Origin of the sequence: Halomarina halobia, from assembly GCF_029338575.1 — an archaeon.
In the GTDB taxonomy this organism is placed as follows: Archaea; Halobacteriota; Halobacteria; order Halobacteriales; family Haloarculaceae; genus Halomarina; species Halomarina halobia.
This window is the reverse complement of the sequence record NZ_CP119992.1, coordinates 2,085,527-2,139,822: the sequence shown is the minus strand read 5'-3', so window position 1 is coordinate 2,139,822 and position 54,296 is coordinate 2,085,527. Positions and strand designations below refer to the sequence as shown.

General features: G+C 70.9%; 59 protein-coding genes and 1 other RNA gene (1 of these 60 cut by a window edge). 35 read left to right on the top strand and 25 right to left on the bottom strand.

Translation table 11 applies throughout. The features are described 5' to 3' along the window. The first annotated feature begins 14 nt into the window (after positions 1-14). Genes P1K31_RS11345 through P1K31_RS11330 form a run of 4 tightly spaced genes read left to right on the top strand, consistent with a single transcriptional unit; the run spans position 15 to position 1,600 of the window. A complete protein-coding gene (locus P1K31_RS11345) occupies positions 15-212 on the top strand; it encodes a hypothetical protein (RefSeq protein WP_276303444.1) in 198 nt (65 codons plus the stop codon). 56 nt (positions 213-268) lie between these two features. Continuing rightward, complete coding sequence (locus tag P1K31_RS11340) at positions 269-667, top strand: 30S ribosomal protein S6e (protein ID WP_276303443.1); 399 nt, start codon at positions 269-271, stop codon at positions 665-667. Between the two features lie 4 nt (positions 668-671). Continuing rightward, the gene (locus P1K31_RS11335) at positions 672-1,103 is read left to right on the top strand and encodes a DUF7112 family protein (protein WP_276303442.1); all 432 of its coding nucleotides are present in this window, start codon (positions 672-674) and stop codon (positions 1,101-1,103) included. Between the two features lie 35 nt (positions 1,104-1,138). Next, positions 1,139-1,600, top strand: coding sequence for a DUF5807 family protein (locus P1K31_RS11330; RefSeq protein WP_276303441.1), 462 nt, complete (start codon positions 1,139-1,141; stop codon positions 1,598-1,600). 121 nt (positions 1,601-1,721) lie between these two features. On the opposite strand, the gene P1K31_RS11325 is transcribed toward P1K31_RS11330, so the two are convergent. From P1K31_RS11325 to P1K31_RS11310, 4 genes are all read right to left on the bottom strand, one after another. After that, a complete protein-coding gene (locus tag P1K31_RS11325) occupies positions 1,722-2,045 on the bottom strand; it encodes a DUF5615 family PIN-like protein (RefSeq protein WP_276303440.1) in 324 nt (107 codons plus the stop codon). A 5-nt stretch (positions 2,046-2,050) separates the two neighbouring features. Then, a complete protein-coding gene (locus tag P1K31_RS11320; RefSeq protein ID WP_276303439.1) occupies positions 2,051-2,359 on the bottom strand; it encodes a DUF433 domain-containing protein in 309 nt (102 codons plus the stop codon). Positions 2,360-2,485: 126 nt separating this feature from the next. Continuing rightward, a complete protein-coding gene (locus P1K31_RS11315; protein ID WP_276303438.1) occupies positions 2,486-3,628 on the bottom strand; it encodes a DHH family phosphoesterase in 1,143 nt (380 codons plus the stop codon). A gap of 55 nt (positions 3,629-3,683) precedes the next feature. Then, positions 3,684-4,085, bottom strand: coding sequence for a universal stress protein (locus P1K31_RS11310; RefSeq protein ID WP_276303437.1), 402 nt, complete (start codon positions 4,083-4,085; stop codon positions 3,684-3,686). Between the two features lie 69 nt (positions 4,086-4,154). Here P1K31_RS11310 and P1K31_RS11305 point away from each other — a divergent pair, with 69 nt between their 5' ends. Continuing rightward, on the top strand, positions 4,155-4,535 hold the full coding sequence (locus P1K31_RS11305; RefSeq protein WP_276303436.1) for a universal stress protein: 381 nt from the start codon (positions 4,155-4,157) through the stop codon (positions 4,533-4,535). Here P1K31_RS11305 and P1K31_RS11300 read toward each other — a convergent pair. Both P1K31_RS11300 and P1K31_RS11295 read right to left on the bottom strand, forming a co-directional pair. Then, positions 4,532-5,068 (bottom strand): GNAT family N-acetyltransferase, encoded by a 537-nt coding sequence (locus tag P1K31_RS11300; RefSeq protein ID WP_276303435.1) that lies wholly within the window; start codon positions 5,066-5,068, stop codon positions 4,532-4,534. The genes P1K31_RS11305 and P1K31_RS11300 overlap by 4 nt on opposite strands. Further along, positions 5,065-5,433: a universal stress protein gene (locus tag P1K31_RS11295; protein ID WP_276303434.1), complete on the bottom strand. Its 369-nt coding sequence runs from the start codon at positions 5,431-5,433 to the stop codon at positions 5,065-5,067. Before P1K31_RS11295 ends, P1K31_RS11300 begins: the two co-directional genes overlap by 4 nt. A 97-nt stretch (positions 5,434-5,530) precedes the next feature. Here P1K31_RS11295 and P1K31_RS11290 point away from each other — a divergent pair, with 97 nt between their 5' ends. After that, a complete protein-coding gene (locus tag P1K31_RS11290; protein WP_276303433.1) occupies positions 5,531-6,283 on the top strand; it encodes a DUF5806 family protein in 753 nt (250 codons plus the stop codon). Positions 6,284-6,387: 104 nt separating this feature from the next. Here P1K31_RS11290 and P1K31_RS11285 read toward each other — a convergent pair whose 3' ends face one another. Then, the gene (locus tag P1K31_RS11285) at positions 6,388-6,840 is read right to left on the bottom strand and encodes a DUF7529 family protein (protein ID WP_276303432.1); all 453 of its coding nucleotides are present in this window, start codon (positions 6,838-6,840) and stop codon (positions 6,388-6,390) included. A gap of 135 nt (positions 6,841-6,975) precedes the next feature. On the opposite strand from P1K31_RS11285, the gene P1K31_RS11280 reads away from it, so the two are divergent. The 5 genes from P1K31_RS11280 (at position 6,976) to P1K31_RS11260 (ending at position 13,840) form a co-directional block, all read left to right on the top strand. After that, positions 6,976-9,594, top strand: coding sequence for a dipeptide ABC transporter ATP-binding protein (locus P1K31_RS11280; protein WP_276303431.1), 2,619 nt, complete (start codon positions 6,976-6,978; stop codon positions 9,592-9,594). Positions 9,595-9,668: 74 nt separating this feature from the next. Beyond that, a complete protein-coding gene (locus P1K31_RS11275; protein WP_276303430.1) occupies positions 9,669-11,381 on the top strand; it encodes an ABC transporter substrate-binding protein in 1,713 nt (570 codons plus the stop codon). A gap of 36 nt (positions 11,382-11,417) precedes the next feature. Beyond that, positions 11,418-12,431 (top strand): ABC transporter permease, encoded by a 1,014-nt coding sequence (locus P1K31_RS11270; RefSeq protein WP_276303429.1) that lies wholly within the window; start codon positions 11,418-11,420, stop codon positions 12,429-12,431. Continuing rightward, entirely contained in the window at positions 12,428-13,408 is a 981-nt protein-coding gene (locus tag P1K31_RS11265) for an ABC transporter permease (protein WP_276303428.1), read from the top strand. Before P1K31_RS11270 ends, P1K31_RS11265 begins: the two co-directional genes overlap by 4 nt. Positions 13,409-13,411: 3 nt before the next feature. Continuing rightward, on the top strand, positions 13,412-13,840 hold the full coding sequence (locus tag P1K31_RS11260; protein ID WP_276303427.1) for a DUF7268 family protein: 429 nt from the start codon (positions 13,412-13,414) through the stop codon (positions 13,838-13,840). Between the two features lie 5 nt (positions 13,841-13,845). Here the strand turns inward: P1K31_RS11260 and P1K31_RS11255 are convergent, their stop codons facing one another. Both P1K31_RS11255 and P1K31_RS11250 read right to left on the bottom strand, forming a co-directional pair. Further along, positions 13,846-15,114, bottom strand: coding sequence for a dihydroorotase (locus P1K31_RS11255; RefSeq protein ID WP_276303426.1), 1,269 nt, complete (start codon positions 15,112-15,114; stop codon positions 13,846-13,848). A gap of 81 nt (positions 15,115-15,195) precedes the next feature. Then, positions 15,196-15,876: a lipoyl protein ligase domain-containing protein gene (locus P1K31_RS11250; protein WP_276305739.1), complete on the bottom strand. Its 681-nt coding sequence runs from the start codon at positions 15,874-15,876 to the stop codon at positions 15,196-15,198. A 56-nt stretch (positions 15,877-15,932) separates the two neighbouring features. Here P1K31_RS11250 and P1K31_RS11245 point away from each other — a divergent pair, with 56 nt between their 5' ends. Then, positions 15,933-16,805 (top strand): DUF8155 domain-containing protein, encoded by an 873-nt coding sequence (locus P1K31_RS11245; protein ID WP_276303425.1) that lies wholly within the window; start codon positions 15,933-15,935, stop codon positions 16,803-16,805. Between the two features lie 67 nt (positions 16,806-16,872). Then, a complete protein-coding gene (locus P1K31_RS11240; protein WP_276303424.1) occupies positions 16,873-17,322 on the top strand; it encodes a PaaI family thioesterase in 450 nt (149 codons plus the stop codon). Between the two features lie 5 nt (positions 17,323-17,327). Here P1K31_RS11240 and P1K31_RS11235 read toward each other — a convergent pair whose 3' ends face one another. Beyond that, positions 17,328-17,906, bottom strand: coding sequence for a cysteine hydrolase family protein (locus P1K31_RS11235; RefSeq protein WP_276303423.1), 579 nt, complete (start codon positions 17,904-17,906; stop codon positions 17,328-17,330). Between the two features lie 84 nt (positions 17,907-17,990). Between P1K31_RS11235 and P1K31_RS11230 the strand changes: the two genes are divergently transcribed. From P1K31_RS11230 to P1K31_RS11210, 5 genes are all read left to right on the top strand, one after another. Continuing rightward, entirely contained in the window at positions 17,991-19,634 is a 1,644-nt protein-coding gene (locus P1K31_RS11230) for an Hvo_1808 family surface protein (RefSeq protein WP_276303422.1), read from the top strand. Beyond that, complete coding sequence (locus P1K31_RS11225) at positions 19,631-20,923, top strand: Hvo_1808 family surface protein (RefSeq protein ID WP_276303421.1); 1,293 nt, start codon at positions 19,631-19,633, stop codon at positions 20,921-20,923. Before P1K31_RS11230 ends, P1K31_RS11225 begins: the two co-directional genes overlap by 4 nt. A 91-nt stretch (positions 20,924-21,014) precedes the next feature. Beyond that, a complete protein-coding gene (locus tag P1K31_RS11220) occupies positions 21,015-22,157 on the top strand; it encodes a nicotinate phosphoribosyltransferase (RefSeq protein WP_276303420.1) in 1,143 nt (380 codons plus the stop codon). A gap of 40 nt (positions 22,158-22,197) precedes the next feature. Continuing rightward, positions 22,198-22,568: RNase P RNA component (gene rnpB / locus P1K31_RS11215), an RNA gene on the top strand. 57 nt (positions 22,569-22,625) lie between these two features. After that, the gene (locus P1K31_RS11210) at positions 22,626-23,627 is read left to right on the top strand and encodes a matrixin family metalloprotease (RefSeq protein ID WP_276303419.1); all 1,002 of its coding nucleotides are present in this window, start codon (positions 22,626-22,628) and stop codon (positions 23,625-23,627) included. A 186-nt stretch (positions 23,628-23,813) separates the two neighbouring features. Here the strand turns inward: P1K31_RS11210 and P1K31_RS11205 are convergent, their stop codons facing one another. After that, positions 23,814-24,683, bottom strand: coding sequence for an ATP-grasp domain-containing protein (locus P1K31_RS11205; protein ID WP_276303418.1), 870 nt, complete (start codon positions 24,681-24,683; stop codon positions 23,814-23,816). 82 nt (positions 24,684-24,765) lie between these two features. Further along, positions 24,766-25,296 (bottom strand): 50S ribosomal protein L16, encoded by a 531-nt coding sequence (locus P1K31_RS11200; RefSeq protein ID WP_276303417.1) that lies wholly within the window; start codon positions 25,294-25,296, stop codon positions 24,766-24,768. A gap of 669 nt (positions 25,297-25,965) precedes the next feature. Here P1K31_RS11200 and P1K31_RS11195 point away from each other — a divergent pair. The 7 genes from P1K31_RS11195 to P1K31_RS11165 all read left to right on the top strand — a co-directional run bounded on the left by P1K31_RS11195 (position 25,966) and on the right by P1K31_RS11165 (position 33,224). Next, a complete protein-coding gene (locus tag P1K31_RS11195; RefSeq protein ID WP_276303416.1) occupies positions 25,966-26,976 on the top strand; it encodes a glutathione S-transferase family protein in 1,011 nt (336 codons plus the stop codon). A 66-nt stretch (positions 26,977-27,042) separates the two neighbouring features. Then, a complete protein-coding gene (locus P1K31_RS11190) occupies positions 27,043-28,098 on the top strand; it encodes a DUF7350 domain-containing protein (RefSeq protein WP_276303415.1) in 1,056 nt (351 codons plus the stop codon). 9 nt (positions 28,099-28,107) lie between these two features. After that, the gene (locus P1K31_RS11185; RefSeq protein WP_276303414.1) at positions 28,108-29,130 is read left to right on the top strand and encodes a DUF7282 domain-containing protein; all 1,023 of its coding nucleotides are present in this window, start codon (positions 28,108-28,110) and stop codon (positions 29,128-29,130) included. 61 nt (positions 29,131-29,191) lie between these two features. Next, positions 29,192-30,256, top strand: a complete 1,065-nt coding sequence (locus P1K31_RS11180) for an iron transporter (protein ID WP_276303413.1) — start codon at positions 29,192-29,194, stop codon at positions 30,254-30,256. Next, a complete protein-coding gene (locus P1K31_RS11175) occupies positions 30,253-31,560 on the top strand; it encodes a DUF7405 family protein (protein ID WP_276303412.1) in 1,308 nt (435 codons plus the stop codon). Before P1K31_RS11180 ends, P1K31_RS11175 begins: the two co-directional genes overlap by 4 nt. 122 nt (positions 31,561-31,682) lie before the next feature. Further along, positions 31,683-31,922 (top strand): hypothetical protein, encoded by a 240-nt coding sequence (locus P1K31_RS11170; protein ID WP_276303411.1) that lies wholly within the window; start codon positions 31,683-31,685, stop codon positions 31,920-31,922. Between the two features lie 84 nt (positions 31,923-32,006). Beyond that, positions 32,007-33,224, top strand: coding sequence for an MFS transporter (locus tag P1K31_RS11165; RefSeq protein ID WP_276303410.1), 1,218 nt, complete (start codon positions 32,007-32,009; stop codon positions 33,222-33,224). A 30-nt stretch (positions 33,225-33,254) separates the two neighbouring features. On the opposite strand, the gene P1K31_RS11160 is transcribed toward P1K31_RS11165, so the two are convergent. Continuing rightward, complete coding sequence (locus tag P1K31_RS11160; RefSeq protein WP_276303409.1) at positions 33,255-33,440, bottom strand: hypothetical protein; 186 nt, start codon at positions 33,438-33,440, stop codon at positions 33,255-33,257. 183 nt (positions 33,441-33,623) lie between these two features. On the opposite strand from P1K31_RS11160, the gene P1K31_RS11155 reads away from it, so the two are divergent. Then, complete coding sequence (locus P1K31_RS11155) at positions 33,624-34,469, top strand: aldo/keto reductase (protein ID WP_276303408.1); 846 nt, start codon at positions 33,624-33,626, stop codon at positions 34,467-34,469. 30 nt (positions 34,470-34,499) lie between these two features. Here the strand turns inward: P1K31_RS11155 and P1K31_RS11150 are convergent, their stop codons facing one another. The 4 genes from P1K31_RS11150 to P1K31_RS11135 form a co-directional block, all read right to left on the bottom strand. Further along, positions 34,500-34,952 (bottom strand): hypothetical protein, encoded by a 453-nt coding sequence (locus P1K31_RS11150; RefSeq protein WP_276303407.1) that lies wholly within the window; start codon positions 34,950-34,952, stop codon positions 34,500-34,502. 227 nt (positions 34,953-35,179) lie between these two features. Further along, on the bottom strand, positions 35,180-35,902 hold the full coding sequence (locus P1K31_RS11145) for a carbonic anhydrase (RefSeq protein WP_379794235.1): 723 nt from the start codon (positions 35,900-35,902) through the stop codon (positions 35,180-35,182). Positions 35,903-36,193: 291 nt separating this feature from the next. Continuing rightward, complete coding sequence (gene gvpH, locus P1K31_RS11140; protein WP_276303404.1) at positions 36,194-36,718, bottom strand: gas vesicle protein GvpH; 525 nt, start codon at positions 36,716-36,718, stop codon at positions 36,194-36,196. A gap of 121 nt (positions 36,719-36,839) precedes the next feature. Continuing rightward, on the bottom strand, positions 36,840-37,916 hold the full coding sequence (locus P1K31_RS11135) for a glutamate-cysteine ligase family protein (protein ID WP_368410858.1): 1,077 nt from the start codon (positions 37,914-37,916) through the stop codon (positions 36,840-36,842). A gap of 258 nt (positions 37,917-38,174) precedes the next feature. Here P1K31_RS11135 and P1K31_RS11130 point away from each other — a divergent pair, with 258 nt between their 5' ends. Further along, positions 38,175-38,555 carry a hypothetical protein gene (locus P1K31_RS11130; RefSeq protein ID WP_276303402.1) on the top strand — a complete coding sequence of 127 codons (381 nt, stop codon included), beginning with the start codon at positions 38,175-38,177 and terminating at the stop codon, positions 38,553-38,555. Here P1K31_RS11130 and P1K31_RS11125 read toward each other — a convergent pair. Further along, the gene (locus P1K31_RS11125; RefSeq protein ID WP_276303401.1) at positions 38,542-38,736 is read right to left on the bottom strand and encodes a cold-shock protein; all 195 of its coding nucleotides are present in this window, start codon (positions 38,734-38,736) and stop codon (positions 38,542-38,544) included. The two genes, P1K31_RS11130 and P1K31_RS11125, sit on opposite strands and share 14 nt — an antisense overlap. 340 nt (positions 38,737-39,076) lie before the next feature. On the opposite strand from P1K31_RS11125, the gene P1K31_RS11120 reads away from it, so the two are divergent. Next, complete coding sequence (locus P1K31_RS11120) at positions 39,077-39,448, top strand: hypothetical protein (RefSeq protein ID WP_276303400.1); 372 nt, start codon at positions 39,077-39,079, stop codon at positions 39,446-39,448. 73 nt (positions 39,449-39,521) lie between these two features. On the opposite strand, the gene P1K31_RS11115 is transcribed toward P1K31_RS11120, so the two are convergent. Genes P1K31_RS11115 through pdhA form a run of 3 tightly spaced genes read right to left on the bottom strand, consistent with a single transcriptional unit; the run spans position 39,522 to position 43,203 of the window. Further along, a complete protein-coding gene (locus P1K31_RS11115; RefSeq protein WP_276303399.1) occupies positions 39,522-41,096 on the bottom strand; it encodes a dihydrolipoamide acetyltransferase family protein in 1,575 nt (524 codons plus the stop codon). A gap of 2 nt (positions 41,097-41,098) precedes the next feature. Next, the gene (locus P1K31_RS11110; protein WP_276303398.1) at positions 41,099-42,103 is read right to left on the bottom strand and encodes an alpha-ketoacid dehydrogenase subunit beta; all 1,005 of its coding nucleotides are present in this window, start codon (positions 42,101-42,103) and stop codon (positions 41,099-41,101) included. After that, on the bottom strand, positions 42,100-43,203 hold the full coding sequence (pdhA, locus tag P1K31_RS11105) for a pyruvate dehydrogenase (acetyl-transferring) E1 component subunit alpha (RefSeq protein ID WP_276303397.1): 1,104 nt from the start codon (positions 43,201-43,203) through the stop codon (positions 42,100-42,102). Before pdhA ends, P1K31_RS11110 begins: the two co-directional genes overlap by 4 nt. Before the next feature lie 322 nt (positions 43,204-43,525). Between pdhA and P1K31_RS11100 the strand changes: the two genes are divergently transcribed. Next, positions 43,526-43,765: a hypothetical protein gene (locus P1K31_RS11100; protein ID WP_276303396.1), complete on the top strand. Its 240-nt coding sequence runs from the start codon at positions 43,526-43,528 to the stop codon at positions 43,763-43,765. 15 nt (positions 43,766-43,780) lie between these two features. On the opposite strand, the gene lipA is transcribed toward P1K31_RS11100, so the two are convergent. Continuing rightward, complete coding sequence (gene lipA, locus P1K31_RS11095; protein WP_276303395.1) at positions 43,781-44,716, bottom strand: lipoyl synthase; 936 nt, start codon at positions 44,714-44,716, stop codon at positions 43,781-43,783. Positions 44,717-44,872: 156 nt separating this feature from the next. On the opposite strand from lipA, the gene P1K31_RS11090 reads away from it, so the two are divergent. The 3 genes from P1K31_RS11090 to P1K31_RS11080 all read left to right on the top strand — a co-directional run bounded on the left by P1K31_RS11090 (position 44,873) and on the right by P1K31_RS11080 (position 49,566). Then, positions 44,873-46,354 carry an MATE family efflux transporter gene (locus tag P1K31_RS11090; protein WP_276303394.1) on the top strand — a complete coding sequence of 494 codons (1,482 nt, stop codon included), beginning with the start codon at positions 44,873-44,875 and terminating at the stop codon, positions 46,352-46,354. Positions 46,355-46,422: 68 nt separating this feature from the next. Then, the gene (locus tag P1K31_RS11085; RefSeq protein ID WP_276303393.1) at positions 46,423-48,765 is read left to right on the top strand and encodes a DEAD/DEAH box helicase; all 2,343 of its coding nucleotides are present in this window, start codon (positions 46,423-46,425) and stop codon (positions 48,763-48,765) included. 33 nt (positions 48,766-48,798) lie between these two features. Further along, positions 48,799-49,566, top strand: a complete 768-nt coding sequence (locus P1K31_RS11080) for a PDDEXK family nuclease (RefSeq protein WP_276303392.1) — start codon at positions 48,799-48,801, stop codon at positions 49,564-49,566. Between the two features lie 20 nt (positions 49,567-49,586). On the opposite strand, the gene P1K31_RS11075 is transcribed toward P1K31_RS11080, so the two are convergent. After that, positions 49,587-50,015: a DUF2391 domain-containing protein gene (locus P1K31_RS11075; RefSeq protein ID WP_276303391.1), complete on the bottom strand. Its 429-nt coding sequence runs from the start codon at positions 50,013-50,015 to the stop codon at positions 49,587-49,589. 158 nt (positions 50,016-50,173) lie between these two features. On the opposite strand from P1K31_RS11075, the gene P1K31_RS11070 reads away from it, so the two are divergent. Further along, positions 50,174-50,854 (top strand): class I SAM-dependent methyltransferase, encoded by a 681-nt coding sequence (locus P1K31_RS11070; protein WP_276303390.1) that lies wholly within the window; start codon positions 50,174-50,176, stop codon positions 50,852-50,854. A 78-nt stretch (positions 50,855-50,932) separates the two neighbouring features. On the opposite strand, the gene P1K31_RS11065 is transcribed toward P1K31_RS11070, so the two are convergent. Then, positions 50,933-51,475: a DUF1684 domain-containing protein gene (locus tag P1K31_RS11065; protein WP_276303389.1), complete on the bottom strand. Its 543-nt coding sequence runs from the start codon at positions 51,473-51,475 to the stop codon at positions 50,933-50,935. A gap of 162 nt (positions 51,476-51,637) precedes the next feature. On the opposite strand from P1K31_RS11065, the gene P1K31_RS11060 reads away from it, so the two are divergent. Further along, on the top strand, positions 51,638-52,657 hold the full coding sequence (locus tag P1K31_RS11060; RefSeq protein WP_276303388.1) for an AI-2E family transporter: 1,020 nt from the start codon (positions 51,638-51,640) through the stop codon (positions 52,655-52,657). Positions 52,658-52,663: 6 nt separating this feature from the next. Here the strand turns inward: P1K31_RS11060 and P1K31_RS11055 are convergent, their stop codons facing one another. Beyond that, positions 52,664-53,500 (bottom strand): sulfurtransferase, encoded by an 837-nt coding sequence (locus P1K31_RS11055; protein ID WP_276303387.1) that lies wholly within the window; start codon positions 53,498-53,500, stop codon positions 52,664-52,666. Between the two features lie 252 nt (positions 53,501-53,752). Here P1K31_RS11055 and P1K31_RS11050 point away from each other — a divergent pair, with 252 nt between their 5' ends. Continuing rightward, positions 53,753-54,296 carry the 5' portion of a sulfurtransferase gene (locus P1K31_RS11050; protein WP_276303386.1) on the top strand. It continues 317 nt past the right edge of the window, so the window shows 544 of its 861 coding nt (coding positions 1-544); its start codon is at positions 53,753-53,755; its stop codon lies off the right edge, out of view.

The following is a 54,296-nucleotide window of genomic DNA, read 5'->3' as shown; positions in this document are numbered from 1 at the left end:
AGCGACCATCGGTCATGCTCGGCCGCGACCGCGTCCCCCGCGCCCCCTCGATTCCTCGCGTCGTCCGGGTTCCGGCGTCGTCAGACCTCCGCGTCGGCCGCCCCACGACGTTCGACGCGCGCGGCGACGGGCGCATCGCCCTGCCGACCGCGCGGTCCCCGCTCGGCGGCGCGCCGGTCGACCGTCCGGGATTCGGGGCGTTCGGGGCGTGAGAGGGGTTTGCGTTCGTTTCAGTATGCTTTTCACCGCCCGTCGTTTCACACCCGATATGGCTGAGTTTCAGGTCGTCGTCGCCGACCCCGAGGACGGCGCGACCTACCAGTTCGACATCGAGGGACAGGACGCGAACCGCTTCATCGGCCGCGACCTCGGCGACGAGGTCGACGGCACCGCCGTCGGCCTCGACGGCTACACCATCGAACTCACCGGCGGATCCGACAACGCCGGTCGTCCGATGCGCGCCGACGTGGCGGGGCAGAACCTGAAGGCGCTGCTGCTCACCGGCGGCGTCGGGTACAAGCCGACCGTGGAGGGCGAGCGCAAGCGCGTGACCGTCCGCGGTCGCGAGATCGGCGAGGAGACCCGCCAGATCAACGCGAAGATCGTCGAGCGCGGCAGCCAGTCTATCGAGGAGCTGCTCGGTCTCGGCGGGGACGACGACGAATAGGGCCGTGGCCGACCGTATCCCGCACGACCACTCCTCGGTGACGACCGTTCGCGCCCACGTCGAGCGCGCGGGCCGGACCGACCGCCCGAAACTGGTCCTCCCCGAGGAGGTGTCGATTCCCGACGGCCCCGTCCGCCTCGTCCTCGGCGGTCGCACGTATCACGCGCGGATCGAGCCCGACTTCGACGACGTCCCCGAGATCCGCGGCGCGTACGACAACGCCCGGATGGCCCGCGAGCGCGAGGGCGAGAACCGCCTCGTCGAGTGGTACGAGGGCGGCAACCTCTCGTTCGGTCGCTCGGTCCACTTCGACGTCGTCGATCCCGGCGACCTCTACGGCGTCCGCGCGCCCGGCGAACGCGCCACCTACGATTCGCGCGATACGCCCTCGGACTCGCTCGCGGACATCGCCCGCGACCTCGACGAGAGAGAGTAGCAGGCTTTTCCCCGCCGCGGCGAGTAGCCACGCCCATGGACACCGCACGACGCGAGTTCCTCGCGGGCGAGCGCCCCGACGACGTGCTCATGTTCCTCGCGGACGAGGCCGTCGCGAACCCCGACGGCCTCCTCTCGATCGGCGAGGCGACCGACCGCGGGGTCGTCCTCGTGGTCCCCGGCGACCGGGGGCGGAGCGCCTTCGAGTCGGCCGTCGGCGTCGATCCGATGAACTTCGCCGGCGCGGCGATGGGGACGGAGGGCGAGATCGCCCCCGACCTCACCGCCGGCGACTGCCCGAGCGCTCACCCCGACGAACCCGCCGGGGACCACCGCGTGCGCTTCGTCTTCGCGTTCGCGGAGGCGGCGAACCCGGAGGTCGGCGGCCTCTACGCCGAGGGCGACGTGATCCACGCCTACGCGGCCTGCGCCTGCGGGACGACCTACTCCGACCGGTGGGTCGCGGGCGATCGGCCGGTGCCGGAAGACGGGGAGTGACGCCGTCGGCCCGTCTCCGCTGAGCGACTGTGGGATCCGTGGAATGGTAACTCCCTCCGTAGGGAGTTGGCATCGGATGATTCTCGCCGGCTGCTGTCCGCGGCGAAGTCTCCCGGACGGTTCACAGACCCGAGAGCCAGAGCGGATCGGCCTGAGCCGGGTCGAAGGGCATAGTGTCGATCCGTGCGACCGCTGCCCGAACGTCGCCCCCTCTCATGTCCTGTGTGGCAACGAGTACTGGAACCTCGGCTTCACGACTGCCGAAATCCTTCACGTCGGTCGAGAGGATCGCGAACCCTTCGGATTCGGCGTACTCGGTGATCGCCTCGTCCGAGGCTTCGGGGCCGAGGTGATCGACGTCACGGCTGTAGGTGACCGCGTGTCCGTCACCGCGAAGTGCGGAGACGTACTCCTCGGGGACGTTCGTGTCGGCGAGGATCCGCACGGGGGTCAGTCGGCCCGTTCGCCGGTCGCGTCACCGCGCTCGGCCCGTCGTACGAGTTCACGCGTTCGGCGTTCGCCCTCGCGCCGAGTCGCGTCGCCCTCGCGTTCCCGCTCGACGAGTTCGTCCCGGTGATCGTAGTAATACGCGAGCGCGCGGAAGAGATCCGCCATCGATAGCTCGTACTCACCGGCCACGACGTGGGGGTCCTCGCCGTTGTCGATCACGCGCCGCTTGACGTCGAGGACGGTGATCCGGGTCCCCTCGACGCGGGGGTCACCGGATCGAATGCCGTCGTCGCGGACGATGGCGGTCATGTGTGACCGTAGCGCGTATTCACGTTTAACCCTTGGGAGGCGATTTACCTGAATCGAGGCGCTAAGGCCCCTCCCTCAAGGAGCGACCGACGGGAGCGAGTAGGGAGGGACTCGATGCCAGACCCGCTAGTCGTAGACGTCGAACTCTGACTCCTCCTCCTCCTCCGGCGGCAGGTTGCGGAACGCGTCGAGGATGACCTGCTTGGTCGTCGCCCCGCGGGTCGTCCAGTGGTGGGCGTAGTCGAGCATGTCGTGGTAGATGTCGGGCTTGCACCCGGCGGCGCGGGGGTGGCCGCCGCCGCCGACCTGTGCGGCGACCTCGTGACAGCGCTCGAAGCCCGCGGAGCCGCGGATGGAGGCGCTCCCGGCGGGTTTGACGATCACTGCGGCGTCCGCGCCGCGCTCGCGCAGCGCCTCCGCGACCTCGTTCTGCGAGCAGCGCCCGTAGGTGACGCCGACGGTGACGCCGTCCACCTCCCGCACGTCGGCGCGCTCGACCGCGAGGTCGATCAGCGCCCGCTTCTCGATGCGCCGCTTCTCGATGTACCGCTCCGCGACCGGCGGGAGGTCCGCGCCGTGGGTGCGGACGGTGGCGATGTAGACCTCCGGGGAGACCCAGTAGGCGTAGTCGGCGAGGTCGTCGCTGCGCGCGTCGTCGCGGATCCAGAGGTCGTGGTCGCGCGTCACCGCGGCGAGGTCCTCGAAGCGCGCGTCGAAGTCGTGATCGAGGCTGCGCAGGACGACGTCGGTCGTGCACTCCTCGTCCGACTCGCCGACGCCGAGTTCGACGCCGAGTTCGCGCACCCGCGCGGCGAGGTCGGGGTCCCACTGGTGGTGGTCGAACCAGGAGACGGACTCCGCGCCCGCGACGAGATCCGCGAGGGCGTCGATGTCGGACTCCTCGTCGGGACAGAGGTCGCAGACGAACACCTCGACGCCCTCCGGGAGGTACTCGGCGGCCTCGGCGAAGGAGTCGGCGAGGTCGTGCGGCGAGGTCGGCAGGAGCGCGACGCGTCCCTCGGGGACGTCGAACTCCTCGTCGGGATCGACCGTCCCCGCCTCGACGTCGCCGCGTGCCTCGCGGATCAGCGCGACGCAGCCGAGGCCGTCGGCGTCCGGGTCGGCGACGACCACCGTCTCCGCGCGTTCGAGCGCGGCGATGCGCTCCTCGCTCGGCCCCTCCTCGTCGGGTAGAAAGAAGCCCGCGCCCGGGATGACCGACTTGCGCGACAGCGACAGCCGGTCGGTGTCGATGAGGTCTTCGTCCATACGGGGCCGACGGGCCGAGCCGCAATCAAGGCGGTGGTTCGCCCGCCGCGGCGGGTTACGTTCCGTCGCCGGAATCCGTCACCTGGCGGACGGTCAGCACGGGGACGGGGCTGTCGTGGACGATGGCCTCGGCGACGCTCCCGAGGTGGTAGGAGAAGGGGCTGTCCCGCCCTCGCGTCCCCGTGGCGATGAGGTCGGCGTCGACCGACGCGGCGTAGTCTCGTATCGTCTCGGCGGCCTCGCCGCGCTTGACCACGGTCCGCACGGGGTAGTCGGCGTCCTCCCTGAGCGCGGCGAGGGCGTCGCGCACCTCCGCCTCGTGGGCGGAAGCGCGTTCGTCGAGCACCGAGAGGACGTGTACCTCGGCGTCGAAGCGACGGGCGAGGTCGAGCGCTGCGTCGACCGCCCGCGCGGCGCTCGTGCTGCCGTCGGTCGCGATGACCACCGTCTCGAACATGTGTGCGACTATCGCGGCCGGTCTCAAATACTCGGTGGGTTTTTGCCCTCACTGACGCAGGACACGCGTATGGACATCGACACGGTGCTGGTTCCCGTCGACGGCAGCGAGGAGTCGGTCCGGGCGATCGAGGTCGCCGTCGCCGTCGCGGAGCGCTACGGCGCGCAGGTCCACGCGCTGTACGTCCTCGATCGGGACCAGCGCGAGCGCACCGAGCGGATGATGGACGCCGCCCGGGACCTCGCGGCCGACGTCCCGCTCACCCACTCGGTCGCCTACGGCTTCTCCACGTCCCACCTGACGATCCACCCGGGAAGCGTCGTCCTCGACGCGAGCGAGGACGCGGGGGCCGACTTCCTCGTCATCCCCCGCGAGGGGCCCGCCGATCTGCTCGGGAAGGCTGCCGGGTACGTCCTCCAGTTCGCGAAACAGCCCGTACTGGCGGTCTAACCGCGCCGCTCCGGGTCGAGGCGCAGCGACATCTCCATCTCGAAGTTCTCGGACTTGCTCGACTCGAAGCCCACCTTCCGGTAGAGCGCGATGGCGGGCGCGTTCCACCGCTCGACGGTGAGCCAGACGCGGTCTACGCCCTCGCGTTCGCCCTGACCCAGCAGCGCGGTGATGAGCCTCGTCCCGATGCCCGCGTTCTGGTACGCCGAGAGGACGAAGATGGCGAGTTCGTACCCCTCCCCGCCGTCGGGTACGAGCGTCGCGTGTCCGACGATCTGGTCGGCCGCGCGCGAGACGACGTTCACGCAGTCCTCGCTCGTGATCCCCTCGATCCAGTCGCGGATGCGCTCCTCGCCCGTCGGCGGGATGCCCTGCGCGCGGTCCGCCGGGTCGAAGTCGAGGTACATCGCTACGAGCGCGTCCACGTCGCCGTCGAACGCCCGTATCTCGACGGTGCGCCCCTCGCCGTCCTCGAAGGACAGCGGCGGGGCCTCGAACGGTCCGGCCGGTTCGTCGGGGTAGATGCGCGTCATCGTATCAGGGTCACCGAGGTCTGTGCGTTCAGCAGGACGAATTCGGCGATGCTGCCGATGTTGATCTTCCCGAGGGGGCTCGTCTCGCCCCCGCCGAGCACGATGCGATCGAACCCCTCGCTCTCGGCGAGATCGACCAGTCGGCTCCCGGCGTGCCCCTCGAGGAGCACGACCTCCGCGTCCAGTCCGCGCTCGCCGAGTTGCTCGCGGACCCGCGACTCGACCTCCTCGACCGCGAGCGGCGAGTCCGGGTTCTCCACGACGGCAACGGTCACGTCGTCGCCCGCCTCCCACGCGCGGTCGAGCGCCTGTGCCAGCGCGCGCAGGGAATCGCCACTGCCGCCGATGCCCACCAGCGTTCGCATGGGTGGGTGATTACGCCGTGAGAGCAAAAGCCTCCCGGCACGATCGTCGGCGTCGCCCCGGCGACACCCTTTTTCGCGACCGGACAGGAGAGTGGGTATGACCGAGACGCCAGCCGGCGACGAGGACCAGGAGGCGTCCGCCTCCCCGGACGAGTCTTCCCCCGAAGAGGTCCCCGACGATACCTCCCCCGACGCCCCCGACTCGAACCCGGGGGGTGGGACGGACGCCCCCGAATCCCGCGTCCGGGACGACAGGGAGGTCGCCGACGGGCGCGAGGCCCCGGACGACGTCGGCGCGACCGAGGGGGACGAGGACGCGTCGGCGCGTCGGGAGATCCCGGAGGACGTGCGCAAGTACGAGCGCTTCAAGAAGATCGACGGCGCGCAGTACGACCGGGCGAACCGCTTCCTCCGCGACCGGACGTACATCACCGCCCGCGAGTGGGCCATCGCCCGCCTCTGTTCTGACTTCCGCACCGAGACGGGCGTCGAGATGACGAAGATCGGCGAGAACCTGCCCGAACTCGTCCCGTTCATGGAGGACACCTACACGCCCCAGGCGGTCAACCAGGCCCGCGCGGCCTTCGAGGAGAAGGTCCGCAAGGCGGGCGCGACGTTCCTCTACGGTGCGATGTGCGACTTCTTCACCGCCGAGGAACTCGACGACATCATGTACGAGACGACCGAGGTGGCGAAGTTCCTCCTCGAGGTCGAGGGCGTGGACCTCTCCGTCGAGCAGGAACTCGAGGCCGAGGAGCGCATCAGCAGCGTGATGCGCGAGGTGCGCCGGGCGAGTTCGGAACTGCGCGAGCAGGAGACGGAGACGGAGACGAGCGCGGACGACGACTAGCGGCGTCAGTCGAGCGACTGCGTGAGGACGTAGCCCGCCAAGTCCGTCCCGGCGCGCTGCTCGTAGACGCGGCGCGAGCGCGAGCGCGCCCCGGACGATCCGGACTATTCGGGGAAGAACAGCTCCGGGCTGTCGAACGCGACGGCGACCGCCTCCTCGCTGCTCAGGCTCCGCAGGTAGGTGAGCACCTGGCCCGTCTCGGCGGCGTACTCGCGCACCTCGCCGATCCGCTCGGGGGCGTAGTAGAGCGGACAGCAGACCGCGACCCCGACGTCGTCGTCGCGGACGACGACGAGCACGTAGACGACGCCGTCGTTCGCGGCGCGGAACACCTCCGTCTGGTCGAGCGCCGCCGCCCCGACCTGCGCCTGCACCCGCTCGAACTCCTCGCCCGGGACCACGACGTCGAAGCCGCTCCCGTCGTCCGCCGTCGTCACGTCGCCGGGGTGGAGCGCGACCACGTCGTAGCCCTCCTCGCGGTAGGCGTCGGCGGTCGCCTCCATGTCGTCGATGACCTGCTCCCAGCCGTCGCCGACGCGCGTGCCGTGTTCGTCCATGTGCGGTCCTACGGGCCGGACGGGAAAGCGTCTGTGCTCTGCTCCGCTCCTCCCGCCGGATCGTTCCCCCGGCCGTGACGGTGTGCCGCGACGTACCTCCCCAAACGATTTAGTGACATCTCGCCAACGACGGCTATGTCCGAGTTACTCTCCCTCTCCGGCCTGCGAACGCAGTTCGACACCGACCGGGGGACGGTGAAGGCGGTCGACGGCGTGGACCTCACGATCCGCGAGGGCGAGACCGTCGGCCTCGTCGGCGAGAGCGGGTCCGGGAAGTCCGTCACCGCGCTCTCGGCGATGGGGCTGATCGACTCGCCGGGCCGGATCGCGGGCGGCGAGGTGCGCTTCGCCGCCCCCTCGACGGTACGGCGTCTCGCCCGCCGGTACCCGAGGGGGATCGCCACCCCCGAGCGCGACGGTTACGTCCGCATCGAGGCCGGGACGGTCGACGCCGGGACCGCCCCCGACGACGTCGAGGCGACCGACGACCCGGACGAGGTCGCCCGGATCGCCCGCGAGCACCCCGCTGGCGTCGCCAGCGAGGACGAGGAGGGGTTCGTCCGGATCGAGTCGGGCTCAGTCGACCTCACCGCCGCCCCCGAGCGCGTCATGCGCGAGGTGCGCGGCGGCGACATGGGGATGATCTTCCAGGACCCGATGACCTCGCTCAACCCCGCCCTGACGGTCGGCGAGCAGGTCGCCGAGAGCCTCCAGCTACACCGCTACGGCGGGCGCAAGGAGGACTCGTGGCTCAACGCCGTCCGCGAGGTGTTCTCGCGGGGCGGCGTGAGCGAGGAGGTCCGCGAGAACGCCGTCGAACTCCTCGCGGAGGTGGGCATCCCCGAACCCGGCCAGCGCGTCGACGAGTACCCCCACGAGTTCTCCGGCGGGATGCGCCAGCGCGTGCTCATCGCCATTGCGCTCGCCTGCCGGCCGCGGCTGCTCATCGCGGACGAGCCGACGACCGCCCTCGACGTGACCATCCAGGCGCAGATCCTGGACCTCATCAACGAACTGCAGGACGAACTCGGGATGTCCGTCCTGATGATCACCCACGACCTCGGGGTGGTCGCGGAGACGTGCGACCGCGTCGCCGTCATGTACGCGGGCGAGATCGTCGAGGAGGGGCCGGTCGAGGAGATCTTCGAGAACCCCAGTCACCCCTACACCTACACGCTGCTCCAGTCGATCCCGAGCGAGGACACGGACCGCCTGACGCCGATCGAGGGGAACGTCCCCGACCTCATCGACCTCCCCGAGGGATGTCACTTCGCGCCCCGGTGCCCCTGGGCGAAGCCGGAGTGCACCGAGGGCGAGATCCCGTTCCTCCGGCACGGCCCCGAGGGCGTCGAGCACCGCGCGAAGTGCGTCCTCCCCGAGTTCGACACGAGCGAGTACGGCGTCGATGCGGGGATCAGCGCGGCGTCGGCGTCCCCGACGGGCGACCCCCTCGTCGAGGTGCGCGGGCTAAAGAAGCACTTCTCGCGGGCGGACGGACTGCTCGACGAGGTCCTCGGCGGCGACACGCGGGCGGTGAGGGCCGTGGACGGCGTCGACCTCGACGTCTACGAGGGCGAGACGCTCGGGCTGGTCGGCGAGTCCGGCTGCGGGAAGTCCACGACCGGCCGGACGATCCTCCGCCTCCTCGAGCCCACCGACGGGACCGTGGCGTTCGCCGGGGACGAACTCAACGACCTCTCCCGGAGCGAGCTGCGCGAGCGCCGGCGGGACATGGGGATGATCTTCCAGGACCCGCTGTCGAGCCTCGATCCGCGGATGACCGTCGGCCAGACCATCGCCGAACCGCTCACGATACACGGCCTCCCCGAGGAGGGCTCGCGTCGCGAGCGCGTCACCGAACTGCTCGAGGCGGTCGGCCTCGATCCGGGCCAGCGCGACCGCTACCCCCACGAGCTGTCCGGCGGGCAGCGCCAGCGCGTCGGCATCGCCCGCGCGCTGGCCGTCGACCCCGACTTCATCGTCTGCGACGAGCCGGTGAGCGCCCTCGACGTGTCCGTCCAGGCGAAGATCCTGAACCTGCTGGAGGACCTCCAGGACGAGTTCGGGCTCACCTTCCTCTTCATCGCCCACGACCTCTCGGTCGTCCGCCACATCTGCGATCGGGTGGCCGTGATGTACCTCGGCGAGGTCGTCGAGGTGGCGGGGACCGACGAACTGTTCTCCGACCCGAAGCACCCCTACACCCGAGCGCTGCTGTCCGCGATCCCCGAGCCCGACCCCCGCGCTTCCACCGACCGCGTCATCCTGGAGGGCGACGTGCCGAGCCCGGTCGCGCCGCCGTCGGGCTGTCGCTTCCGCACGCGCTGTCCGTCGGTCATCCCGCCGGACGGGATCGACGTCGAACAGGGGGCTTACCGCGAGGTGATGAACCTCCGCCAGCGCGTCGAGGACCGCGCGCTCGACGTCGACGCCCGCGAGGTCCGCGAGGGCGACGGGGTGGCGACCGCGGCGACGGACGGCGGGACGGCCTCCCCGGGACCGGAGCCGGCGTCGGAATCGACGACCGCGTCGGGGGGCGCGTCGCTGTTCGACGCTCTGTTCGAGCACGACCTGACCGGGGAGAACCGCGCGACCGTCGAGCGGGCGCTCGAGCGCGTCGTCGCCGACGACTGGGAGGCGGCCGAGTCGCTCCTGCGCGAGCGCTTCGCGAGCGTCTGCGAGCGCCGTTCGCCGACCCTGCAGGACGCTCCCCACCCGGCGGCCTGCCACCTGTACGATCAACCCGGGGAGTAGCTCCGTTTCCCGTGACTGAATTCGACGTGTTAGTCTTCGGTAACCCTATGTATTCTCGTGCGACCGTTGTGAGTATGCCTGATGGTGACAAATATGGCCGAAGAACCTTCTTGAAGGCGGCGGGTGCGACTGCGGCGGCCGCGACCCTGGCGGGGTGTGCTGGCGGCGACAGCCCGGGGACGGGCGACGGTGACGGCGACGGCAACGGAACCGGCGACGGCGGCGGCAGCGGCGGCACGCTCGTCTACGCCCGCGGGAACGATTCCGCGACGCTCGACCCGCAGTCGACCACCTCCGGCGAGGACGCGAAGGTGATAAACCAGGTGTACGACACGCTGATCAAGTTCAAGCCGGGCGAGTCCTCGCTGGTGGCGGGGCTCGCGACGGACTTCTCCCTGGAGGGGACGACGGCGTCGCTCACGCTCCGTGAGGACGCTACGTTCCACAACGGCCAGTCGTTCACCGCGGAGGATTTCGTCGCGACCTACCGGCGCTTCGTCGACCAGGACTACGAGCACTTCATCGGCACGAGCAACGAGGAGGGCGTCGAGGGCAGCAGCCAGTCGTTCTACGGCCCCTACCTCCTGAGCAAGGTGGAGAGCGTCGACGCGCCGAGCGAGACGGAGCTCACGATCGAACTCAGCCAGCGGTACGCGCCGTTCCTGCGCAACCTCGCCGTGTTCGCGATGGCGGTCATGCCGAGGAAGCAGATCGAGGCGGACCACGACTTCGGGAGCGAACCGATCGGCACCGGCGCGTTCGCGTTCGAGGGGTGGAACGAGGGCAACCAGCGCATCACGCTCGCCAAGAACGGCGAGTTCTGGGGCGAGGGCCCCAACGTCGACACCGTCGTCTTCCAGGGCGTGAAGCAGAACAGCACCCGGACCCAGCAGCTACTCGCCGGGGAGGCGCACATCGTTGACGGCATCGACGCCCAGTCGGTCTCGCAGATCGAGAGCGCCGACAACGCGGAACTCCAGCGGACCGAGGGGATGACCGTCGGTTACATGGCGTTCAACATGGCGCGCGTCGAGGCGTTCCGCGAGAAGAAGGTGCGCCAGGCGATCAGCCACGCCATCGACACGAAGGCCATCGTCGAGAACATCTACAAGGGGCTCGCGGTGCAGGCGAGCCAGCCCCTCCCGCCGACGGTGATGGGTCACAACGACGAACTCGAACCGTACCCCTACGACCCCGAGAAGGCGAAGCAGCTGCTCTCCGAGGCGGGCTACGGCGACGGACTCTCGTTCGAGCTCTCCGCGATGAACAACCCGCGACCGTACTTCGCCTCGCCCGGGCAGACCGCGCAGGTGGTCCGGTCGAACCTGTCCGACGTCGGCATCGACGTGACCGTGAAGCAGCAGGCGTGGGAGCCGTACCTCACCTACACCTCCGAGGGCAAGCACGACGCCTGTTTCCTCGGCTGGATCTCCGACAACGCGGACCCGGACAACTTCTACTACCCGCTGCTCCACCCGCAGGTGGACCCGAGCGAGATCCCCGAGGGTCAGGACTGGGTCAGCCGCGACGCGGAGGGCTTCAACACCGGTAACCGCGCCGCGTGGGCCAACCGCAACTTCATGGAGCTGGTCACGCAGGGACAGACCGAGTACGACGAGGGCAAGCGCGAGGAGGTCTACAGGCAGGCGGCGCAGATCGCACACGACGAGGCCCCCTGGGTGTACATGACCCACACCGAGGAACTGCGCGGCGTCTCGAACGCCGTCTCCGGCTTCACGGTCTCGCCGATCTCCGGGCCGGCGCTCAACCTCGTCAGCCTCTCGTAACCCCGAACCGCACGCACACCACCGTTCACCGTTACTATGGTCAGCAAACAATTCGTACTCAAGCGGCTGCTGTTGCTCGTTCCGGTGCTGCTGGGGGTGGCGACGCTCGTGTTCGCCATCCTCCACCTCTCGCCGGGGAACCCCGCGAGAGTCATCGCCGGCGACCGCGCCTCCGAGGCGTTCGTCCGGCAGATCGAGAACGACCTCGGGTTGAACGACCCCATCTGGGTACAGTACGGTCGGTTCCTTGTCGACACGGCGACGTTCGACTTCGGCCGGTCGTACGTCGTCCGCCGGGGGACGCCCGTCTCCGAGGTGCTCCGCACGTACTTCCCGGTCACGCTCGAACTCGCCCTGTACGGGCAGTTCTTCGGCATCCTCATCGGCGTCCCGCTCGGGATCCTGAGCGCCGTGAAGCAGGACTCGCTCACCGACCACCTCACGCGCATCGGCGCGCTGTCGGGGATCAGCATCCCCATCTTCTGGAGCGGCCCGCTGCTCATCCTGCTGCTCGCCGTCCAGTACGACCTCGTGCCGACGAGCGGGCGCATCGGCGTCGGCTACTCGGTCCCGGCGATCACGGGCCTCCTGACGGTCGACAGCCTGCTCGCGGGGAATCTCCCGGCGTTCGTCTCGACCGTGAAGCACCTGCTGCTTCCCTCCCTCGTCATCGGCATCTACGCCACGGCGCTCATCTCCCGGATGATGCGCTCGTCGATGCTCGAGGTCGTCCGCCAGGACTACATGCGCACCGCCCGCGCGAAGGGCCAGGGCGCGAAGATCACGATCATGAAACACGGGTTCCGGAACGCGCTCATCCCCGTCGTCACCATCATCGGCATCCAGTTCGGGTCGCTGCTGGGCGGGGCGGTGCTCACCGAGACCGTGTTCAACATCCCCGGCATCGGCGTGCTGCTCGTCGAGGCCATCAACAACGGCGACTACCCGCTGGTGCAGGGGACCGTCCTCCTGTTCGCCCTGCTGTTCACGCTCGTGAACCTGGGCGTCGACGTCACCTACTCCTACCTCGATCCGAGGATCGACCAATGAGCACAGAGACCGACACCGCGACGGACGCCCGCCGCGGGCGCGGCTTCTTCCAGCGCCTGCTCGCGTCCCCGTTCGTCTCGAACCTGCTGTCGAATCGCCTCGCCATCGTCGGCCTCGCCGTCATCGGCTCGATGGTCGCCGTCGCCCTCTACGCCCGGTTCGTGGTCGTGGGGGGGTTTCCCGGGCCGAACCTCGCCGTCATCACGGCCTCCCAACTGGGAACGTCCTCGTTCGCCGGCCCCTGCGGCGCGCACACCGTCTCGGGCGCGGTCGCGAACGCCGGCTCCTGCCCTCACCCCTTCGGTACCGACGTGCAGGGCCGCGACGTCTTCCGGCGGACGCTCTACGGCGCGTGGCTCGCGCTCAAGTGGGGGACCGTCACCGTCGCCGCGTCGACGGCGCTCGGCGTCACGCTCGGCATCGTCGCCGCCTACTACGGCGACGTGACGGACAACGTCATCATGCGGACGATGGACGTCCTGCTCGCGTTCCCGTCGCTGCTGCTCGCGCTCGCGCTCGTCGCCATCTTCGGGACGGGCCTCTGGAAGGCGGTCATCGCGCTCACGCTCGTCTACACGCCGCGGTTCGCCCGCGTCGTCCGCGGGGCCGCGCTGAAGGTCATGGAGGACGAGTACGTCGACGCGACGGTCGCCCTCGGCGCGCGGGACGGCCGCGTGCTGTTCCGGCACGTCCTGCCGAACTCGCTCGCGCCCATCACCGTCCAGAGCACGCTCAACTTCGGGCTGGCGATCATCGACCTCGCGGCGCTGTCGTTCCTCGGCTTCGGGGCCGCGGCGGGGACGCCCTCGTGGGGACTGATGCTCTCGAACGGCGTCGAACTCGGCCTGCTGAGCGGGCAGTGGTGGTGGTCGTTCTTCCCCGGCCTGTTCCTCGCGATCACGGTGCTCGGGTTCAACCTCCTCGGCGACGGGATGCGCGACGCGCTCGACCCGCGCATGCGCGAGACGGTCGATTGAGCCGTGACTCCCGCCCCCCTCGCCGCGACGGTCGTGATCGCCGCGACGGGCGTCGACCTCGCCCGCCTGGCGGCGTGGGCGCGCCCGCGCGCCCGCATCGTCCTCTCGGCCGCGCTCGTCGGCGGGGCGCTCGGCGCGCTGGCGACGCTCGGCCTCGCGCTCGCGTCGCCCCTCCCGGCGGCCAGCGCGCGGGCGTTCGCGCTCGGCGCGCTGGCCTTCGGTTTCGGCCTGCTCGGCTGGTCCGGGTCGGTCATGCTCGGACGGTCCGTCGAACGGCTCCAGCGGACGCTCGACGTCGGCACCGACTGGACGGAGGCCGACTCCCGGCGCGCCATGGTCCGGATCGCCGCCGCGGGAGCGGGCGCGATGCTCGCGGTCGCGTCGGCGACGACGGCGCTCGGAGCGCTCGGCGCGCTGCTCGCGCTCGCGTAGCGCCCCTACGTCCTGACGTTCTCCCCGACGGCCTCGCCGAACCGCTCGCCCCCGTCGCGCCGGTAGACGAACTCCCCGCGCACCATCGTCCACTCGGGGAAGACCCCGCGCATCCCCTCGAAGGGGGTCCACCCGCACTTCGAGTGGAGGTCGTCGCCGCGGATCTCGCGGGAGGCGTCCGGATCGACGAGCACGAGGTCGGCGTCGCGGCCCGCCTCGACGCGGCCCTTCCGCTCGAGGTCGAAGATCGCGGCGGGGTTCGCCGCGGTGACGTCCCGGACGCGCTCGTAGGAGAGCAGGTCCCGGCGGGCGGCTTCCAGGAGGAGCGGGAGGGCGGTCTCGACGCCGGGGACGCCGCTCGGCGCGTCCCAGACGCTCGCGTCCTTCTCCTCGCGGGTGTGAGGTGCGTGGTCCGTGGCGACCACGTCCGCGGTGCCGTCGGCGAGGCGTTCGAGGAGTTCGACCCGGCGGTCCTCGCTCCGCAGCGGCGGGTTCATCCGGCCGAGCGTGCCGAGGCGGTCGTAGTCGTCCCGCGAGAGAAAGAGGTGGTGGGGCGTCACCTCGCAGGTCATGCCCGCTGCCGCGGCCGCGTCGACGCCCTCCGGCGTGCTCGTGTGGGCGACGTGGATCCGCGCGCCCGCCTCGCGGGCGACCTCGCAGGCGCGCTCGACGGCGACGCGCTCGGCCTCGGCCGTCCGGTACGCGCTCCAGGCGTCGGGGTCGTCGCGCTCCCGCGCGTCCGCGCTGAACAGCGTCGCGTCCTCGGCGTGGACGGTGACGCCCACGCCGCGGTCGGTCGCGCGCTCGACGGCCTCGCCGAACAGGTCCGCGTCGATCCCCATGTCGCCCGTCGAGTCGGCGAGGAACACCTCGCCGAGCGCGAACAGCGGGCGCTCGAACAGCGAGTCGGGGTCCCAGTCGGGGGTGACGCCGCCGTTGACGCCGTAGTCGACGAGCGACGCGCGTGCGAGGGCGGCCTTCTCGTCGAACGCCTCGCCGGTCACCGTCGGCGGGTCGGTGTTCGGCTGGTCCACGACCGTCGTCACCCCGCCGGCGGCGGCGCTCCTGCTGCCGGTCTCCCACGTCTCCTTGTGCGGGAAACCGGGCTGGCGGAAGTGGACGTGGACGTCGATCATCCCCGGCAGGAGGAGCCTGCCCGCCGCGTCGACGTCCGCGACGCCGTTGAGGTTGCGCCCGACCGTCTCGATGCGGCCGCCCTCGATCCGGACGTCGCGCACGCGCCCGTCGGCGAGAGTGGCGTCCCTGATGAGCATGGCCTCTATGGGGGAGGAGGTATCGTAATCCTGCCGGAGGAAAACAGTCGCGCGCCCCGGCACGAAGGCCGTCCGAACCGGCTACCGGACGCGCTCGACCCGCGTCGCGGCGTCTCCCACCAGCGCCGCCTCGAGCGCCTCGACCACTTCCGTCGGTTCCACGGGTCGCCCCGCCGCGCGGACGACGCTCCCGACGCTCTCGGGGTCGAAGGGGACGCCGAGAGCGTCGTACACGGGATCGAGCACGTCCGCGACGGCCGCCCGGTCGTCCGTGACGCAGATGCCGGCCGTGAGCGCCGCGCCGCGCCGGACGCGCTGGGCGATCCCCACGACCTTTCCCCCCGCCCGCAGGGAGTGCGCGCCGGGACAGAAGGAGTCGGGGGGTTCGCCCTCCGCCGCGTCGACGCCCAGCGTCGCGAGCGCGCGCTTCACGTCGCGCGTCATCGCGTCGTAGCGCGCCGCCAGCCCCTCGCGCAGGTCCTCGATCGGTTCCACGCGGGCGAACGCGACCGTCGTCCCGGTGTAGGCGACCGCCCGCCCGCCGACGGGTCGCACGTGGGCCTCGAACCTGCGTTCCTCGGCGGCCGCCCGCGCGCGCTCGTACCCCGGCGCACCCGCGTCGCGCCGCCCGAACGCCACCTGCCGGTGGGGCGTCCACGCCCGCACCGCCCGCTCGCCCGTCTCGGCGGCGTCGGCACAGAGCGTTCGCGTCACCGTCCGATCCGTCTCGACCGTCGCCGCTCGCCCCCTCAGGACGCGCACGCGCATACTCCCCCTCCGAGTCGATGGGGCTAAAGCGCCGCGCTCGTACTCCCCCCATGGTCACCCTCCCCGGGGACGTGCTCGCGCGCTACCGCCGCTTCTCGCTCTACAACTCGCCGTACGTCGCGCACGACCACGGCTGCGCCATCGACCTCTACCCCGGCGACGGCCGGGAGCGCGCCACCGACGCACCCTCGCCCGTGGCCGGCGAGGTCCTCGACACCCGCGCGGTGCGCGCCCCGCCGAAGGCGTACGCCGCCGAGCGGGATCACCTGATCCTCGTTGACACGGGCGAGCACGTCGCCCGGATGCTCCACGTCGAACCGGCCGTCTCCGCGGGCGATCGCGTCGAGGCGGGCGACTCGCTCGGCACGCTCGTCCGCGCGGGCTTCTTCGCTCCCTGGGTCGACAACCACATCCACCTCGGCTTCCGCCCGCGGGAGGCCAACCACTACCGCGCCGCGGGGTCGGTCCCCATCGAGGTCGGCGCGACCGTCGAACCCCTCCCGTGGGACGGCACCGGTCGCGTCCGCGAGGTCGGCGGGACGTACGTCGTCCTCGACGCGCCCGCTCACCCCGCGCCGGGCGAGCGGTTCGTCGGGATCGACGGCGGGGACGGCGTCGTGCTCGACGGCGGCTGTCCGCACTACGACGGCGGCGGCGCGCTCGTCCCCCCGGGGAGCGCCGCCCCCGAGACGCTGACGCTCGCGGGTTCCCCCGTCGGTCGCCTGGGCGAGAACGGCCGCGACGTGCGGTGGGACGCGATCGAGGTACGCGCGAACGGGACGCCGATCACCGGGATCTCGCTGTTCTGCGCCCGGGACGGGGCGTTCGGCGCGAAGCTCGTCTGCCCGGACGCGACGTTCGAGGAGGGCGAGGAGGTGCGGGTGACGATCCGCGCCGATTCGACCGGGTCCCCCCCGGCGTAGGAGGGTCGCAGCCGCGGAAATCGACGCGATCGCTGCTTACAAACCCACCCGGGGAGCACTCACACGCATGCCGAACGAGGAGCTCCCGCCCGCGGCCAAGCAGTTCGTCCAGCGGCACATCGAGGAGGAACACGGCTACCTCTCGTGGTTGGGGACGACCGTCGAGGAGTTCACCTACGACTCCGTCACGCTCCGCGTCCCCTACGACGACAAGCTCACCAACCCGACGTCGCCCCCGACGATGCACGGGGGGATCGCGGCGACGCTCATCGACACGGCCGGCGGCATCGCCCTGCGCCCCTCGCTCGACGATCCGATCGCCGGCGGCGTCGCCACGATCAACCTCAACGTCAACTACCTCCGGCGCGCGGCGGGGGACGTGACCGCCCGCGCCGAGGTCATCCGGGCGGGCGGGAGCGTCGGGGTGAGCCAGGTGGGCGTCGAGAGCGAGACGCCGGAGGACGGGGTGAAGCCCGTCGCGGTGGGGCAGGGGGCCTACCGGCTGTTCCAGGGGTGAGGTCCTCAGGACCGGGCGAACTCGATCTCGTCCGTCGTCCGGACCTCGCCGAAGAGCCAGTCGGCGTGTTCGAGCGCGTACTCGCGGTGGCCCTCCTCGATGTGGCCGACGGCGTCCTCCACGATGACCGGGCGGAAGTCGCGCAGGCCGGCGCTCCCGGCGGTGTGGAGGACGCAGACGTTCGCGAGCGTCCCGCAGATGAGCAGGTCGCGAACCCGGTGGGCGCGCAGCCACCCCTCGAGGTCGGTGTTGTAGAAGGCGTCGTAGGTGTGCTTCGTCACGACGTGGTCGTCCGCCTCGACGGGGAGTTCCTCCACGATCTCCGTCTCCCAACTCCCCTCGACGACGTGCTCCCCCCAGCGCTCGAACTCGTCGTAGTAGTGGTTCCCCTCGAACTGCTCGGGCGGGTGGACGTCGCGGGTGAAGACGACGCGCGCGCCGGCCTCGCGGGCCCGCTGTAGCAGGCGGGAGACCGGCTCGATAGCGTCCTCGCTCCCCGGCGCGTAGAGGCTCCCGTCGGGGTGGCAGAACCCGTTCTGCATGTCAACGACGACGACCGCCGCGTGATCGGGATCGAACTCCATGTACGCGCTAGGGTAACGCGGCGCAAAATCGTTGCGTCGGTCGCGGTCCGGACTCTTTTTGACACCTCCTTACATACCTCGCCCATGCGACAGTCCCCGACAGCGCTCGTCGCGGCGGTCCTCGCCCTCCTCGCCGCGACCGGCGCGGTCGTCCCCCTCGCCGCCGGGACCCCCGAGAGCACACCCTCCACCGAGGCGCCCCCCGCGGACCCCCCGGCTGACAGGCTCGGCTGGGAGGACGGCTACTGGTACAACGAGTCGCTCGACGTGACGGCCGCCGACGGGTTCGACGACAGCGAACTCGACGCCGTCGTCGCGCGCTCGATGGCCCGGGTAGAGCGGATACGGAAGCTGGAGTTCGAGCGCCGGGTCCCCGTCGAGGTGGTCACGCGCGAGCAGTTCCGCGAGCGGATCGACGACCTCGCCGGACCGACGAGTGAGCGTGACCGCCTCCACCAGAACGTGACGTTCGAGGCGCTGTTCATGGTCAACCGGTCGACCGACGCGGTCGCCGTGAGCAGGGCGAACCGCGGCGCGACCGTCGGCGGGTACTACGACCCGCACAGCCGGCGGATCGTGGTCGTCTCGGAGAACGCCACCACCCCGCAGGTGAACGAGGTCACGCTCGCCCAGGAGCTGTTTCACGCCCTGCAGGACCAGCACTTCGACATCGACTGGCGGAGCGGGACCACCCGCGAGTCGCACAACGCGCTGGACGGCATCGTCGAGGGCGACGGCAACTACGTCGATTACCTGTACGAGCGGCGCTGTGATGCCGAGTGGGACTGCTTCGACGACTCCGGCGCGCGACCCGCCGCGGGCGACGACGTCGTGCACTTCGGGATGTACCTCGTTGCATTCCAGCCGTACAGCGACGGTCCGCCCTTCGTCCAGTCCATCCGGGAGGACGGCGGGTGGGAGGCGGTGAACGCCGTCTACGAGAACCCGCCGGCGAGCACCGAACAGACGATCCACCCGAAGAAGTACGGCGTGGACCAGCCGACGAACGTCAGCGTCGTGGACCGCAGCGACGACCGCTGGCGGCCCCTCGACGTCCCGGGGAGCGTCGATCACGCTTCCTTCGGCGAGGCGGGGCTCTTCTCGATGCTCTGGTATCCCAGCTACGAGGCGTCACAGCGCTCCGGCACCGTGACGAACGTCGTCGTCCCCTACGCCCACCCGTTCAACTTCCGGAACGACAGCCGCCTCGACCCGCTCGACCCGCTCAACTACTCCCACCCCGCCAGCGCCGGCTGGGACGGCGATCGGCTCGTCCCCTACGTGACCGACGAGTCGTCGGAGACCAACGAGACCGGGTACGTCTGGAAGATCGCGTGGGACACCGAGCGCGACGCGCGGGAGTTCGTCGAGGCGTACCGGAAGCTGCTCGACTACCACGGCGCGGAGCGCGTCGGTAACGCCACCTACCGCCTGCCCGACGACGGCGGCTACGGCGGCGCGATCCACCTCGCCGTCGAGGACAAGACCGTCACGATAGTGAAGGCACCGACCGTCGACGACCTCCCCGACGTCGACCGGAGCGTCCGGATCGAACCCGCGTCGGCGAGCGGAACGTCGAACGCGACGAACGAGTCGGCGGCGAACGGATCGGCGAACGCGACGACCGGCGACGCGTCGGGGGCGAGCGGTCCCGGCTTCGGCCCGCTCGCCCCGGCGGCCGCACTCGCCCTGCTCGCGGCCGCCCTGCTCGCTCGCGCCCGCCCGTGATCCCGCCGATCCGCGCGCTCTCGCTCGCCGCGCTCCTCGTTCTCGCCGGCTGTAGCGTCCCTGACCTCCCGACCGGATCCGACGGCGACGACCGCCTCGGCGTCGAGGGGGGCTACGCCGCGACCGACCCGCTCCCCGTGCGAACCGACGACGGCCTCAACGAGAGCGAGCGCGAGGCGGTCCTCGCCCGGACGATGGCCCGCGTCGAGGCCATACGCGGACTCGAGTTCACCCGCGACGTTGAGGTGCGCGTCGTCTCGCGCGCCGAGTACCGCGCTGATCGTGCCAACGAGACCGCGGCCGACGGGGGCTTCCGCGAACAGGTCTGGGAGGCCCCCTTCCTCGTGGGTGAGCGGACGACCGTCGGCCGGGAACTCGACGCGGTCTACGGGACCGCCGTCGGGGGCTACTACGCCGGAGACGAGATCGTCATCGTGAGCGACACCGAGACGCCGACGCTCGACACCCGAACGCTCGCCCACGAACTCGTCCACGCGCTGCAGGCCCAGCACCTCGGCTTCGGCTCCGACAGGCGCACCCTGGACGGGCGGTTCGCCCGCGACGGACTGATCGAGGGCGACGCGAACGCCGTCGAGATCGCCTACGAGGCGCGCTGCGGCGACGAGTGGGAGTGCCTCCCCCGATCGGACCGTGCGAACCTCGACGAACCGGCGTTCGACTCCGACGTCTACCTCGTGCTCATCCAGCCGTACGCGGAGGGGCCGGCGTTCGTGAACGCCCTGCGCGAGCGCGGCGGGTGGGTGGCGGTGAACGACGCCTACGACCGGATGCCGACGACCACCGAGCAGGTCATCCACCCCGAGCGCTACCCGGAGGAGTCGCCCGTCGAGGTGCGCGTCGAGGACCGCTCGTCGGACGGTTGGGCGCGGTTCGAGCGGGAGGGTCCCGAATCGACGACGCTCGGCGAGGCGACGGTGTACGCGATGTTCCGCGCCAACGGCGTCGTCGAGGGCGGCGAGCGGTTCGACTACTCACATCCCCTCTCGGACGGGTGGGCCGGCGACCGGCTCGTTCCGTACCACGACGGCGACGAGGCGGGCTACGTCTGGCGGACCGAGTGGGACACCGAGCGCGACGCCCGCGAGTTCGTGCGGGGGTACCGCGACCTGCTCGCCGCCCGCGGCGCGACCCGGGACGGGAACGTCTACGTCGTTCCCGAGGGCGACCCCTACGCCGACGCCTTCCGCGTGACGCGCGAGGGGACGACGGTGACCGTCGTGAACGCGCCGACGCGCGGGGAACTCGACGCCGTCCACCGGACCGAGTGACGCCGACGGCCCCCCGACGACCGGCGAACGCGCGCCCACCCACCGGGCGCGGATCGCGTACCTTTTTCGACGCGCCGGGAGTACCCAGGGTATGTTCGACATCGTCCCGTCCGAGGCCATCCGCGAGGGGCGGGCCACGGACGCCTACTTCGACCGGACGGTCGACGCGCTCGAGGGGGCCGACCGGAATCCCCGCGTCGTCGCCGAGGTGACGGCGGATCAGTTCCCCGACGGCGACTTCGAGCTACTCGCGGGCGTGAAGGACGCCGCGCACCTGCTCGCCGGACTCCCGATCGACGCGGACGCGCTCCCGGAGGGGACGCTGTTCGACGGCGGGCCGGTCATGCGCGTCGAGGGGCGCTACCTCGACTTCGCGCGCTACGAGACCGCCCTCCTCGGCTTTCTCTCGCACGCGAGCGGCATCGCGACCGCCGCGCTCGAAGCCCGGCGGGCGGCCCCCGATTCGAGGCTGCTCTCGTTCGGCGCGCGCCACGTCCACCCGTCGATGGCCGCCGTCGTGGAGCGCTCGGCGCTGGTCGCGGGCTTCGACGGCTTCTCGCACGTCGTCGCCGGGGAACTGCTCGGCCGCGAGGCGAGCGGGACGATGCCTCACGCGCTCGTCATCTGCTTCGGCCCCGGCGAGCAGGAGCGGGCGTGGGAGGCGTTCGACGAGGCGGCCCCCCCGGGGACCCCCCGCATCGCCCTCTGTGACACCTACACCGACGAGACGGACGAGGCGCTGCGCGCCGCCCGGGCGATCGACCTGGACGGCGTGCGCCTCGACACGACCAGTTCCCGGCGGGGCGACTTCCGCCACATCGCCCGCGAGGTGCGCTGGCGGCTCGACCAGGCGGGCTTCGAGGACGTGGAGATCTTCCTCTCGGGGGGGCTCGACCCCGACGCGCTGGCCGACCTCCGCGACGTGGCGTCCGGGTTCGGCGTCGGCGGCTACGTCAGCAATGCAGACCCCGTGGACTTCGCGCTCGACATCTCCGAGGTCGAGGGAGAGCCGTGGGGCAAGCGCGGGAAGCTCCCCGGGAAGAAGGAGGTGTACCGGACGCCCGACGGCGGTCACCTGGTCCGGCGCGCCGACGAACCCGCACCCGAGGACGGCGAGGCGCTGCTCGCCCCGCTCGTCCGCGACGGCGAGGTCGTCCGCGAGTTCGACCTCGACGACGCGGCCGCACGCGCGAAGCGGGAGGCGGCCCTCGTGAACTTCGGGGAGGAGACGTAACCGAACGACTTAGGCCGCCGAGTCGCCTACTCCCGACAGTGGCAGCGGGTGTCCGGCCCCCGTGCGTAGCACGAGGAAAGTCCCCCCACCGGTCGGGCAGGTGACCGGGCGCAAGCCCGGGGCGGGAGACCGCCGGCACTGGAACAGAAACGAGACCCCTCTTCCGGACCGATGAGGTGCGCGAACCCGACCGCGAGGAAGGGAAGTTAACCCACCGAGGGCTGCGCGACGCCTCGACCGAGGTGTCGCGGTGTACGCGAGCGGGCTCGCCCGCGAGCGCCGATGGAAGAGAACGGATGGAACGGCGAAACCTCACCGGTGCAAGCCCGCGGCAACAAGGTAGCCCGACCACGGCCGCGGGCGCTCAGCCGAATGCCGGATAGAACAGAAGGGGGCTTACGGCCCGCAGCCACGCACTCTCGCGCGACGAGACACATCTATCTCCCCCGACCCCGATAGTCCGACACCGTGACTGTCAGAACGCTCCCGCTCGCGCTTCCCGCGCTTCTCGCGCTTCTCGTGGCTCTCTCCGGCTGCTCGGCGCAGCTCCCCTCGGCCCCGTCGGTCGACGCGGGGACCGGACCGGGCGGCCCCTGGGGCGAGGAGGTGCTCACCGTCGCCTACGACGCGGACACCGACCGCGACTTCGAGCCGCTCGTCGCCGAGGCGCTCGCCTACTGGGAGGAACGCGCGGAGCGGTACGCCGGCTACTCCGTAGAGTACCGGCTCGCGTCCGACGCCGCGGCTCCCGATATCGTCGTGACCGTGGTCGACGACATCGCCGCCTGCGGGACGGAGGAGCACGCCGCCGGGTGCGCCCCGTACGTTACCGAGGGACCGGTCGATCGCCCCGTCGACGTACAGGTGATGACGGGCCTCTCCGACGCCTCCACGGTGCAGGTGCTGAAACACGAACTCGGGCACACGCTCGGGCTCGACCACGGCGACGAACCGCGGGCGGTGATGGCCGCCCAGTCCTCGCTGACGACGCTCCCACAGCCCAACGCCACCGAGCGCGCCCTGCCGTGGGACCACCCGACGCTCTCGGTCCACCTCGACGACGCGACCGTCGACCCGAGCGAGCGGGAGGCCGTCCGACGGCAGGTGAACGCCGCGCTCGACTACTACGACCGGGGCGCCGCGGGCACCGTCCCGTCGAACGTCACCTTCGAGTACGTCGAGTCGCCCGACCGCGCGGACGTGGTGGTCCGCTTCGCCGAGGAGTCGCCGTGTCACGAGGGGTCGGCCTCCTGCGGGACGCTCTCCGGCCCCGATCCGGACGGCGACGGCGCGATGGAGACCCACGAGAACCTCACGATCACGCTGACCGACATCGACACCGAGGCCGTCGCGTGGCACGTCGCCCGCTGGCTCGGCGCGGGCTTCGGCTTCGACGAGGAGTCGGACTACCCCGAACCCCTCCGCGAGGACGTCACCGCCCGCGAGCAGCGAAGCGAGTGGTGGCGGTAGCGACCTCCACCCCTCTGTCGGCCGCCGCGGAGGTCCGTCCGTGGCGGCCCCCTCCACCGTCGACTGACGCCACGACGCCGGCACCGTCCCGCGATTGCGCGCTTCGCCTGCCCCGGACCGCCGTCTACGATGGGTGAGGGGCGGTGAGAGGGCGATCCGGCGGTCGGTCCGGAACTCGCCGACCGATCACCGCCCCCGCTCCGCCGTCCGCCGGATCAGCCCGGCGAGGTCGTCGTAGAACCCCGGTTCGTACTTCGTCTCGTCGTCCACGGTGGGCCGGGCGTTCGTCTCGTTCACCACCGCGCGGTCGTCGGTCACGAGCAGGTCCACGCCGAGGTACGGGATCCCGATCGCCGCGGCGGCGTCCTCGGCGAGCCGTCTGAGGTCCTCCGGGAGCGCCGCACCCGTCGCCTCGGCCCCGCGGTGGACGTTGTGCTTCCACCCGCCCCCCGCGAGGGCGCGCTCGGGGAGGCGGCGCTCGACCGCGCCGGCGTACCGGCCGTCCACGACCATCGCGCGGTAGTCGCGCGCGTCGGGGAGGTACTCCTGGAGCAGGAACGACCGGTCGCCGGTCGCGGGGAAGTCGTGGAGCAGCGAGAGGTAGTCCGCGACGCCGAGCAGCGAGTCGAGGTCGTGGACCTTCGCGATGCCCGTCCCGCGCGTGGTGGAGTTGGGCTTCACGACCACCGGCGGATCGAAGCGCTCGAACGCGGTCCGGAGGTCCGCCTCGTCGACCGGGCTGGAGAGCATCACCGTCTCGGGGATCGGAACGTCGGCCCGGGCGAGCCGTGCGAGCGCCTCGGCCTTGTGCCGCGAGCGCAGGATCGACTCGCGGTCGTTCACCCACGGCACCGAGAGCAGGGCGTCGATGACGCCGCCCTCCGGGATGCGACCGGGGTAGACCAAGCCCGCGTCGAACGACTCGACGGTCGGGTCCGCGAGCGCGACGGCCCCCTCCGCGAGGTTCGCGTATCCGATCTCGACGCCGCGCTTCCGGAGGGGTGCCTCGATCCGTTCGTACGTCTCGGCGCGCGTGGCGACCGCGAGGCGGAGCATACGCTACGAGAGGGACGACGGGCCTAAAAGGCTAGAGGGGCCCCGCGGCCGGGTTCGATTCGGCTCCGTCCCGCGCGCCCGCTCAGGCGACGAGCAGTTCCTCGCCGCGCTCGACCACGATGCGACACGGCGGCGAGACCTTGTTGTACGCACGGCGGAGCGCGTCCTTGGCGACGGGTGCCTGCTCGGGCTGACACCAGATGGTGAACACGCGATCGCCCCTGTCGATGCGCGCGGCGGTGCCGACGATCTTCCCGAACGACTGGCGCATGCCGTCGGAGACGCGGTCCGCGCCCGCGCCGGTCGCCTGCTTGTTCTCCCGCAGGACCTGGTGGGGGAACTTGCGGAGGATCATCTTGTAGTTCTTCTCGCCGAGCTCCTTGATGAGGTGGCGGTTCGCGGAGAGGCGCGAGGCCTCGAGCGACCCGTGGCGGATCTGGACGGCCTCGTCGACGACGAGGCTGATCTGCACGGGGTAGTCGTCGGGGTCGGCGTCGATGTCGCCCATCTTGTACTGGGCGACCTTCGAACCGGGAATCCCCGTGATGTACTCGCGCCGGGTGTAGGGAGGCTTGTCGATGTCCCGGTACATCGAGGCGGGTTTATCGGCCATATTACGTTGGGACACGCCCAGCGCGCGAATAAACCCTTCGAACCACGTTTTGCCGCGGGAGCGGCCTTTGGCCGCTCCCTGGCAAAACCTGGACTAAAACCGCGCCGAACCCCCGAACGAAGTGAGGGGGTTCGGCGCGTCCGCTCGCTCGTTACACTCGCTCGCGGTGCGACGTGCTCGCGGCGGCGGCGTCCGGGTTGCCCCGCCGTAGCTTTATATCCGAAAGCGCGACCAGAGGCTCCCGTGACGTGAGAGTCGTCGCGGGGCGCGCTGCGGTTGTGCGACGCCACGCCCCGCGAGCCGCCCCCGGCGTCGCCTGCACGCCCACCTTTTGCTGTCGCCGGAGCAGCAAAGCTGCTCCGAGATGACGAGAGACGCCTCTTGCGTCTCTCGAACCACGCTCGGCGGCTTCGCCGCCTCGCTGGCAAAATCTGGACCACCGCCGCGTCGCGATGCGACGCGGCGAGCAATCGGAACGCTTCGCGTTCCGATGACAAAACCCCGCCTCCCTGCGGTCGATCGGCGGGTCGCGGCCTCGCTGCACTCGGCCGCGCGGGAGACACTACGACGTTAATTGCCGCGGTTCGGCGGTCGTCGCCCCGCGAACGGCCTTGCCGCCCGGTTGCACACCCGACGCGGCTATTTGGGCTTCCGGCCGCTAGCCCTCGCGTGCACCAGTTCGTCGACGGCGAGTGGCTCTCCGGGGAGGAGGTCACGGCCACCAACGAGGAGGGGGAGTTCGAGCGCCAGCCGACCACCTTCCGGGACCGAGTCGAGGACGACCCCGACGCCGAGTTCCCCGTCGAGGCCGGCCGCTACCACCTCTACGTCTCCTACGCCTGCCCGTGGGCCCACCGGACGCTCGTCACGAGGGCGCTCAAGGGCCTGGAGGACGCCGTCAGCGTGGACGTGGTGGACCCCTACCGCGACGAGGACGGCTGGCAGTTCACCCCCGGGAAGGCGGGCTGCACGCCGGACACCGTAAACGGGTTCGACTACCTCCGAGAGGCGTACGTCGCCGCCGACCCGAACTACACCGGCAGGGTGACGGTGCCCGTCCTCTGGGACAAGCGGGAGGGGACCATCGTGAACAACGAGTCGAGGGAGATCATGCGGATGCTCGACACCGCCTTCGACGACCTCGCGACGCGCGACGTGGACCTCTACCCGGAGGGCTACCGCGACGACGTGGATCGGATCATAGACGAGATCTACGAGCCGATCAACAACGGCGTCTACCGCGCGGGCTTCGCCGACACGCAGGAGGCGTACGAGCGGTCGGTCGGCGCGTTGTTCGACGCGCTCGACCGCTGGGAGGGGGTGCTGGGAGCGCAACGCTACCTCGCCGGCGATCGCCTCACGGAGGCCGACGTCGCCATGTTCACCACCCTGATCCGGTTCGACGACGTCTACCACACTCACTTCAAGTGCAACCGCCGGAAGGTCTCCGAGTACCCGAACCTCTGGAACTACCTGCGGGAACTCTACCAGCTTCCGGGCGTCGCCCGGACGGTGAACATGGATCACATCCGGGAGCACTACTACACGACCCACCCCGACGTCAATCCGAAGCGGATCGTCGCCGTCGGCCCGGATCACGACTTCGCCGCGCCACACGACCGCGACAGATTGCCGGGTGGGCCGCCCGAGGCGTTCGCCGGCGCGTCCGCGGACGACTGATCGCTGACCGTTCGATTCGACCGTCGCACCAGTAGGTTCATCCCGCCGACGCGCGACCTCCCGGCCATGCGACGACGGCGCGTGCTCTCGCTCGCGGGCGCTGCGGCGGCGCTTCCGCTCGCGGGCTGTCTCGACGCGCTTCCGGGCGGACCGGGTGCCGAGTCGGAGCCCTCCGAGGGCGTCTACGTCCAGACCTTCCAGGAGTCGATGGCGATGCAGGGCGAGGCGACCGCGGGCGACTACCGCGTCGCGCTCGCGTTCACCGTCCCCCACGACTTCTGGACCGTCACCGGACGCGAGGTGGAGACGGTCCCGAAGACCGACGAGGACTCGCTCCACCTCATGGCGGTCGTCTGGGACCCGCGGAGCGGACGAGTTCTCCCGGAGGGCGGCGTCTCGGTGCGCGTCGCCCGCGACGGGGTGGTCGTCACCGAGGAGGTGCTCTACCCGATGCTCTCCCAGACGATGGGTTTTCACTACGGCGCGAACGTCGTCCTGCCCGGTGACGGGACCTACGACGCCCGGGTCCGTATCGGGGGGCTCTCGATACGTCGGACGGGGGCGTTCCGCGACCGCTTCGCGGCGAGCGCGAGCGCGCAACTCCCCCTCGCGTTCACCGACCGGACCCGCGAGCGCGTCGCCACCCGGCCGATCGAACAGGGCGGCGACCCCGGCGCGCTCGCCCCGATGGACACCGGCCTCCCGCAGTCGGTCGCCCCCGACCCCGGGGGCCTCCCCGGGGCGCTCCTCGGAACGGGCGAGAGCGGCGACGCGGTGTTCGCGGCGACGGCGCTCGACGCTCCGCCTGCGGGGCTGGCCGGCGACGGCGGAGGTCGGTACCTCGTCCTCTCGCCGCGCAGCCGGTACAACCGCTTTCTCCTGCCGGCGATGGGGCTGCGTGGAACGCTCTCCCGGGGCGACGAGACGGTCTTCGAGGGCGACCTCGTCCGGACGTTCGACCCGGACCTCGGCTACCACTACGGCGCGACCGTCCCCGAGGTTCGCGCCGCCGACCGCCTCCGCGTCGAGGTGACGACGCCTCCGCAGACCGCTCGCCACGAGGGGTACGAGCGCGCCTTCCTCGACCTCGATCCGGCGACCGTCGCGCTGGAAACCCGTTAACGACCGTCCATGCCCGCCTCACGCCCCTTCCGGTCGCGCGTCGCCCGCGTCGCGCTCGCCCTCGCGCTCGTCTGTGCGCTGGGGTCAGCCCCCGCGAGCGCGCACTCGAACCACCTCGCCGTCGACGGGCAGGTGGTCGCGGACGGGACCGTCGTCGTCGAGAACGTCTTCAACAGCGTCGACGCGTTCGTGGTCGTCCGCGCCGACGACGGCGGCGAACCGGGCGAGCCGATCGGTGCGAAGCGCCTCGACGGCACCGGGATGCACGAGGCGGTCGAGGTGCCGATCGACGACGGGGCGTTCGCCGGCGGCGAGCGCCGGCTGTGGGCGGTCCTCCACGCCGACGACGGCGACGGCGAGTTCTCCCCCGCGGACGACCCCGCGCTCACCTCCTTCGGCGGCCTCGCGGGCGACCGCTTCGCCGCCCGGTCGGGCGATCGGGGGGCGAGCGTCGTCGCGGAGGGGTTCAGCTTCCAGCGCGCGGACGACGGCGAGGTCACCGTGACGCGCGCCGAACTCCCCCGCGACGGACACCTCGTGCTCCGCGCGGCGGACGGGTCGGACGGACCCGGCGGCGACGGCTCGAACGGTACGTCCGGAAACGTAACCGACGGCGGGCGCGTCGTCGCCAGCGCCGCGCTCCCCGCGGGCGTCCACGAGGACGTCCCGCTGTCGCTCTCGGTCGCCCCCGAGAACCTCTCGACCGACGACGGCACCGTCCGCCTCGTCGCGCAGGTATACGGCGACGACGGCGACGGGGAATTCGGCGCGGACGACCGACCCGTCACGGTCGGCGGCACTCCCGTCGGGACCACGTTCACCGTCGCGACGGGCGACGACGCGAACGCGTCGTCGCTGGGACCCCCGGAAGTGAACACGCCGACACCCGGTTCCGCGCCCGACGGGGAGGGCGACGAACGGGGCGGCTTCGGATCGGGGATCGACGCCGCGCTCCCCGCGCTGGTCGCGTTCGGTGCGCTCGTCGCGCTCGCGGGCGTCGGCGCGCTCCTGCTCGCCCGGCGCGTGCGATGATACTCCGGGGTTTCGAGCATCGCACCAGAAACCCCTTTTCCATCACCCCGTTAGCGACGGTATGGACCGCCGCGCGTTCCTCCGGGCGACGGGTGGACTCGCCGGTGCGGCCGCCCTCGCCGGCTGCGTCGGCTCCGGCCTGCTCGACTCCTCCCGCGTTCCGCCGGTGCTCGACGACCGCCCGGACGCGGTCTACCTCCCCACCCACCGCGAGGGGATGGGGATGCTCGGGACGGGGAAGACCGACGACCTGGCGGTGCTGCTCGGCTACAGCTATCCCCACCGCTTCTGGAACGTCAACGGGACGGAGGTCGAGAGGACGCCGGTGAGCGGCGACGTTCACCTGATGGCGACGGTATGGGACCGCGAGACGGCGGTCGTCGTCCCCGGCGCGGATCTCTCCTTCGAGATCGTGCGCGACGGCGAGGCGGTCGCCGGACCCGAGGTGCTCTATCCGATGCTCTCCCAGTCGATGGGGGTCCACTACGGCGACAACGTCGCCCTCGCGGGGGACGGCGAGTACGCCGCGACCGTCCGGATCGGCGCGCTCGACACCCGCCGGACGGGGGCGTTCCGCGACCGTTTCGACGAGCAGGCGACCGTCTCGATCGACTTCGAGTACGAGCGGGCCGCGCGCGACGACCTCCGGCTTGTGCGATACGGGAACGAGGCGGGTGAGCGCCGGGCGATGCGCCCGACCTCGATGGACGCGCTGGCCCCCTCGACGGCCCCCGAACGCGCCGACCTGCCGGGATCGCCCGGCGGTCGGGCGGAGGCCGGCGACGCGATCTACGTCGTCACCGCGCTCGACGCCCCGCCCGCGGGACTGGCCGGCGACGGCGGGGGGCGGTACCTCGCGGTGTCGGCGCGAACACGGTACAACCGGTTCGTCCTGCCGGCGATGGGGCTGCGTGGAACGCTCTCCCGGGGCGACGAGACGGTCTTCGAGGGCGACCTCGTCCGGACGCTCGATCCGAAACTGAACTATCACTACGGGACCGTAGTTCCGGACGTGCAACAAGGCGATTCGCTCGCGCTCTCCGCGACCGTCCCGCCGCAGGTCGCCCGTCACGAGGGCTACGAGACGGCGTTCTTCGACCCGCCGGACGCCGAGGTGGTCCTGTGACGGACCCCGACCCGTCGCTCGGCCGCCGCGAGTTCCTGAAGGCCACCGTCGCGCTCGGCGGGGCGAGCGCGCTGAGCGCCTGTCTCGACCGCATCGACGGCGCGGAGCCGGTCCCGAAGGGCGTCGACGATTCCGGGAGGCTTCCCGAGCGGCAGTACGCGTGGAACGACCGTCTCCCGACGGACGATCACGGCAACACCGTCCTCCCGCGCCACCAGACGCTCTGGTACCTGACGCTCGACGGCGACGGGCCGCCGAGCGCTGACGACCGCGACGCGGTGGAGGCGGCGCTCGCGACGCTCGACCGCGCCTACGAGCGGAGCAACGAGGGGCTGATCCACTCGGTCGCGTACTCGCCGTCGTACTTCGACCGCTTCGACGAGCCGCTGCCGGACGGCGTGGACCTCCCCCCGCCGCGGGCGCTGTCGGCGTTCGAGGAGCCGGACCTCGACACGCAGGACGCGCTCCTCCACCTCGCGAGCGACCGCGCCGACGTCCTGCTCGCGGCCGAGGAGGCGCTCAAGGGCGAGCGGGGGGAGGCCAACGGCGTCGCCGTCGAGGCCGCCCTGACGGACGTCCTCGCGCTCGACGACCGCCGGACGGGCTTCATCGGCGACGGCATGCCCCACGAGCGGGCGAGCGAGACGAAGCTGTCGGGCATCCCGGAGGGTAACCCGATCCCGAAGGACGCGCCGCTGTTCATGGGGTTCGTGGCGGGCTTTCGACGGAACCAGGCGACCGAGGACTCCGTCGCCATCCCGTCGGGGCCGTTCGCCGACGGGACGACCAAACACGTCTCCAACATCCGCCAGCGCCTGCAGGACTGGTACGTCGAGCAGGACCACCGCCAGCGCGTCATGGAGATGTTCAGCCCGACGCACGCCGAGCGGGGGATGATCCCCGAGGGGAGCGTCGGCGAGGAACTCGGGGACTTCTCGGGGGTCACGCGGGAGGTCATCGACCGGATCGAGGAGGACGCCCTGGCGTTCGGCCGGGTGGGCCACGCCCAGAAGGCCGCCCGCGCCAACTGCGACGCCGACGGGAACGCGAAGCTCCTCCGGCGGCACTTCGAGTCCACCGACGACGACGCGGCCAGCCTGCACTTCCCGTCGCTCCAGCGGGGCATCTCGGAGTTCGAGGCGGTCCGCGAAGCGATGAACGGCGCGGACCTCACCGAGGTGACGCCCGCGATCCGCCAGCGCGTCAACAACGGCATCCTCGAGTACATCTTCGTGGACCACCGCGGGAACTTCCTCGTCCCGCCGCGAGGGTTGCGCGCGCTGCCGCCGGCGAACCCCGACTAGGCCGACAGACCGAAAGCCACAATCCTCCCCTCGCGTAGGGTACACCGGAAGGTCCGTCGTGAGTTCGCCACACGTCTCGCAGTCGGTCGCATCGACACCGAACGCCGGGCGCGGGGGTCCCTGTGCCTGATCCGTTCCCGCAGAACCACCGGTTTCGCAAGTTCGCGCTCTACCGCCACGAGGACGCCTCCGGCGTCTCCGGGACGGGCGTCGTCGCCTACGGCGTGCAGTTCCCGCCGCCCAACGGCAAGTGCGTCGTCGCGTGGGTGACGAACGTGGGGAGCGTCAGCGTCTACGATAACATGCAGGCCGTCCAGGAGATCCACGGCCACGAGGGGGGGACCGAGGTCATCTGGGAGTGACCGGGGGGACCCGGGGGTAACAGCGGTGCACCGCCGACACGGGCGGGCGAACGACGTATCACCGCGCCGGACGATACGACCGTCATGAGCGACGACGCGAGCGACGACGGGAAGTGGCGCGCGCTGGCGACGCTCTCGGTCGCGGAGCTGTTCGCCATGTCGCTGTGGTTCAGCGCCACGGCGGTCGCGCCCGAACTCGCCGCGCTGTGGGACCTCTCGGCCGCCGAGGCCGCGTGGCTCACGATGGCCGTGCAGGCGGGGTTCGTCGTCGGGGCGCTCGGCTCCGCCGCGCTCACGCTCGCGGACGTGGTCCCGACGCGGTACCTGTTCGCCGCCTCGGCGCTCGTCGGCGCGGGCGCGACCGCCCTGCTGGGGAGCGTCGACGGCGCGCTCCCCGCCGTCGCGCTCCGATTTCTCACCGGCGTCGCGCTCGCCGGGGTGTACCCGCCGGGGATGAAGCTCGTCTCGGGGTGGTTCCGCGCGGGCCGGGGGCTCGCAATCGGGACGCTCATCGGCGCGCTCACCGTCGGGTCGGCGCTCCCGCACCTCGTCCGCGCGGTGGGGGGCGTCGGCCGGCCGCGGCTCGTGCTCTACGCCGCGGCGGGACTCGCCGTGGTCGGCGCGGCGCTCGTCCTGCTGGTCGAGGAGGGCCCCTACGGCGTGCCCGCCGCGCCGTTCGACCCGCGCGCGGTGGGACGCATCCTCCGGGACCGCCCGACCGTCCTCGCGAACCTCGGCTACTTCGGGCACATGTGGGAGCTCTACGCCGTCTGGACCTGGATCCCGACGTACCTGGCGGCCAGCTTCGCCGCCCGCGCGGGGGAGGCTCCCGCGCTCGCCTCCGCGCTGGCGTTCGCCGCCATCGCCGCGGGGAGCCTCGGGGCCGCCGCCTTCGGCCTCGCCGCCGACCGCTGGGGGCGGACGACGCTCACCAGCGCGAGCATGGTCGCGAGCGGGAGCGCCTGCGTCCTCGCGGGCGTGGTCTTCGGCGGATCGATCGGGCTCGTCGCGCCGTTCGTGCTCGTCTGGGGGTTCGTGATCGTCGCCGACTCCGCGCAGTTCTCCGCGTCCGTGACCGAACTCGCGGACGAGCGCTACGTCGGGACGGCGCTGACGCTCCAGACCGCGCTCGGTTTCCTGCTCACCGTCGTCACGATCCAGGCGACGCCGCTCGTCGCGGAGGTCGTCGGCTGGCGCTGGGCGTTCGCGCCGCTGGTCGTGGGACCGGCGGTCGGGACGCTCGCGATGCTCAGGTTGCGGGCGCTCCCCGCGGCACGCCGGCTGGCCGGCGGCGCGCGCTGAAACCCGCACGGAGGACGACGCGGTCGGCGGTCAGACCGCGCCGCGTCCCGCTTCCGGTCGGTCGACTTCCTGTAGGGACTCCTCGGGCGGCGAGATCGACTGCTCGGACTCCCCGTAGTGGAGCGCCCTGGGCAGCATGGCCCGCGCCACCGCGAACACGATGAACATGACGACCCACGCGATGGCGACCAGGGCGAGTGCGACTGCTTCGGTCATAGTCGTGTGTAATGCTACCGAATAGCAAAAGCCTGCCTCGACGGTCTCCGTTCACGATGCGTTCGGGGGCGTGAGCGTACCGAATCCCGGACGGCCCCGGTTTCGGTGCGCTCCGGTACGTCCCGCGTCTTGCCGCGCCGCCAAGGCCTAACACCGTGCCGCCCCCATCCCGGGACGATCACGATGGCTCCGCGCAACCAGAGCGACACGTTCGACATCGGCGGCGAACTGACCGTCCACCGGCTCGGCTTCGGCGCGATGCGCCTGACCGGCGAGAACATCATCGGGCCGCCCGAGGACGAGGCGGCGGCGAGGGACGTCCTCCGACGCCTCCCCGACCTCGGCGTCGACTTCGTCGACACCGCCGACTCCTACGGGCCAGGCGTCAGCGAGCGGCTCATCGGCGAGGTGTTCGGCGGCTCCGACGAGGTGGTCGTCGCCACGAAGGCCGGCCTGCTGCGCAACCGCGACGGCGACTGGCTCCCGCACGGCGACCCCGACTACGTCCGCAACCAGGTGCTCTGCAGCCTCGACCGCCTGCGAACCGACACGATCGACCTCTATCAGCTCCACCGACCCGACCCGGAGACGCCCTTCGAGGACTCCGTCGAGGCGTTCGCGGAGCTGAAGGACGAGGGGCTGGTCGAGCACGTGGGCCTGAGCAACGTGAGCGTCGACCAGCTGGAGACGGCCCTCGAGATCGTCGATATCGCCACCGTCCAGAACGAGTACAACGTCGGCAACCGCGAGTCGGAGGCCGTCCTCGAACGCTGCGAGGAGGAGGACATCGGCTTCATCCCGTGGTTCCCGCTCGGCGCGGGGGACCTCGGGGAGAAGGGGGCGGTCCTCGACGAGGTGGCGGACGCCCACGACGCCTCGCGCCGGCAGGTGGCGCTAGCGTGGCTGCTCCGACACTCGCCGGCCACGCTTCCCATCCCCGGCACGTCGAGCGTCGAGCACCTCGAGTCGAACGTCGCGGCCGCCGCCCTCCAACTGTCGGACGACGAGATGCGGCGGTTGGACGAGTAGCGACTCGCCCGCGGGCGAATCGTCGTCGTCTCACCGGTCGTTCCGCCCGACGAACCGCGTCACGACCCGTCTCCGGTGGGTGAACGTCCGTTCGAGGCTCGACGCCTCCGAGGGCGGCGCCGCGATGAGGCGCGCGACGGCGAGCAGGACGAAGCCGCCCCCGGTCGCGAGCGTCAGGGTGACGTTCAGGAGCGCGAGATCGCCCACGTCGAGCGCGAACAGCGCCACGAGCACGCCGTTGAGCGCCAGGCGTCCGGCGAGCGCGAGCAGCCCCACGGTCAGGACCGCCGCGACGACGGCCCGCCGCCAGTCGTACTGGCGACGCATGTCGTCGCGCTCGTAGTGTAGCGGCGACCGGGCGACCGCGCGCGCACGGACGGCGGCGACGAACTCGATTCCGCGGTGTCGGAGGTACGTTCGGTACGGCCGTCGGTACCGGGAGGTGAGCGACTCCCGTCGACGGATGGGTGAGGACCTCCGCATGGACGCGTTGGTATCGCATCCGTCGGCTTCAATGTTCGTCAGACGCCCTCCCTCGCTGACGAATGTTCACACGTCTGCCATCGCGACGGGCGGCCGCGGCGACGGTAGAGACGGGAGTAGCGGATCTCTCGGGGGCTATACTTCCGCTTCGTCCCTGAACCAACCGACCACGAGCGAAAAACAATATAATTTCTATCATTATTCTATCTACATAAAATTGCCGCCCCTCAGTCGAGGAGCCGCCGAACGGAGTCGCGGTGGCGATCCGGGAGGCGGTCGGCGAGCGCGTTCGGATCGGTCTCGCCGTCGGCGTTCACGAGGTAGGCGCGGCCGGGAACGTCGCCGTAGATCCGCTGGAAGTCGTAGACGAACCCGTAGACGCGCACCTCCGGCGGTACCGCGCTCGCGTCGCGGAGGAACTCGACCTGGCGGTCCACGTTGTACTCGACGAGACGGTTCACGACCTCTCGGTCGGACGCGTCGGCGTCGACGCGCCCGCTCGACAGCGCGTCCTCGACGACCGGCACGAGCGACTCGACCCACTTCTCGACGCCCGGGTGCTCGACGGTCGCGCCCCCGGTGACCGCCTCGTACGCCGCCGTGACCGCGCCGCAGCCCGTGTGTCCCACGACGGCGACGGTCTCGGTCCCCGCGTACGCGATCGGGTAGAGAACGCTCCCGTCGACGACCCGCTCGCCGCGGTACTCGTCCCAGGCCTGGTTACCGATGGTGCTGGGGGTGAACAGCCAGCCCGGTTCGGCCACGTCCCACATCCCCTCCTGGGAGACGCGCGAGTCGGAACAGCAGACGGAGACGACGGCCGGCCGCTGCCCGTCGAGCACGTCGTCGAAGTACCCGTCGGGGAGCGTCTCCACGTGTCTATCGTTACCGTCTAGTAGGGCGTGAAGGATCTGCTCTGTCACGTCTCCTTCCTCGTCGGGGTGAGACATAAACGCTGTCCGATCGGGGACGCCGCGTCCCCGGTCGCGCGACGGTGCGACCGAAACCGTCAGACAGCGCTGCCGGACAGTACCGCCGGATAGCGCCGTCATCTCCCTGGATCGGCCGGCGCTAGCAAGCCCAAGGGACACGTCCTCCCCCGTCGTGGTACGGTCCGATGTTCCGAACGATCAGATCGATCCTGCGACGCGTCGTCGACCTCGTCATCGCGATCGTCACGCTCCCGCTCCGGTTGCTCAGATCGCTCCTGTGACGGAGGTCGTGAACCGCGCGGAGCGGTCTCAGTCCCGCACCGTCTCGGCGTCGTCCCCCGGTCGAACGACGACCTCGAGGACGGCGTTGTTGAACCGCACCCGGGGGACCGCGACCGGATCCCAGGGGAGCGAGAGCCGTTCGACGACCCGGTCGCGAACCGCGATGACGAGGTCGTTCGACCGCTCGTCGAGTCCGACGAGGAGGTCGTCCTCGTCGACGCCCGGCAGGTCGGCGACGACCACCAGTTCCCCGTCGTATCGGTACGTCTCCACGTGGTAGTCGTCCGCGTCGGACGACCCGTCGGCGTCGACGCGCGAGGAGGGCCGGCGGCTCACGCCGCGGCGTTCGCGCCGCTCGCCGATCGGGTGCTGTCGCCCCTCCTCGTCGAGGTGGGAGACGTCCACGTCGACGAGGCCGTTCAGGAGGTCGGTGATCGACCGGAGTCCGACCTCGAGTCGGAACCCGGTCCCCCGTCGATTCGACCGCTCCCCGTCGGATGTCTCCGCGTTCGTTCGCTCGTTCCCGTCGTCGGCCGAATCCGGATCTGTCATTTCGGTTTCCCTCGTCCGCGCGACGCGCGCTCGCCGTCGCTTCGACGCCGATTCGCATAAGGGATACGCCCGGGTCGGCCCGGGTCGCCCCGAATCGGCGTCGGCCCCTCGACGGGCGGAGCTACCCGGCCCGCGCCAGTCGGTCGACGTCCCGTTCGAGCCGTTCGGCGGATCGAACGCGGAGTTCGCACGCCTCCCCCTCGGTCACGCGGTCCCTCCCGTCGATCCGGTGCGTATTCGGGGCGTACGACGACACGTCGAACCCCATCCGGCCGAGGTACGCGCGGACCTCCGTCGACTCGGTGCCGTCGTGGATAGCCGCATCGACGTAGTCGCGCAGTCGCTCGAACCGGGGGAGCGTGATCGCGTCGCCCGTCACCCGCCCCTCCTCGCCCTCGATGCGCACGTCGACGTCATCGAGTCTCCCCAGCAGGGCGTCCACGTCGGCGACGAGGCGGAGCGTCTCGCTCGGGAGGGCGGCGTCGGGCGAGCGCCACTCGACCGTCGGACAGGCCTTCCGTAGCCGCACCGGCGTCCAGACCGCGTCGTCGCTGGTGAAGTGGTCGTCCACCTCGCGCTGATCGACGCCCCGCTCGAACGCCGCCCGCTTGAACTCGTCGTACCGCCGATCGAGGCGCTCGTTCCACTCCTCGACGTCGTCGACGTAGTCCCATAGCTGACCGTGCCGGGGATGTCGTCCGTACCCCTTCCGCCGGTACACGTACGAGCGCGCGTCGGCCGCGATCCGGCGTCCCTGGAAGTAGGGCGACGAACTCAGCAGCGCGAGCGCCGGATCGAGCGCGCTGAGCACGTTCAGCTGATCGGTCTCGTCCCGCCGCTCGAAGTGGACGTGCGTGCCGGCGCAGTACCTGGCGTAGGCGAAGCTCCCCCCGATGACGCGTTCCTGGATCCGGCTCCGGTCGCCGGGGCGCTGTCGGATCCTCCCCCCGTGGATCGGCGTGCCGAGGGGGACGAGCCGCTTGTTCAGCCGGTCGCACTCCTCCAGGACGATCCGAAGCCGTTCGACCAGCTCCTCGCGAAGTCCCGCGATCGTCTCGCAGGGCGTGGTCTTGATCTCGAACAGGCACTCGACGAACTCCTGCTCGACCTCGTCCGATACCTCGGTGAGCGAGTCGGGCGTCGTGAGCCTCCCCGCCTCGTCGATCACCCAGTACTCGAGTTCGATCCCCTTCTTCATTGGCGTGTTCCGCTGTTCCGCCCGCCCGGCAGGTGCGCCGGGCGCGGGCCCCGTCTCTAACGTCATCCGGAATGCGAAAGAACGGGTCCTGTCAGTCGGTCGAGACCGCGTCGGTCTACCAGGACCTGCGTTTCGTGCTGGGGTGGTGAAAGGCTCTCGCCTGCAGGTGCCGACCCCGTCCGGTGGCGGTCGGTCGGTTCGTGCCCCGATTCGGTTCGCAACCCGGAGGTTCAATCCGAACGGGTTCCGAGGTCGACCGTGGCCGATTCCGACCGCGGATCGGACGTGAGCGACCGGGAGATCCTGGCGGTCTTCGCGAACGTGGACGAGCCGCGGCAGGTGGCGGACGAGCTACCGATTACGGTCGAGAACGTCGGAGACCGCCTCCAGGACCGCTACGAGGCGGTCTGCTCGACCGGGCAGACGCGGCCGCCGCCGGTCCGGCGCGGCGGCTCGCGCGCGACCGGCACGGGTCGACCTCGCGCCTCGTCGGGTCGTCGGGGTCGCTCCGCTCGCGGGCGGGAGTGGAAGCACGTCGCCGAACCGGCGCGCCGCTACGCGTTCGATACAAAGGTAGAATGTGAGGTCTCGCGCCGTCGCCGTGAGGCGACGCGTCGTTACCGAGTTAGAGTCGGGTGACGTTCGTCGCGCGCGGGCCCTTGGGGGCCTGTTCGATGCTGAATTCGACTTCCGTTCCCTCCTCGAGATCCGGGCCGCCAACGTCTTCCATGTGGAAGAAAACGTCCTCGTCCGCGTCGTCGCTCGAAATGAAACCGTAGCCGCCAGTGTCGTTGAAGAAATCAACGTTTCCTTTCGCCATTGCCTCTAAAGGGAACGGCGCCCCACGGATAACGCTTGCGAGGGTCGTGGTACCACGGGGGTATTTTACTCGACGTTTTACCCGAACCGGAGGGAATACTGGACGAACAGCGACGTGCGGGCGACCACTGCTGGAATAACTTCCCCACCGCGTCCGACCGCACCCGTTCCGGCTCTATCGGTAGTTCCCACCCCGGCGGCCGGGGTGCCCCTCGCGGGGCGGAGGAGTCGGGTGTGGGTTCGCCTCGTTCGGATCGCCTCGCTCGCCCGTCTCGGGCGGGACCGCTCGCCCTCCCCGCGCCCCTCGTCTTTTTACCGCCGTTCGTTCATTAGGGAATACCATGGCGGAAGAACTCGACTCGACATCGATGACGCTGGTCCAGCGGGTCGTGCTGCTCGGCGTCACCCACCTCTCTCACCGCGGCGACACGCCCGTCCACTCCGCCGACGTGCGGCGCGCCTGCGCGAACTGCTTCGACGAGGTCGACGCGGACGTCCTCGGTCGGCTCTCGGAACCCGACGTGATCCGCACGCTCAACCGGCTCGAGGCCGACGGCCTCGTCGAGGCGGTGAGCGTGGAGAACACCTCGCCGGTCGGCAAGGGCAGACCGACGTACGCGCTGAGCGTCGAGGTCGACGCCGTCCTCGACGCCTTCGAGGACGACGAGCGGGTCGTCCGGGTCGTCGATCACATCCGCGCGCAGCGGGCGTGAGCGGACGCCAGCCTCGCCGCTGACGGGCGTTCGGCGCGGTCGAACCGGGGAACCGGGAATCCCACTTCCACCCCTACTCCAGGAGGAGCAGCGACGGGTTCTCCAGGTACTCCATGACCCGGTTCGTGAACGCCGCCGCCTGCGCGCCGTCGATGACGCGGTGGTCGATCGAGAGCGACAGGGTCATGACGTACCGCGGCACCACCTCGCCGCTCACGGCCGCCCCGTTCTCTCGGTGGGCCGACGCGTCGCTCTCGACCACCCGCGGCTTCTTCTTGATCGCGCCCAGCCCGAGGATCGCGGTCTCGGGGTAGTTGATGATCGGCGTGGCGTACTCGCCGCCGATCGCCCCGAAGTTGGTGATGGTGAACGTCCCGCCCTGCATCTCCTCGCGGGAGATGGTGCGCTCGCGGGCCCGCTCGACGAGTTCGCCCAGCTCCGAGGACAGCTGCAGCATGCCCTTCCGGTCGGCGTTCCGGATCACGGGAACCATCAGCCCCGCGTCGGTGGCGACGGCGACGCCGACGTTGTAGTCCCTCCGGAGGACGATCTCCTCCGCCTCCTCGTCCAGCGTGGAGTTGAGGTAGGGGAACTCGCGCAGCGCCGCGACGACCGCCTCGATGACGAACGGCATGAACGTGAGCGAGACGCCACGCTCGGCGGCGACCTCCTTCAGTTCGCCCCGGACCGCGACGAGTTCGGTCACGTCCACCTCGTCGTGGTGGGTGACGTGCGGCGCGGTGTACTTGGATCGCGCCATCTGCGTGCCGATGGTGCGCCGGATGCCGCGGTAGGGGACGCGCTCGTCCTCGGCCCCTTCGTACGCCTCGGACGCGGCGCTCGCGGCGTCCGCGTCGGCGGCTCGGGCCTCCTCCTGGGCCTCGGCGTAGGCGACGACCTGCTCGGGCTTGACGAACGGCCGGCCGTCGCGCTCCTCGTCGGTGGGGATGGCGTTCAGATCGACGCCGCGCTCCTCGGCGAGCCGTCGGGTGGCGGGGGCGGCGAGCGTTCGATCCCGCTCCGCGGACTCGACGGCCATCGAGGCGGTCGCCCCCGCCGTCTCGGCACCGTCGTCGCTGACGCGCCGCGTCGCGGACTCCGCGCTCTCGACCGCCGCTTCGGGGGACCGGGGCGTCTCCGCCGCCCCCGCGGCCTCCTCGCCCGCGCTCTCGGCGTGCGCGCGCACGTCGGCGTCGCTGACCCGCCCGCCCGGCCCCGATCCCTCGACCTCGGCGATGTCGACGCCGAGTTCGCGGGCGAGCCGCCGGGCGCTGGGGGCGGCGAAGACGCGCCCCTCGGGTGTGGTGACCTCCTCGGTCCCGCCGCCCGGAACCTCCTCGGCGGCGCCCTCCTCCGCCGCCTCGGGTTCCGGGCGCTCCGTCTCGGGTTCCCCGGCCGCCTCGCCGCCCTCGGTCTCGAAGACGATGATGACCTCGCCGACGGGGACGACCTCGCCGGCCTCGGCCCGGATCTCCTTCACGGTGCCGTCGACCGGCGAGGGGACCTCGACGACGGCCTTGTCCGTCTCGGCCTCCGCTACGGGCTGGTCCTCCGAGACCCGATCGCCCTCCTCGACGAGCCAGCCCACGATCTCCGCCTCGGTCAACCCCTCGCCGACGTCCGGGAGTTTGAATTCTCGCGTCGCCATGGTCAGAACTCGCAGGCCTCTCTGATACCGTCCTCGATGCGCGAGGATTCGGGGAGGTAGTAGTCCTCGAGCGCGTACAGCGGGAAGGGCACGTCGAAGCCCGTGACGCGCGTTATCGGTGCCTCCTGGTAGAACAGCGCCTCCTCCTGGATGGTGGCGACGATCTCGCCGGCCAGCCCGCCCGTCCTGGGGGCCTCGTGGACGACGGCGGCGCGGCCGGTCTTCTCGAACGACTCGACGATCGCGTCGGTGTCGAGCGGCGAGAGCGTGCGCAGGTCGACGACCTCGGCCTCGATGCCCTCCTCCGCGAGGGTCTCCGCGGCCTCCATCGTCGCGCGCGTCATCGCGCCCCACGTGAACACGCTCACGTCCTCGCCCTCGCGGCGCACGGCGGCCTCGCCGAGCGGGACGGTGTACGTCCCCTCGGGTACCGCCTCGCGGAACGCGCGGTAGATGAGCTTCGGTTCGAGGAAGATCACCGGATCCGGATCGCGGATCGCGCTCGCGAGCAGCCCCTTCGCGTCGTAGGGCGTGCTCGGGATGACGACCTTGAGGCCGGGTTCGTGGACGTAGAACGCCTCCTTCGACTCGGAGTGGTGCTCCGGCGCGCGGATGCCGCCGCCGTAGGGCGCGCGCACGACCAGCGGGCAGGAGAAGCGACCGCGGGAGCGGGTTCGCAATCGGGCGGCGTGGCTGACGATCTGGTCGAACGCCGGGTACATGAACCCGGAGAACTGCATCTCGGCGACCGGGCGGAGACCGTAGGCCGCCATTCCGATGGCGGTGCCGGCGATGCCGGACTCCGCGAGCGGCGTGTCGATGACGCGGTCCCCCCCGAACTCGTCGTAGAGGCCCTGCGTGGCGCGGAAGACGCCGCCGTTCTTCCCGACGTCCTCGCCCATCACGATGACGTCCTCGTCGCGCTCCATCTCGTCGCGCAGGCCGTTCGCGACGGCCTGCACCAGCGTGAGACTCTGCGTCTCGGTCCGTTGTTCCTGTCGGCTCATTCTAGGAGTTCCTCGTCGCCGTGGTGTTCGCGCAGCCGTTCGAGGTAGTCGCGCTGCTGGCGGAGGCGCTCGGGCATGTCCGCGTAGACGTACTCGAACATGTCGGCCGGATCGGGCCGTTCGATGGACTCGGCGACGTCGATCGCCTCCGCGACCTCCGCCTCGATCGCCTCCGTGACGGCGTCCACGCGCTCGTCGTCGAGGACGCCCCGGTCGCGGAGGAACGATTCGAGGCGCGGGATCGGGTCCCTGCGCTTCCACTCCTCCACCTCGTCGTCCTCGCGGTAGACCGAGGGGTCGTCGGCCGTCGTGTGCGCGCCGAACCGGTACTGGACGGCCTCGATCAGCGTCGGGCGGCGCTGCCCGTCGCCGGGGTCCCTGGCCTTCTCGACCGCGTTACGCGTCACCTGGTAGACCGCGAGCGGGTCCATCCCGTCGACCTGGACGCCCTCGAACCCGTAGGCGATGGCCTTCTGAGCGATCGTCTCGCTCGCGGTCTGGCGCTCGCGCGGGACGGAGATCGCCCACTGGTTGTTGTTACAGAAGAAGACGGCCGGCGTGTCGAACACGCCCGCGAAGTTGAGCCCCTCGTGGAAGTCGCCCTCGCTGGTCGCGCCGTCGCCGAAGTAACAGAGGAACGCCTGCCGCTCGCCCTTCAGCTTCGACGCCCACGCGAGGCCGGTCGCGTGGAGCACCTGCGTCGCGATGGGGACGGCGATGGTGAAGACGTTCTTCCCGGCCATCCGGTTGCCGCGCTCGTCGCCCATCCAGTAGCGCAGCGTCTCCTCGAAGCCGACTCCGCGGGCGTAGGCCGCCGCATGCTCGCGGTAGCTCGGAACCAGCCAGTCATCGTCGTCGAGCGCGAACGCCGACCCGATCTGTGCGCCCTCCTGACCGGACAGCGGCGGGTAGGTGCCCATCCGCCCCTGGCGCTGGAGGCTCACCGCGCGCTTGTCGAAGTGACGCGCCAGCCGCATCTGCCTGTACATCTCGACCATCGACTCGTCGTCGAGGTCCGGTACCTCGGCCCCCTCGACCACGCGCCCGTCCTCGTCCAGGATCCGGACGCGCTCCCGGGGATCGCGCTGTAGCGTACTCATACCGCCCTCCATGACATACCACGAGTCCCGCCGCTGGCAGTATAGTAGTTTCGTAAAAACGTTTCTCTTATGCTGATTCTTGCCACCCGAGTGGGGATCTCGTCGAATTATGTCGGGGGAATCGGCGACTATTCGACCGAATCTGGTATTCGTCGGCCGGAAAGTGTATGAATTTGCGTTCACCGTGGCTTCGGCGTCAGAATTCTGGACGATCGTTCGTTCGGATCCGCCAGCGCGCCCCTCGAACGGTCGGAGTGCGAGGGATCGTCCTCGAATAGTCACGGCGCGCAATCCTTATCATCCGATGACCGGAACGTCGTCCATGGTCGTCTCGACCGACTCCATCTGGGAATTCCTCGCGGACCTCTTCGAGGAGGAGTACGCCGACGTCACCGTCTACGGCGACGCCGACGAACGGACGGTCCTCCACGAGGGGCCCGTTCGCGTCCGTGCGAACGGCTGGATCGAACTCCCGGCCGGTCGCCTCCTGTCGCCGGGGACCGTCCACCACGTCGACGTCCACTCGTCCGGGTCGCCCGACGACGGTGTCGACCGGCCGTAGGACCGTCGAACGCGCTCAGTCGCCCGTCTCCGCCCGGGCGACCGCCCGCGCCTCCTCGACGCTCCGCCCCTCCCGGAGCAGGGCGTCGACGAATAGCTCGCCCGCCTTGTAGGACGATCGGACGAGGGGGCCGCTGGCGCAGTAGAGGAAGCCGAACTCCTCCTCGCCCACGTCGCGCCAGGTGTCGAACTTGTCGGGGTGGACGAACTCGCTCACCTCGAGGTGGCGGCGCGAGGGCTGGAGGTACTGGCCGAAGGTGAGGACGTCGACGCCCACCTCCCGGAGGTCGCCCATCGTCTGGTAGACCTCGTGGTCGTACTCCCCGACGCCGAGCATGAGCGAGGTCTTGGTGTAGATCGAGGCGGTCTCGTCGACCCGCTCGAGCACCGAGAGCGACTGCTCGTAGTTCGCCCGGCGGTCGCGCACGGGCCACTGGAGGCGCTCGACCGTCTCGACGTTGTGCGCGATGACGTCCGGGCGCGCGTCGACGATGCGATCGACGCACTCGGGGTCGCCCCTGAAGTCCGGGATGAGCACCTCCACGAGGATCGACGGGTCGCGCTCCTTGATCTCGCGGATGGTCCGCGCGAAGTGCGCGGAGCCCTGGTCGGGGAGGTCGTCGCGGTCCACCGACGTGAGCACGACGTAGTCGAGGCCGATCTCCGCCACCGCCTCGGCGACGTTGGCTGGTTCGTCCCCGTCGAGCGGTTCCATCCCGCCGGTCTTCACGTCGCAGAAGTTACAGCCCCGCGAGCAGCGATCGCCCATCAGCATGAACGTCGCCGTCCCCGGGCCGTCGCGCCCGCTCCAGCACTCCCCCAGGTTCGGGCAGTTGGCCTCCTCGCAGACCGTGTGCAGGTCGCGGTCGCGGAGGGTCCGCTTGATCTCGGCGAAGCGCCGGCCCGACGGCGGCCGCATCTTCAGCCAGTCGGGCTTGCGCGTCTGACTCATACGCCCCCCTCGGCGCGACCGGACTAAAACCTGCGGTTCACCGGAATCGGCTCGTCGGCCGACCGTCGGCCGACCGCAGTCGGTCGGTTTTCGCGCCACATTACCCATCAAATGAATTGCAAAAATTAATAACCGCTATGCCAAAACACTGCGTCGATGCTCGACCTCTCGTCCGACGACATCACCGAGGGGCCGGTGCTGCGGGCGCTGCTCGTGCTTTCGGCCCCGCTACTCGTCCAGAACGTGGTCCAGGTCCTCCAGCAGGTGATCGACCTGTTCTGGGTCGGGCGCCTGGCGAACGCCGACGCCGCCGTCGCCGCCGTCGGCCTCGTCATGCCCCTCCAGGCGCTCGTGTTCGCGGTCGCGGTCTTCATCCCGCTCGTCGGAACGCAGGTGATCGTCGCCCAGCGCGTCGGCGCGGAGGACGTGCCGGGCGCGCGGCGGGGGGTCGCGACCGGACTGCTGACCGCGGTCGGTCTCGGTACGACGTTCGGCCTCGCCGCCGTCGCGATCGCGCCCGCGCTCATCGACCTGATCACCGACGTGCGGCCGGGAGCGGTCGTCGAGATGGTCGAGACGCAGGCGACCGCCTACTTCAGCGTCCTCATGGTCGGCTTGCCGCTGCTCACGCTCGCCGACACTACCGAGTCCGCCTTCGTCGGCTGGGGCGACTCGCGCGTCGCGCTGTACATGAACCTCCTCGCCGTCGGGATCAACGCGATACTCGATCCGATCCTCATCTTCGGGTTCGATAACAACCCCGCTTTCGCGGCGCTCGGCATGGACGGTATCGCCGCCTCCCTGCTGGGCGCGACGGGCTTCGCCGGGATGGGCGTGGCGGGCGCGGCGCTCGCGACGGTCGTCGGCTACTCGCTCGGGTTCGTCCTCGGGCTCTCCCTCGTTCTCGCGAGGCGCAACGGCGGGATGCTCTCCGGCGACGCGTTCCGCGCGAACGTCGCCGAGTTCCACGAGCTGTTCGAGGTCGGCCTCCCGATGGCGGGCCAGCAGGCGGCGAAGCAGATCGCCGACCTCGTGCTCGTCGTCGTCACGTTCGCCCTCGGCGGCGCGGCCGGCCTCGCCGCCTACTTCGTCGGCTACCGCGTCGCGGGCGTCGCCGTCATCCCCTCGGGGAGCCTCCAGCAGGCGGCCCAGAGCGTCGTCGGACAGAACCTCGGCGCGGGGCTGGTCGAGCGCGCCCGCGAGGCGACGTGGCGCGGGGCCGCCGTCGCCGCCGCCGTCCTCGGGACGCTCGGCCTGCTCCAGTGGTTCGTGCCCGGCACTATCGTCGGCGTCCTCGCCCCGCAACTGGAGGGGCGGGCGCTCGACCTGACGGTGCGCTACCTCCGGATCCTCGCGATCGGCTACCCCGCCATCGGCGCGACCTACCTCTTCCAGGCGGGCTTCAACGGCGCGCGGCGCACGCAGACGAGCTTCGTCGCGAGCCTCCTCCAGTACTGGGGCGTGCGCCTCCCGGTCGCGCTCGTCGGCGGGCTGGCGTTCGCGATGGGCGTCGAGGCCGTCTTCTGGGCGGTGACGGTCTCCAACGCCGTCGCCGCCGTCGGCCTCGGCGCGTACTACTACTACTCCGCCGAGAACGGCATGTTCGACCGCGCGGCGACCGCCGCCGTGGTCGAGTGACGCGCGCGGATCGACGTCCGCCCGGCGCGGAGAGAAACCCCTTTCATCGCTCGCACCTCCCATCTCCTGTGAACGTTACCGAGCGCCTCCCGCAGTTCGCCGACGCCTTTCCGTTCGAGTCGTTCAACCGAATGCAGTCGGAGGCGCTCCCCGCGATCCTCGAGCGCGACGAGAACGTCGTCGTCAGCGCGCCAACCGCCAGCGGCAAGACCGCCCTCGCGGAACTCGCCATCTGCAAGACCCTGGAGCGAGGCGGCACCGCCCTCTTTCTCGCCCCGCTCCGCGCGCTGACCAACGAGAAGGAGAGCGAGTGGGAGCGCTTCGAGGCCCTCGGCTACTCGGTGTACGTCGTCACCGGCGAGCGGGAGCTGAACTCCCGCCGGGCGGAGCGCGCCGACATCCTCGTGATGACCCCCGAGAAGGCCGACTCGGCCACGCGAAAACACGAGTCCTCCCGGTACGGCTTCGTCCGGAGCGTCGACTGCTGCGTCATCGACGAGGTCCACCTGCTCGACTCCGACCGGCGGGGGTCCGTCCTCGAGGTGACCGTCTCGCGCCTGCGGCGCATCTGCGACCCGCGGATCGTCGCCCTCTCCGCGACGATGCCAAACGTGGACGACGTGGCGGCGTGGCTCGACGCCGTCCCGGAGACGACCTTCGAATTCGACGACGGCTACCGCCCGGTCCCGCTGGAGGCGGGGGTCCGCACCTACACCCACGGCGACAACCCCTTCGCCGACAAGTACCGGCGGCTCTACCGCGCGCTCGACCTCGCGGAGCCGCACGTCCGCGACGGCGGCCAGGCGCTGGTGTTCGTCGCCTCCCGTCAGGACACCGTCCGCGCCGCGGAGAAGGCCCGCGACGAACTCGCCGGCCGGGACGTCCCGATGGGCGCGCGCGGCGACTACGACTTCCACACCGAGGCGAAGGAACTGCAGAACAAGACGCTCCGCCAGTCGGTCCTCGACGGCGTCGGCTTCCACCACGCCGGGCTCTCCCGCGAGGACAAGGCGCGCGTCGAGGCGTGGTTCCGCCGCGGCGACATCCAGCTCCTCTTCTCGACCTCGACGCTCGCCTGGGGCGTGAACCTCCCCGCCCGCTGCGTCGTCATCCGGGACACGAAGCTCCACGACCCGCTCGAGGGCGAGGTGGACATGAGCCCCCTCGACGTGCTCCAGATGCTCGGGCGGGCCGGGCGGCCGGGCTACGACGACGCGGGCTACGCCTGGGTGATCTGCGACGCCGCGGACGCCGACAGGTACCGCCGACTCCTCGAGGAGGGGACGGAGATCGAGTCCCGCCTCGCGGAGGACCTGGACGCCCACCTCAACGCCGAGATCGCCCTCGGGACCATCGACGACCTCGACGACGTGATGGACTGGCTCGACACCACCTTCTACGCCACGCGCGCGCGGAGCGCCACCGACCGCTACGACTTCGGCGGCCGCCTGCGCGAGCGCGTCCGCGGGACGCTCTCCGCGCTCGTGGAGGGGGGATTCGTCGAGACGGACGCCGACCTCCGCGTCGAGGGGACCGCCCTCGGCAGACTCGCCTCGCGGTACTACCTCCGGCTCGAAACCGCGGAGCGCTTCGCCGCCCTCGCGGAGCGGGGGGAGCTCGCCGAGATGGACGTGCTGACCGCCGTCGCGCGCGCCGCCGAGTTCGACAGCGTCAGCTGCCGCCAGTCGGAGCGCGACGCCGTGAACGCCGTACTCACCGGGCGGGCGGCGGACGTGGACGACGCGAGCCACCGGAAGGTGCTCGCCATCCTCAGATCGAGCATGGCCGGGACGACCCCCGGCGAGCTCCAGAGCGACGCGTGGGTCATCCGCCAGAACGCCCTGCGCCTGCTCGCCGCCCTGCGGGCGTTCCTCGAACGCTTCGGCGGCCCCGCCGACGCCAACCTCGCCTGCCGCGTCGAGGCGCGCGTCGAGAACGCCATCAGCGCGGACGCCGTCGGCCTGACGGCCATCGACGGCGTGGGGTCCGGCCGGGCGAAGAAGCTCGCCAGCGAGGGGCTCACCACCCCCGCGGACGTGGTCGGGGCGGGCGTCGATGCGCTCGTCGACGCCGGGCTCACGCAGGGCGTCGCGGAGCGCGTCGTCGAGAGCGCCCGGAGCCTCCCCGCCGTCGAGGTCGAGTGGGGCGACTTCCCCGAGCGGATCGCCCGCGGGCGAAACGACATGCGCGAGGTGCGCGTCCGCTCGACGGCCGGCGGCGCTCGCGCGGGCGTCGCGGTGACGGTCAACGGCGTCCCGATGACCGATTCGACCGCGTACCTCGGCGAGACGACCGTCCCCGTCGGCGTCTTCGGCGGCAGCGCCGAGGAGATGGAGTACGAGATCGCCGTCACCTTCCCGGAGCTTCCGCTCGTGCCCGTGCGCGAGTCGCGGACCGTGCGCGTGGAGTGAGGATTTTTGTACGAGAACGGGGCCAGCGTCCCCATGCGACCCACCGACCCCGGATCCGCCGTTCGCGTGATCGCCGGCGACTGCACCACCGAGTTCGACGGCACCCGTGAACAGGTCCTGCGCGGGCGCGTCGTCTGTCTCCTCAAGCCCGACGGCACCGTCCTCGTCCACGACGCCGACGGCTACCAGCCCGTGGCGTGGCTCACCCGCCCCGAGGCGCGTAGCGTGACGAACGACCCCGTCACGGTCGAGGCGCGCGACGGCGACCAGTTCCTCCGGGTGACGGTCCACGAGGCGTCCGCCGACGTGACCGTCCCGGCGAGCCCCGCGGGCGTTCCGGTGGGCACCGCCCCCGACGGCGGGCCGCTCGTCCGCGCGCGCGGCGCGGTCGTGAACCCCGACTCAGGCGCGCGATACGGCCTCCCTTCCGGCGCGACGGTGCTCGACGGGGGCGAGACGTGCGACTGCGGCCTCCCGCGCATCCGGGTCGAGCGCGGCGCGACCTTCGAGGTGTGTCTCGACCGCGCCTGCGAGTCGCTCGACGACGCCGTCCGGGCGGCGTTCGACCGCGAGTGGACGTGCCCCGACTGCGGGTCAGATCTGCGGATCCTCCGCCGGAACGGCCTGCTCGCCGGATGTGACGCCTACCCCGACTGCGAGACGGCGTTCGTCGTCCCCGACGGCGTCGTCCGCGGCACGTGCGACTGCGGGCTGCCGACGTTCCGCACGGCTTCGGGCGTGCGCTGTCTCGACGCGACGTGCGACCGCCCGACCGCGGGGGAGACCATCACCGGTCCCTGAGCGGAATCGACGGCCCGCAGTCAGAAGACGGAGTCGGCGGTCGCCGCCCCGACGACGCTGAAGACCGCGCCGACGGAGACGGCCTTGGCGGTGACGAACGGCCAGCGCGCCCGCTCGACGCCGAGGCCGCTCAGGAACGTCGTGGGCGCGTCGAACGCGAGCGCCAGCAGCAGCACCGCCCCGAACGAGACGGCCATGAGCGAGAGGAAGCGGACCGGGACGCCGCCGATGTCGACCTCGCGGTCGGGGTCGCGGTCGTCGGCCTTGTAGAGCGCGCCGTACCCGATGCCGCCGACGATGGCCGCCGTCAGCACTCCCTGGAAGACACTCATGCTCCGGGCGAGCACCCACACCTCCTCGGTGACGACGAAGGGCCCGGCGAGGAGGAAGCCGCCGACCAGCTGCTGAGCGATGTCCGCGGTCTTGAACCGCCGCGCGGGTCCGACCATGTCCCCACCAGTTCCGTGTCGGATATATACTGTCGGTTGTCCGCTCTCGAACGATCCCGCCGACCCGGTCCGGCGACCCCGTTCGACGGGACCCCGGCCGACGGCGTACTCCGCGGGGAACCGGGGCGCATTTGCGGCGGCACTCCCTCCCGTCCTCCATGAGCGTTCGACGGGAGTTCGACGCGTGGGCCGCCGAGGGCCGCGACAGGGGGATGGAGCGACGACACTGGCACACGGCCAAGCACGCCCTCGCGCGCGTGCCGATCGAGGCGGGCGATGCGGTCCTCGACCTCGGCACCGGGAGCGGCTACGCCGCGCGCGCGCTCCGCGAGACGACGGACGCGGGCCGGGTCTACGGGCTCGACGGCGCGCCGGAGATGGCCCGCAACGCCCGCTCGTACACCGACGACCCCGAGGTGGGGTACGTCGTAGGGGACTTCGACGCCCTGCCGTTCGCGGACGGCAGTCTCGACCACGCCTGGAGCATGGAGGCGTTCTACTACGCGCGGGAGCCGCACCGCACCCTGGCGGAACTTCGGCGCGTCCTGCGCCCCGGCGGCACGTTCTTCTGCGCGGTGAACTACTACGAGGAGAACGTCCACTCCCACGGGTGGCAGGAGGACATCGACGTGGAGATGACCCGCTGGTCGCGCGCCGAGTACCGCGAGGCGTTCCGGGAGGCCGGGTTCCACGTCGCCGAGCAGGACACCATCCCCGACGAGGAGACGGAGATTCCCCCCGCGAGCGAGTTCCCCCACGAGGGCTGGGAGACGCGCGAGGAGATGGTCGAGCGCTACCGGGTCTACGGGACGCTCCTGACGGTCGGGGTCGTGCCGTAGCGTCGGTCGTCGGGCCGCCCGGCGACGAGTTCGGGAAACTGCGGGGGCGATCCCGACGGCGGTCCGAGTCGTGAGGAGCTAGTACGCCCGCTCTCCCGCCTCCACCGTCACGTCCTGCCAGTTCTCCTCGGGCGGAAGCGGACAGGAGAACGTCTCGGAGTAGGCACAGAACGGGTTGTATGCGAGGTTGAAGTCGAGCGGGAGCCTCCTCGGGAGGTCGCCCTCCACGTCTATCTCCATGTAGCGCCCCTGGTGGTAGCTCTCCTGTCCCGTCGTCTTGTCGCGGAAGGGGACGAACAGCCCTTCCTCCGAATCCTGCCGGTACGCGCCGAGGGTCTGCTCCGTCCCGCGCACCTCGAAGCGCAGCGTGGCGACGCGCTCGTAGCGCACCTCGGGGCCGGCGGTCGTCTCCATCACCACGGGGTCGGGGTCGTCGTGGCGCTCGACGCGCGCCTCGACGCGGTACGCGGGGTCCGGTTCGAAGTACGCCAGGCCGTCGAAGTCCCCACGCTCGTCGGGCGGGATCGGCGACTGGGGGTGTTCGGCGAAGAACTCATCCTTCTCGTCGCGGAGCGCGAGCAGTTCCCCGCGCCAGCGCCCGGTGTCGAAGTCGTCGGTCACGACGGGGCTTCGCGCCGAGGGGTCTAATACTGCCGCCCGTACGCCGGTGTCGGAGATGCGCCCCCCGGATACCGCGTCTCGCTAGCCGGGTACGGCCGGCGGTGTACGTCCACGGGCCACCGCTCACGTGGCTATAAGCCGGCGTGCGGAGAACGACGGAGTATGGATCAGGTACGCCACCGGCGGGCGGTCCTCGCCGGCGTCCTCCTCGCGTTCGCCGTCCTCGCCGCGGTCGTGCTCTTCGAGGTGCTCGGGACGGTCTTCTTCGCCGTCACCGTGGCCTACGTGCTCGTACCCCTCCGGAACTACCTCGTGGAGCGGGGGGCCTCGCGCCGGATCGCGGCGGCCGTCGTCTCCACGGGCGCGTTCGTCGCCGTCCTCGGGATCTTCGCGGTGCTCGGCTTCGTCGTCTACCAGCGCCGGGGCTCGGTCGAGTCGCTCATCGAGGCCATCCCAGAGCGGATCGCCGTGCCGCTCGGGGGAGCGAGGTACGTCATCGAGACCGCGCCGGCCCAGGCCCAGGCCATCGACGCCCTCCAGGCGGTGGCGGCGGACGTCGCCGCCGCGGTGCCCGTGCTCGTGCTGAAGCTCTTCCTGTTCGCCATCCTGCTGTTCGGCCTCCTGCTCCGGCCGAACTCCGCCGGCCGGGCGCTGTTCAGCCTCGTCCCGGGGGAGTACCACGACGTGCTCGTCGCGCTCAACGACCGGGTCCGCCAGACGCTCTACGGCATCTACGTCCTCCAGGCGGCGACGGCGTTCGGGACGTTCCTCGTCGCGCTCGTCGTCTTCTCCGCGCTCGGCTACGACTCGGTGTTCACGCTCGCGGTGATCGCCGGCCTGCTCCAGTTCATTCCCGTGGTCGGGCCGGGCGTGCTCGTGGGCGCGCTCGCCCTCGTCGACCTCGTCGTGGGCAACACGACCCGCGCGATCCTCGTCGCGGTGATCGGTGCGGTGGTCATCGGGGCCGCGCCCGACGCGATCATCCGCCCGCGACTCGCCTCGTGGGCGGCCGACCTCCCGACGAGCCTCTACTTCATCGGGTTCGTCGGGGGGATCCTCACCGTCGGCACGATCGGCGTCATCGCGGGGCCGCTGGTCGTCGCGCTCGTCGTCGAGATGGTGGAGATCCTCTCGCGGGACGACGACCTGCAGGCGCGCCTCGACGCCGCGCTGGACGGCTGAGCGGAATCAGGCGAGCTCCCGACCCTCCCGCTCCCACTCGGTGAGGCTCCCCTCGTAGAACGCGAGGTCCTCGTAGCCGAGGTGCCGGAGCACGACGTACGTGTGGCTGATCCGTCGGGCGGTGTTGCAGTAGAGGACGACCCGCCTGTCGGGCGTGATCCCCCGGTCGCGGAGGAGCGCGCGCAGTTCGTCGTCGGGCCTGATCCCGCGGGACTCCTCGTCGACGAGTTCGAGCCAGTCGAGGCGTACCGCGCTCGGGATGTGCCCCTCCTCGAACTCCCACTCCTCGCGCGTGTCGACGACGACCGAGTCCGGATCGTCGATGGCCGCCTCGACGGCCTCGACGCCGACGAGCGGCCCCTCCTCGACGAACGCCGCGTCGTAGGTCGCCGCCGCCACCTCGGGGGCCTCGCGGCTCACCTCGCGCTCACGGCTCCAGGCGCTGTAGTCGCCGTTCAGCAGGTGAAGACGCTCCGTCGAGTGGCCGTAGAGCTCGCAGGTGACGAGCAGTCGCGCCGCGAAGACGCCGTGGGTGTCGTCGTAGGCGACGACGTGATCGTCGCTCGCGACGCCCGCCGCGCCCATCAGATCGGCGAAGACGTTCGCGCCGGGGAGCATCCCCGCCTCGCCCTCGTCCCGCGGGTCGCCCCGCTCCCCGCCCTCCCGCTCCGCGTCGCGCTGGGACGCGTGCGTTTCGGATCGAAAGGCGTCGAACGGTACGTTCACCGCGCCGGGGAGGTGGCCGATGCCGTCGTACTCCCACGCATCGCGCACGTCGACGATCCGAACGTCGTCCGCCCCGAGTCGCTCCGCGACCCACTCCGTGTCCACGACGATGTCCATACCGGCGATACGGGTTCCGACACTTCAACCTTGCACACGCGGGACGATCGGAGATACGGGCAACCCTTACCGCATCGCTTCACGTCTCACGACAGGTCCGAGTCTCGATACGTCCCCCTGCACGTCTCGTTCGCCCTCGCGTTCCGCCGGCCGGCGATGTAGCGGCAACATATTCCTCGAGGGAAAACGTGCGGCGGAACCTACCGGCAGTAATACCGATATACGCTTGGTACCGTTAGCTTCCGTTGGATTATGAGCGACTACGCGAAGGACGTGCTCGTCTCCGCCGACTGGGTGGAGGAGCACCTCGACGAATTCCAGAGCGACGATCCCGAGTACCGACTGGTCGAGGTCGACGTGGACACCGAGGCCTACGACGAGGGCCACGCCCCCGGCGCGATCGGGTTCAACTGGGAGACCCAGTTGCAGGACCAGACGACGCGCGACATCCTCGATAAGGACGACTTCGAGGACTTGCTGGGGAGCCACGGCATCTCGAACGACTCCACGGTCGTCCTCTACGGCGACAACTCGAACTGGTTCGCCGCCTACACCTACTGGCAGTTCAAGTACTACGGCCACGAGGACGTCCGCCTGATGAACGGCGGCCGCGACTACTGGCTCGACAACGACTACCCGCTCACCGAGGAGGTACCCGCGTTCTCCGAGGTCGAGTACACCGCCCGCGGCCCGTACGAGTCCATCCGCGCGTACCGCGACGACGTGGAGAAGGCCATCGACAAGGGCCTGCCGCTCGTCGACGTCCGCTCGCCCGAGGAGTTCAGCGGCGAGATCC

Excerpts from the sequence above, each read along its gene's own strand:
- P1K31_RS11345 (WP_276303444.1), top strand. The coding sequence starts at position 15 with ATGCTCGGCCGCGACCGCGTCCCCCGCGCCCCCTCGATTCCTCGCGTC.
- P1K31_RS11340 (WP_276303443.1), top strand. The coding sequence starts at position 269 with ATGGCTGAGTTTCAGGTCGTCGTCGCCGACCCCGAGGACGGCGCGACC.
- P1K31_RS11330 (WP_276303441.1), top strand. The coding sequence starts at position 1,139 with ATGGACACCGCACGACGCGAGTTCCTCGCGGGCGAGCGCCCCGACGAC.
- P1K31_RS11320 (WP_276303439.1), bottom strand. The coding sequence starts at position 2,359 with ATGACCGCCATCGTCCGCGACGACGGCATTCGATCCGGTGACCCCCGC.
- P1K31_RS11315 (WP_276303438.1), bottom strand. The coding sequence starts at position 3,628 with ATGGACGAAGACCTCATCGACACCGACCGGCTGTCGCTGTCGCGCAAG.
- P1K31_RS11310 (WP_276303437.1), bottom strand. The coding sequence starts at position 4,085 with ATGTTCGAGACGGTGGTCATCGCGACCGACGGCAGCACGAGCGCCGCG.
- P1K31_RS11305 (WP_276303436.1), top strand. The coding sequence starts at position 4,155 with ATGGACATCGACACGGTGCTGGTTCCCGTCGACGGCAGCGAGGAGTCG.
- P1K31_RS11300 (WP_276303435.1), bottom strand. The coding sequence starts at position 5,068 with ATGACGCGCATCTACCCCGACGAACCGGCCGGACCGTTCGAGGCCCCG.
- P1K31_RS11295 (WP_276303434.1), bottom strand. The coding sequence starts at position 5,433 with ATGCGAACGCTGGTGGGCATCGGCGGCAGTGGCGATTCCCTGCGCGCG.
- P1K31_RS11290 (WP_276303433.1), top strand. The coding sequence starts at position 5,531 with ATGACCGAGACGCCAGCCGGCGACGAGGACCAGGAGGCGTCCGCCTCC.
- P1K31_RS11285 (WP_276303432.1), bottom strand. The coding sequence starts at position 6,840 with ATGGACGAACACGGCACGCGCGTCGGCGACGGCTGGGAGCAGGTCATC.
- P1K31_RS11280 (WP_276303431.1), top strand. The coding sequence starts at position 6,976 with ATGTCCGAGTTACTCTCCCTCTCCGGCCTGCGAACGCAGTTCGACACC.
- P1K31_RS11275 (WP_276303430.1), top strand. The coding sequence starts at position 9,669 with ATGCCTGATGGTGACAAATATGGCCGAAGAACCTTCTTGAAGGCGGCG.
- P1K31_RS11270 (WP_276303429.1), top strand. The coding sequence starts at position 11,418 with ATGGTCAGCAAACAATTCGTACTCAAGCGGCTGCTGTTGCTCGTTCCG.
- P1K31_RS11265 (WP_276303428.1), top strand. The coding sequence starts at position 12,428 with ATGAGCACAGAGACCGACACCGCGACGGACGCCCGCCGCGGGCGCGGC.
- P1K31_RS11255 (WP_276303426.1), bottom strand. The coding sequence starts at position 15,114 with ATGCTCATCAGGGACGCCACTCTCGCCGACGGGCGCGTGCGCGACGTC.
- P1K31_RS11245 (WP_276303425.1), top strand. The coding sequence starts at position 15,933 with ATGGTCACCCTCCCCGGGGACGTGCTCGCGCGCTACCGCCGCTTCTCG.
- P1K31_RS11240 (WP_276303424.1), top strand. The coding sequence starts at position 16,873 with ATGCCGAACGAGGAGCTCCCGCCCGCGGCCAAGCAGTTCGTCCAGCGG.
- P1K31_RS11235 (WP_276303423.1), bottom strand. The coding sequence starts at position 17,906 with ATGGAGTTCGATCCCGATCACGCGGCGGTCGTCGTCGTTGACATGCAG.
- P1K31_RS11230 (WP_276303422.1), top strand. The coding sequence starts at position 17,991 with ATGCGACAGTCCCCGACAGCGCTCGTCGCGGCGGTCCTCGCCCTCCTC.
- P1K31_RS11220 (WP_276303420.1), top strand. The coding sequence starts at position 21,015 with ATGTTCGACATCGTCCCGTCCGAGGCCATCCGCGAGGGGCGGGCCACG.
- P1K31_RS11205 (WP_276303418.1), bottom strand. The coding sequence starts at position 24,683 with ATGCTCCGCCTCGCGGTCGCCACGCGCGCCGAGACGTACGAACGGATC.
- P1K31_RS11200 (WP_276303417.1), bottom strand. The coding sequence starts at position 25,296 with ATGGCCGATAAACCCGCCTCGATGTACCGGGACATCGACAAGCCTCCC.
- P1K31_RS11190 (WP_276303415.1), top strand. The coding sequence starts at position 27,043 with ATGCGACGACGGCGCGTGCTCTCGCTCGCGGGCGCTGCGGCGGCGCTT.
- P1K31_RS11185 (WP_276303414.1), top strand. The coding sequence starts at position 28,108 with ATGCCCGCCTCACGCCCCTTCCGGTCGCGCGTCGCCCGCGTCGCGCTC.
- P1K31_RS11180 (WP_276303413.1), top strand. The coding sequence starts at position 29,192 with ATGGACCGCCGCGCGTTCCTCCGGGCGACGGGTGGACTCGCCGGTGCG.
- P1K31_RS11165 (WP_276303410.1), top strand. The coding sequence starts at position 32,007 with ATGAGCGACGACGCGAGCGACGACGGGAAGTGGCGCGCGCTGGCGACG.
- P1K31_RS11160 (WP_276303409.1), bottom strand. The coding sequence starts at position 33,440 with ATGACCGAAGCAGTCGCACTCGCCCTGGTCGCCATCGCGTGGGTCGTC.
- P1K31_RS11155 (WP_276303408.1), top strand. The coding sequence starts at position 33,624 with ATGGCTCCGCGCAACCAGAGCGACACGTTCGACATCGGCGGCGAACTG.
- P1K31_RS11150 (WP_276303407.1), bottom strand. The coding sequence starts at position 34,952 with ATGCGGAGGTCCTCACCCATCCGTCGACGGGAGTCGCTCACCTCCCGG.
- P1K31_RS11145 (WP_379794235.1), bottom strand. The coding sequence starts at position 35,902 with ATGTCTCACCCCGACGAGGAAGGAGACGTGACAGAGCAGATCCTTCAC.
- gvpH (WP_276303404.1), bottom strand. The coding sequence starts at position 36,718 with ATGACAGATCCGGATTCGGCCGACGACGGGAACGAGCGAACGAACGCG.
- P1K31_RS11135 (WP_368410858.1), bottom strand. The coding sequence starts at position 37,916 with ATGAAGAAGGGGATCGAACTCGAGTACTGGGTGATCGACGAGGCGGGG.
- P1K31_RS11125 (WP_276303401.1), bottom strand. The coding sequence starts at position 38,736 with ATGGCGAAAGGAAACGTTGATTTCTTCAACGACACTGGCGGCTACGGT.
- P1K31_RS11120 (WP_276303400.1), top strand. The coding sequence starts at position 39,077 with ATGGCGGAAGAACTCGACTCGACATCGATGACGCTGGTCCAGCGGGTC.
- P1K31_RS11115 (WP_276303399.1), bottom strand. The coding sequence starts at position 41,096 with ATGGCGACGCGAGAATTCAAACTCCCGGACGTCGGCGAGGGGTTGACC.
- P1K31_RS11110 (WP_276303398.1), bottom strand. The coding sequence starts at position 42,103 with ATGAGCCGACAGGAACAACGGACCGAGACGCAGAGTCTCACGCTGGTG.
- pdhA (WP_276303397.1), bottom strand. The coding sequence starts at position 43,203 with ATGAGTACGCTACAGCGCGATCCCCGGGAGCGCGTCCGGATCCTGGAC.
- P1K31_RS11100 (WP_276303396.1), top strand. The coding sequence starts at position 43,526 with ATGGTCGTCTCGACCGACTCCATCTGGGAATTCCTCGCGGACCTCTTC.
- lipA (WP_276303395.1), bottom strand. The coding sequence starts at position 44,716 with ATGAGTCAGACGCGCAAGCCCGACTGGCTGAAGATGCGGCCGCCGTCG.
- P1K31_RS11090 (WP_276303394.1), top strand. The coding sequence starts at position 44,873 with ATGCTCGACCTCTCGTCCGACGACATCACCGAGGGGCCGGTGCTGCGG.
- P1K31_RS11080 (WP_276303392.1), top strand. The coding sequence starts at position 48,799 with ATGCGACCCACCGACCCCGGATCCGCCGTTCGCGTGATCGCCGGCGAC.
- P1K31_RS11075 (WP_276303391.1), bottom strand. The coding sequence starts at position 50,015 with ATGGTCGGACCCGCGCGGCGGTTCAAGACCGCGGACATCGCTCAGCAG.
- P1K31_RS11070 (WP_276303390.1), top strand. The coding sequence starts at position 50,174 with ATGAGCGTTCGACGGGAGTTCGACGCGTGGGCCGCCGAGGGCCGCGAC.
- P1K31_RS11060 (WP_276303388.1), top strand. The coding sequence starts at position 51,638 with ATGGATCAGGTACGCCACCGGCGGGCGGTCCTCGCCGGCGTCCTCCTC.
- P1K31_RS11055 (WP_276303387.1), bottom strand. The coding sequence starts at position 53,500 with ATGGACATCGTCGTGGACACGGAGTGGGTCGCGGAGCGACTCGGGGCG.